47 protein-coding genes, 1 tRNA gene and 5 pseudogenes (2 of these 53 only partly in view) are annotated in these 56,803 nt (G+C 71.2%); 24 read left to right on the forward strand and 29 right to left on the reverse strand.

Going from position 1 to position 56,803, the window contains the following annotated elements:
* Positions 1–255, forward strand: partial view of a maleylpyruvate isomerase family mycothiol-dependent enzyme gene (locus OG841_RS23080; protein WP_328639762.1) — the 3' portion only. Its footprint begins 570 nt before the window's first position; the window shows 255 of its 825 coding nt (coding positions 571–825); its start codon lies beyond the left edge, outside the window; the stop codon is at positions 253–255.
* Between the two features lie 70 nt (positions 256–325).
* Here OG841_RS23080 and OG841_RS23085 read toward each other — a convergent pair whose 3' ends face one another.
* Positions 326–1,573: an MFS transporter gene (locus OG841_RS23085; RefSeq protein WP_328639761.1), complete on the reverse strand. Its 1,248-nt coding sequence runs from the start codon at positions 1,571–1,573 to the stop codon at positions 326–328.
* Positions 1,574–1,635: 62 nt separating this feature from the next.
* Positions 1,636–2,286 (reverse strand): GntR family transcriptional regulator, encoded by a 651-nt coding sequence (locus OG841_RS23090; protein ID WP_328639760.1) that lies wholly within the window; start codon positions 2,284–2,286, stop codon positions 1,636–1,638.
* A 209-nt stretch (positions 2,287–2,495) separates the two neighbouring features.
* Between OG841_RS23090 and OG841_RS23095 the strand changes: the two genes are divergently transcribed.
* Positions 2,496–3,395 carry a D-alanyl-D-alanine carboxypeptidase family protein gene (locus tag OG841_RS23095; RefSeq protein ID WP_328639759.1) on the forward strand — a complete coding sequence of 300 codons (900 nt, stop codon included), beginning with the start codon at positions 2,496–2,498 and terminating at the stop codon, positions 3,393–3,395.
* A 76-nt stretch (positions 3,396–3,471) separates the two neighbouring features.
* On the opposite strand, the gene OG841_RS23100 is transcribed toward OG841_RS23095, so the two are convergent.
* From OG841_RS23100 to pdhA (OG841_RS23110), 3 genes are read right to left on the reverse strand one after another with little or no spacing between them, the layout of a single operon-like run.
* On the reverse strand, positions 3,472–4,890 hold the full coding sequence (locus OG841_RS23100) for a dihydrolipoamide acetyltransferase family protein (protein ID WP_371566779.1): 1,419 nt from the start codon (positions 4,888–4,890) through the stop codon (positions 3,472–3,474).
* A gap of 10 nt (positions 4,891–4,900) precedes the next feature.
* The gene (locus tag OG841_RS23105; protein ID WP_328639757.1) at positions 4,901–5,893 is read right to left on the reverse strand and encodes an alpha-ketoacid dehydrogenase subunit beta; all 993 of its coding nucleotides are present in this window, start codon (positions 5,891–5,893) and stop codon (positions 4,901–4,903) included.
* A gap of 2 nt (positions 5,894–5,895) precedes the next feature.
* Positions 5,896–7,044 carry a pyruvate dehydrogenase (acetyl-transferring) E1 component subunit alpha gene (pdhA, locus tag OG841_RS23110; protein ID WP_328639756.1) on the reverse strand — a complete coding sequence of 383 codons (1,149 nt, stop codon included), beginning with the start codon at positions 7,042–7,044 and terminating at the stop codon, positions 5,896–5,898.
* 560 nt (positions 7,045–7,604) lie between these two features.
* On the opposite strand from pdhA (OG841_RS23110), the gene OG841_RS23115 reads away from it, so the two are divergent.
* Positions 7,605–8,888, forward strand: coding sequence for a phosphotransferase (locus OG841_RS23115; RefSeq protein ID WP_371566780.1), 1,284 nt, complete (start codon positions 7,605–7,607; stop codon positions 8,886–8,888).
* Positions 8,889–8,963: 75 nt separating this feature from the next.
* On the opposite strand, the gene OG841_RS23120 is transcribed toward OG841_RS23115, so the two are convergent.
* Positions 8,964–10,529: a protein kinase domain-containing protein gene (locus OG841_RS23120; RefSeq protein ID WP_328639754.1), complete on the reverse strand. Its 1,566-nt coding sequence runs from the start codon at positions 10,527–10,529 to the stop codon at positions 8,964–8,966.
* Between the two features lie 414 nt (positions 10,530–10,943).
* Positions 10,944–11,486 carry a bacterial proteasome activator family protein gene (locus OG841_RS23125; RefSeq protein WP_365116520.1) on the reverse strand — a complete coding sequence of 181 codons (543 nt, stop codon included), beginning with the start codon at positions 11,484–11,486 and terminating at the stop codon, positions 10,944–10,946.
* 136 nt (positions 11,487–11,622) lie between these two features.
* On the opposite strand from OG841_RS23125, the gene OG841_RS23130 reads away from it, so the two are divergent.
* On the forward strand, positions 11,623–12,399 hold the full coding sequence (locus OG841_RS23130; RefSeq protein ID WP_371566781.1) for a hypothetical protein: 777 nt from the start codon (positions 11,623–11,625) through the stop codon (positions 12,397–12,399).
* Between the two features lie 16 nt (positions 12,400–12,415).
* Here OG841_RS23130 and OG841_RS23135 read toward each other — a convergent pair whose 3' ends face one another.
* Complete coding sequence (locus OG841_RS23135) at positions 12,416–13,396, reverse strand: NAD(P)H-quinone oxidoreductase (RefSeq protein WP_371566782.1); 981 nt, start codon at positions 13,394–13,396, stop codon at positions 12,416–12,418.
* Positions 13,397–13,579: 183 nt separating this feature from the next.
* On the opposite strand from OG841_RS23135, the gene OG841_RS23140 reads away from it, so the two are divergent.
* Together OG841_RS23140 and OG841_RS23145 are read left to right on the forward strand one after the other, a co-directional pair.
* Positions 13,580–14,593 (forward strand): ATP-binding cassette domain-containing protein, encoded by a 1,014-nt coding sequence (locus tag OG841_RS23140; RefSeq protein ID WP_328639750.1) that lies wholly within the window; start codon positions 13,580–13,582, stop codon positions 14,591–14,593.
* Complete coding sequence (locus tag OG841_RS23145; RefSeq protein WP_328639749.1) at positions 14,590–15,438, forward strand: ABC transporter permease; 849 nt, start codon at positions 14,590–14,592, stop codon at positions 15,436–15,438. Before OG841_RS23140 ends, OG841_RS23145 begins: the two co-directional genes overlap by 4 nt.
* Here the strand turns inward: OG841_RS23145 and OG841_RS23150 are convergent, their stop codons facing one another.
* The 6 genes from OG841_RS23150 to pdhA (OG841_RS23175) all read right to left on the reverse strand — a co-directional run bounded on the left by OG841_RS23150 (position 15,439) and on the right by pdhA (OG841_RS23175) (position 22,518).
* Complete coding sequence (locus tag OG841_RS23150; RefSeq protein ID WP_371566783.1) at positions 15,439–16,554, reverse strand: potassium channel family protein; 1,116 nt, start codon at positions 16,552–16,554, stop codon at positions 15,439–15,441.
* Positions 16,542–17,915, reverse strand: a complete 1,374-nt coding sequence (locus OG841_RS23155) for a molybdopterin molybdotransferase MoeA (protein ID WP_371566784.1) — start codon at positions 17,913–17,915, stop codon at positions 16,542–16,544. The genes OG841_RS23150 and OG841_RS23155 overlap by 13 nt, the downstream gene beginning before the upstream one ends.
* Positions 17,912–18,832 carry an NTP transferase domain-containing protein gene (locus OG841_RS23160; RefSeq protein ID WP_328639746.1) on the reverse strand — a complete coding sequence of 307 codons (921 nt, stop codon included), beginning with the start codon at positions 18,830–18,832 and terminating at the stop codon, positions 17,912–17,914. Before OG841_RS23160 ends, OG841_RS23155 begins: the two co-directional genes overlap by 4 nt.
* A gap of 103 nt (positions 18,833–18,935) precedes the next feature.
* Positions 18,936–20,372, reverse strand: a complete 1,437-nt coding sequence (locus OG841_RS23165; protein ID WP_371566785.1) for a dihydrolipoamide acetyltransferase family protein — start codon at positions 20,370–20,372, stop codon at positions 18,936–18,938.
* On the reverse strand, positions 20,372–21,376 hold the full coding sequence (locus tag OG841_RS23170) for an alpha-ketoacid dehydrogenase subunit beta (protein WP_266386021.1): 1,005 nt from the start codon (positions 21,374–21,376) through the stop codon (positions 20,372–20,374). The genes OG841_RS23165 and OG841_RS23170 overlap by 1 nt, the downstream gene beginning before the upstream one ends.
* On the reverse strand, positions 21,373–22,518 hold the full coding sequence (gene pdhA, locus OG841_RS23175) for a pyruvate dehydrogenase (acetyl-transferring) E1 component subunit alpha (RefSeq protein WP_365116508.1): 1,146 nt from the start codon (positions 22,516–22,518) through the stop codon (positions 21,373–21,375). The genes OG841_RS23170 and pdhA (OG841_RS23175) overlap by 4 nt, the downstream gene beginning before the upstream one ends.
* Positions 22,519–22,694: 176 nt before the next feature.
* On the opposite strand from pdhA (OG841_RS23175), the gene OG841_RS23180 reads away from it, so the two are divergent.
* Entirely contained in the window at positions 22,695–23,195 is a 501-nt protein-coding gene (locus OG841_RS23180) for an Lrp/AsnC family transcriptional regulator (RefSeq protein WP_371566786.1), read from the forward strand.
* 2 nt (positions 23,196–23,197) lie between these two features.
* On the opposite strand, the gene OG841_RS23185 is transcribed toward OG841_RS23180, so the two are convergent.
* On the reverse strand, positions 23,198–23,788 hold the full coding sequence (locus tag OG841_RS23185; protein ID WP_328639743.1) for a TetR/AcrR family transcriptional regulator: 591 nt from the start codon (positions 23,786–23,788) through the stop codon (positions 23,198–23,200).
* Positions 23,785–25,302 (reverse strand): 3-hydroxyacyl-CoA dehydrogenase, encoded by a 1,518-nt coding sequence (locus OG841_RS23190; RefSeq protein ID WP_371566787.1) that lies wholly within the window; start codon positions 25,300–25,302, stop codon positions 23,785–23,787. The genes OG841_RS23185 and OG841_RS23190 overlap by 4 nt, the downstream gene beginning before the upstream one ends.
* Positions 25,303–25,462: 160 nt before the next feature.
* Here OG841_RS23190 and paaN point away from each other — a divergent pair, with 160 nt between their 5' ends.
* Entirely contained in the window at positions 25,463–27,154 is a 1,692-nt protein-coding gene (paaN, locus tag OG841_RS23195) for a phenylacetic acid degradation protein PaaN (protein WP_328639741.1), read from the forward strand.
* Here paaN and OG841_RS23200 read toward each other — a convergent pair.
* Genes OG841_RS23200 through OG841_RS23210 form a run of 3 tightly spaced genes read right to left on the reverse strand, consistent with a single transcriptional unit; the run spans position 27,151 to position 30,244 of the window.
* Positions 27,151–27,897, reverse strand: a complete 747-nt coding sequence (locus OG841_RS23200) for a TrmH family RNA methyltransferase (protein ID WP_328639740.1) — start codon at positions 27,895–27,897, stop codon at positions 27,151–27,153. The genes paaN and OG841_RS23200 overlap by 4 nt on opposite strands.
* Positions 27,894–29,255: an HTTM domain-containing protein gene (locus OG841_RS23205; RefSeq protein ID WP_371566788.1), complete on the reverse strand. Its 1,362-nt coding sequence runs from the start codon at positions 29,253–29,255 to the stop codon at positions 27,894–27,896. Before OG841_RS23205 ends, OG841_RS23200 begins: the two co-directional genes overlap by 4 nt.
* Entirely contained in the window at positions 29,252–30,244 is a 993-nt protein-coding gene (locus tag OG841_RS23210) for a DUF5819 family protein (RefSeq protein ID WP_371566789.1), read from the reverse strand. Before OG841_RS23210 ends, OG841_RS23205 begins: the two co-directional genes overlap by 4 nt.
* A gap of 311 nt (positions 30,245–30,555) precedes the next feature.
* On the opposite strand from OG841_RS23210, the gene paaA reads away from it, so the two are divergent.
* From paaA to OG841_RS23245, 7 genes are all read left to right on the forward strand, one after another.
* Positions 30,556–31,566 carry a 1,2-phenylacetyl-CoA epoxidase subunit PaaA gene (gene paaA, locus OG841_RS23215; RefSeq protein ID WP_328639737.1) on the forward strand — a complete coding sequence of 337 codons (1,011 nt, stop codon included), beginning with the start codon at positions 30,556–30,558 and terminating at the stop codon, positions 31,564–31,566.
* Positions 31,563–31,850 (forward strand): 1,2-phenylacetyl-CoA epoxidase subunit PaaB, encoded by a 288-nt coding sequence (gene paaB / locus OG841_RS23220; protein ID WP_020119451.1) that lies wholly within the window; start codon positions 31,563–31,565, stop codon positions 31,848–31,850. The genes paaA and paaB overlap by 4 nt, the downstream gene beginning before the upstream one ends.
* Positions 31,847–32,596 carry a 1,2-phenylacetyl-CoA epoxidase subunit PaaC gene (gene paaC, locus OG841_RS23225; RefSeq protein ID WP_328639736.1) on the forward strand — a complete coding sequence of 250 codons (750 nt, stop codon included), beginning with the start codon at positions 31,847–31,849 and terminating at the stop codon, positions 32,594–32,596. Before paaB ends, paaC begins: the two co-directional genes overlap by 4 nt.
* Positions 32,590–33,117 carry a 1,2-phenylacetyl-CoA epoxidase subunit PaaD gene (gene paaD, locus OG841_RS23230; protein WP_328639735.1) on the forward strand — a complete coding sequence of 176 codons (528 nt, stop codon included), beginning with the start codon at positions 32,590–32,592 and terminating at the stop codon, positions 33,115–33,117. The genes paaC and paaD overlap by 7 nt, the downstream gene beginning before the upstream one ends.
* Positions 33,117–34,175 (forward strand): 2Fe-2S iron-sulfur cluster-binding protein, encoded by a 1,059-nt coding sequence (locus tag OG841_RS23235; RefSeq protein WP_328639734.1) that lies wholly within the window; start codon positions 33,117–33,119, stop codon positions 34,173–34,175. The genes paaD and OG841_RS23235 overlap by 1 nt, the downstream gene beginning before the upstream one ends.
* 100 nt (positions 34,176–34,275) lie before the next feature.
* On the forward strand, positions 34,276–35,418 hold the full coding sequence (locus OG841_RS23240; protein WP_371566790.1) for an acyl-CoA dehydrogenase family protein: 1,143 nt from the start codon (positions 34,276–34,278) through the stop codon (positions 35,416–35,418).
* Positions 35,419–35,488: 70 nt separating this feature from the next.
* A complete protein-coding gene (locus tag OG841_RS23245) occupies positions 35,489–35,671 on the forward strand; it encodes a hypothetical protein (protein WP_328639732.1) in 183 nt (60 codons plus the stop codon).
* Between the two features lie 27 nt (positions 35,672–35,698).
* Here OG841_RS23245 and OG841_RS23250 read toward each other — a convergent pair whose 3' ends face one another.
* From OG841_RS23250 to OG841_RS23265, 4 genes and pseudogenes are all read right to left on the reverse strand, one after another.
* The gene (locus OG841_RS23250; protein WP_328643591.1) at positions 35,699–36,028 is read right to left on the reverse strand and encodes a rhodanese-like domain-containing protein; all 330 of its coding nucleotides are present in this window, start codon (positions 36,026–36,028) and stop codon (positions 35,699–35,701) included.
* A gap of 56 nt (positions 36,029–36,084) precedes the next feature.
* Positions 36,085–36,900 (reverse strand): hypothetical protein, encoded by an 816-nt coding sequence (locus OG841_RS23255; protein ID WP_328639731.1) that lies wholly within the window; start codon positions 36,898–36,900, stop codon positions 36,085–36,087.
* 167 nt (positions 36,901–37,067) lie between these two features.
* A complete protein-coding gene (locus tag OG841_RS23260; RefSeq protein ID WP_371566791.1) occupies positions 37,068–38,552 on the reverse strand; it encodes a DUF2252 domain-containing protein in 1,485 nt (494 codons plus the stop codon).
* A gap of 105 nt (positions 38,553–38,657) precedes the next feature.
* Positions 38,658–38,975 (reverse strand): annotated as a pseudogene (locus OG841_RS23265) (response regulator transcription factor); the annotation flags it as partial.
* Between the two features lie 3 nt (positions 38,976–38,978).
* Between OG841_RS23265 and OG841_RS23270 the strand changes: the two are divergent.
* Positions 38,979–39,368 (forward strand): annotated as a pseudogene (locus tag OG841_RS23270) (FtsX-like permease family protein); the annotation flags it as partial.
* A gap of 226 nt (positions 39,369–39,594) precedes the next feature.
* Here the strand turns inward: OG841_RS23270 and OG841_RS23275 are convergent.
* From OG841_RS23275 to OG841_RS23290, 4 genes are all read right to left on the reverse strand, one after another.
* Positions 39,595–40,440, reverse strand: coding sequence for a hypothetical protein (locus OG841_RS23275; RefSeq protein ID WP_371566792.1), 846 nt, complete (start codon positions 40,438–40,440; stop codon positions 39,595–39,597).
* Positions 40,441–40,531: 91 nt separating this feature from the next.
* Positions 40,532–40,915, reverse strand: coding sequence for a RidA family protein (locus OG841_RS23280; RefSeq protein WP_266637551.1), 384 nt, complete (start codon positions 40,913–40,915; stop codon positions 40,532–40,534).
* Between the two features lie 61 nt (positions 40,916–40,976).
* A complete protein-coding gene (locus OG841_RS23285; RefSeq protein WP_371566793.1) occupies positions 40,977–42,470 on the reverse strand; it encodes a carboxylesterase/lipase family protein in 1,494 nt (497 codons plus the stop codon).
* 22 nt (positions 42,471–42,492) lie between these two features.
* Positions 42,493–43,407, reverse strand: coding sequence for an MBL fold metallo-hydrolase (locus OG841_RS23290; protein ID WP_328639727.1), 915 nt, complete (start codon positions 43,405–43,407; stop codon positions 42,493–42,495).
* Positions 43,408–43,709: 302 nt separating this feature from the next.
* Here OG841_RS23290 and OG841_RS23295 point away from each other — a divergent pair.
* The 3 pseudogenes from OG841_RS23295 to OG841_RS23305 form a co-directional block, all read left to right on the forward strand.
* Positions 43,710–44,254, forward strand: a pseudogene (locus OG841_RS23295) (response regulator transcription factor).
* Between the two features lie 520 nt (positions 44,255–44,774).
* Positions 44,775–44,936, forward strand: a pseudogene (locus OG841_RS23300) (histidine kinase dimerization/phospho-acceptor domain-containing protein); the annotation flags it as partial.
* A 172-nt stretch (positions 44,937–45,108) separates the two neighbouring features.
* Positions 45,109–45,282 (forward strand): annotated as a pseudogene (locus OG841_RS23305) (ATP-binding protein); the annotation flags it as partial.
* A gap of 84 nt (positions 45,283–45,366) precedes the next feature.
* Here the strand turns inward: OG841_RS23305 and OG841_RS23310 are convergent.
* Positions 45,367–47,625 (reverse strand): FUSC family protein, encoded by a 2,259-nt coding sequence (locus OG841_RS23310; protein ID WP_328639726.1) that lies wholly within the window; start codon positions 47,623–47,625, stop codon positions 45,367–45,369.
* Between the two features lie 697 nt (positions 47,626–48,322).
* On the opposite strand from OG841_RS23310, the gene OG841_RS23315 reads away from it, so the two are divergent.
* Entirely contained in the window at positions 48,323–51,106 is a 2,784-nt protein-coding gene (locus tag OG841_RS23315) for a helix-turn-helix transcriptional regulator (protein ID WP_328639725.1), read from the forward strand.
* A gap of 1,485 nt (positions 51,107–52,591) precedes the next feature.
* Here the strand turns inward: OG841_RS23315 and OG841_RS23320 are convergent.
* Positions 52,592–52,678: transfer RNA gene (locus OG841_RS23320), tRNA-Leu, on the reverse strand.
* Positions 52,679–53,146: 468 nt separating this feature from the next.
* On the opposite strand from OG841_RS23320, the gene OG841_RS23325 reads away from it, so the two are divergent.
* The 4 genes from OG841_RS23325 to OG841_RS23340 all read left to right on the forward strand — a co-directional run.
* Positions 53,147–54,031, forward strand: a complete 885-nt coding sequence (locus tag OG841_RS23325) for a DUF3662 and FHA domain-containing protein (RefSeq protein ID WP_328639723.1) — start codon at positions 53,147–53,149, stop codon at positions 54,029–54,031.
* A 10-nt stretch (positions 54,032–54,041) separates the two neighbouring features.
* A complete protein-coding gene (locus OG841_RS23330) occupies positions 54,042–54,554 on the forward strand; it encodes an FHA domain-containing protein FhaB/FipA (protein ID WP_031036350.1) in 513 nt (170 codons plus the stop codon).
* Positions 54,555–54,652: 98 nt separating this feature from the next.
* A complete protein-coding gene (locus tag OG841_RS23335) occupies positions 54,653–56,215 on the forward strand; it encodes a Stp1/IreP family PP2C-type Ser/Thr phosphatase (protein ID WP_371570797.1) in 1,563 nt (520 codons plus the stop codon).
* Between the two features lie 27 nt (positions 56,216–56,242).
* Positions 56,243–56,803 carry the 5' end (the start) of an FtsW/RodA/SpoVE family cell cycle protein gene (locus OG841_RS23340; protein WP_328639722.1) on the forward strand. It continues 891 nt past the right edge of the window, so the window shows 561 of its 1,452 coding nt (coding positions 1–561); the start codon lies at positions 56,243–56,245; its stop codon lies off the right edge, out of view.

The following is a 56,803-nucleotide window of genomic DNA, read 5'->3' on the forward strand; positions in this document are numbered from 1 at the left end:
AGCTCGGCGATCGTCTTCGACGTCCACGGTCCCATCGAGTTCCTGCGCACCATACGCGTCGACATCCAGGGCCGCGGCACCCTGGAGACCGCCCCCGCCCTCGGCCCCGCCGCCACCCTCACCCTCGACTGGGAGACCTACGTCCGCCTGGCCTGCGGCCGTGTGACCCCGGAGTCGGCGGCGGACCGTGTGAAGGCGGAGGGCGACCCGCACCTGACGTCGGCGATCCTCAGGAACTTCACGGTGACGCCGTAGCGGGTGACGAAGCCCGTACCGGCGGGTGAGGCGGGCCCGGTGCGCTGACGTCCGCTCAGCTGACGTCCGGTCAGGCGGGCACGTGGACCGTCTCCACCCGGCTCGCCACCAGCCGCTCCCGCTCCCGCCGGGCCGCCCGCCCGCGCAGCCGCAGGATCTGGCTGACGCCGAGCGCCTGGAGCACGAAGACGGAGGAGAAGGCGACGGTGTAGTTGTCGTCGGTCGCGTCCAGGAGCACACCGACGGCGAACAGGGTGGTCATCGACGCGACGAACCCGCCCATGTTCGTGATGCCGGACGCGGTCCCCTGCCGCTCCGGCGGGTTCGCCGGCCGCGCGAAGTCGAAGCCGAGCATCGAGGCCGGTCCGCACGAGCCGAGCACCACGCACAGCACGATCAGCAGCCACATCGGCGCACGCTCGCCGGGACAGGCCAGTGTGGCCGCCCACAGCAGCGCCGTCGCCCCCACGGTCCCGAGCGCGAGCGGCAGCCGCGCCTCGTGGTGCCGGGCGACGACCTGGCCGTAGACCAGACCGACGACCATGTTGGACAGCACGACGAGCGTGAGCAGTTCGCCCGCCACCGCCCGGGACAGCCCCTGCGCCTCGACGAGGAACGGCAGGCCCCACAGGAGCAGGAACACCATCGCCGGGAACTGGGTCGTGAAGTGCACCCACAGCCCGAGCCGGGTGCCGGGCTCCCGCCAGGACGCGGCGATCTGCCGCCGTACATAGGCCGCCCCCTGGTGCGGGAACGGCTCCGGCTCGTGTCCCTCGGGGTGGTCCTTGAGGAAGAGGAGCAGCAGGACCAGCACCACCACACCGGCGAGCGAGCTGCCCGCGAACGCGGGGGTCCAGCCGATGCCGTGCAGGAGCCGGGCCAGCACCAGTGTGGAGACCAGGTTGCCCGCCATGCCGGCGAGCCCGGCGAGCTGCGCGACCAGCGGCCCGCGCCGGGCCGGGAACCAGCGGGTGCCCAGGCGCAGCACGCTGATGAAGGTCATCGCGTCGCCGCAGCCGAGCAGGGCGCGCGAGGCGAGGGCCGTTCCGTACGACGGTGAGAACGCGAAGCCGAGCTGCCCCGCCGTGAAGAGCACCACGCCGAGCGTCAGCACCTTCTTGGTGCCGAGCCGGTCCACGAGCAGGCCGACGGGTATCTGCATGCCCGCGTAGACGAGGAGTTGGAGGATCGAGAAGGTCGACAGGGCCGAGGCGTTCACATGGAAGCGGTCGGCAGCGTCGAGGCCGGCGACTCCGAGGGACGTACGGAAGATGACCGCGACGAAGTAGACGGAGACGCCGATGCCCCACACGGCCATGGCGCGTCGGCCGCCTGGGGGCGCCCCTTCTGAAGAAGGGCCACCCGGAAGAGTGGACCTGTTCATCGGACCTCACCCCGGGCCAGGTGGGAGAACCACTCGACGTGCCCGTGAATCAGGCCTACGACCGCCTCCGCGTCGCCGGAGCGCAGTGCCTGGAGGATCTGCTCGTGCTCGGTGAGGGTCTTGGTGATGCGGTCCGGGTGGGCGTGCATCACGGCGACGCCCATCCTGAGCTGGCGGTCGCGGAGCTGGTCGTAGAGCCGGTTCAGGATCTCGTTGCCGCCGCTGCGGACGATCTCGGCGTGGAAGCAGCGGTCGGTGACGGCGGCGCCGGCCAGATCCCCGGCGGCGGCCTGCTCCTTCTGACGCGCGAGCAGTTCCTCGAGGCGCGCGATGAGCTGTGGGGACGCCGGTACGGCCTTGCGGGCGGCGTGTCCCTCGACGAGTTGCCGGGTCTCGACGACGTCGGTGATCTCCTGGGCGGAGACCGGCAGGACCAGCGCCCCCTTTTTCGGGTAAAGCTTGATCAGCCCCTCGACCTCGAGACGCAGCAGCGCCTCTCGTACGGGTGTGCGGGAAACCCCGACGGCCTCCCCGAGTTCGCCCTCGGTGAGCAGGGTCCCGCCCTCGTAACGGCGGTCCAGTACACCCTGCTTGACGTGGGCGTAGACGCGGTCGGCGGCGGGAGGCTGTTTCACGGCCAGACTCATGCCCACAGCATAGATACAACACGTACGCATGAAGAGTCCCGTTCCAGCATTCGGACCTCGGCAGGAACTCCTGTCCGTGAAAGTCACACCCGCCCCAGCCGGGGCACAACCTTGTGTGCTAGTTACGTGTCACACACGTGCGGCATCACTTTCTTCCCCTCCAACTCGGCCGCACTCAGGGGCATTCGACCGTATTCGGGGTATTTCACTTGATTACCGCTACCAAGGGCCTCCGCGTCCGCAGAGCCGCAGCCGTCGCCATCACGACCGGCGCAGTGCTCGCCACCGGAGCTCTCACCGCGGCACCCGCGCAGGCGCTCACGACGCCGACCATCACCGCCAAGGGCGGATTCCTGATGAACAGCGCGACCGGCACGACCCTCTACAGCAAGTCGCCGAACACGAAGCGGCTCACCGCTTCCACCACGAAGATCATGACCGCGAAGGTGGTGCTCTCGCAGTCGAACCTGAACCTGGACGCCAAGGTCACCATCAAGAAGGCGTACAGCGACTACATCGTCTCCAAGGGCGCTTCGTCCGCGCACCTGATCGTCGGCGACAAGGTCACCGTCCGTCAGCTGCTCTACGGGATGATGCTGCCGTCCGGCTGTGACGCCGCGATGGCCCTCGCCGACAAGTTCGGCTCGGGCTCGACGGTCTCCGCGCGCACCAAGTCCTTCATCGCGAAGATGAACACGACGGCCCGGAGCCTCGGCATGGCGAACACGAAGTTCGACTCGTTCGACGGCATAAGCAATGGTGCGAACGCCTCGACGCCGAAGGACCTCACGCTGCTCGCCCGCAACGTGATGAAGAACTCGACCTTCAAGTCCGTCGTGAAGACCAAGTCGTACACGGCGAAGACGATCACCAAGACCGGCAGCACCCGCACCATGGGTGCCTGGACGAACACCAACACCCTGCTCGGCTGGAACGGCACGCTCGGCATCAAGACCGGCTCGGGCACCGACTCCAAGTACTGCCTCGTCTTCGCCGCCACGAAGAACGGCGAGTCCGTCATCGGCGCGGTCATGACCTCCTCCTCGGCGGCCAACCGCACGACCGACGTGAAGAAGCTCATCAACTACGGCTACGCGAAGATCAGCTGACGCCGACCACGAAGGGGCCCGTCGCCGAGAGCGACGGGCCCCTTCGCCGTGGGACGACGTGCCCACCGCAGGCGGATCACGCCCAGGTGATCAACTTCTTCGGCTGCTCCAGGATGGCCGCCACGTCGGCCAGGACCTTCGAGCCCAACTCGCCGTCCACCAGGCGGTGGTCGAAGCTCAGCGCCAGGGTGGTGACCTGGCGGGGCTTCACCTTGCCCTTGTGGACCCAGGGCTGGAGTTTGATCGCGCCGACGGCGAGGATCGCGGCCTCTCCCGGCGGGAGGATCGGGGTGCCGGTGTCGACGCCGAAGACGCCGACGTTGGTGATGGTGACGGTGCCGCCCTGCATCGCGGCCGGCGAGGTGCGGCCCTCCTTGGCCGTCGCCACCAGCTCGCCCAGGGACTCGGCCAGTTGCGGCAGCGTCTTGGTGTGGGCGTCCTTGATGTTCGGGACGATCAGGCCACGGGGGGTGGCCGCCGCGATGCCCAGGTTGACGTAGTGCTTGAGGACGATCTCCTGGTTCGCCTCGTCCCAGGAGGCGTTGATGTCGGGGTTGCGCTTGATCGCGACCAGCAGGGCCTTGGCGATCAGCAGGAGGGGGTTCACCCGCAGGCCCTGCAGGTCCTTGTCCTGCTTGAGCTCCTCGACCAGCTTCAGGGTGCGGGTCACGTCCACCGTCACGAACTCCGTGACGTGCGGGGCCGTGAACGCCGAACCGACCATCGCCGCGGCCGTCGCCTTGCGGACGCCCTTGACCGGGACACGGGTCTCGCGGGCCGCGTCGTACGACGCGGTGGGAGCGAGCGCGGTGACCGGGGCCTGCGTCACCACCGGTTCGGGCGCGGGCGCCTCGGCCGGGATCGCCGCCGCGTGGACGTCCTCGCGGGTGATGATGCCGTCCGGGCCGGACGGGATCACCGTGGTGAGGTCGACGCCCAGATCCTTGGCCAGCTTGCGCACCGGGGGCTTTGCCAGCGGGCGGGGCTGCACGGTGGCGGCCGGGCTGGCGGCGGCCGGGCTCGTGGTGGCCGGGCCGTGGCCGTTCAGTTCGGTCTGGATGGCGACCGACGCCTGCTGGACCGGGACCTCCGGGCCCTTGCGGGGCCGGCGCTTGGTCGAGGAGGCCGCCACGCCGTATCCGACCAGGACCGGCTGACGGCCCTCGGGCTTCTTCTCGGGAGCCGCGGAGGCTACCGGAGCCTCGGCCGGCGTCTCCGGGGCCGCGGGGGCCCCGCCCGCCACGTCCACCGCGATGATGGCCGTGCCCACGTCCACCGTGGTGCCCTCGGGGAAGCGCAGCTCGCGCACCACCCCGTCGTAGGGGATGGGCAGTTCGACGGCCGCCTTGGCCGTCTCCACCTCGCACACCACCTGGCCGTCGGTGACCGTGTCACCGGCCTTGACATACCACTTGAGGATCTCCGCCTCGGTGAGCCCCTCGCCCACGTCGGGCATCTTGAACTCGCGCACGGACGCTTCCGTCATCGTCGTCACGACCCTCTCCTCAGTACGCCAGCGAGCGGTCGACGGCATCCAGTACCCGGTCCAGTCCCGGCAGGTACTCGTCCTCCAGGCGGGCCGGCGGGTAGGGGGCGTGGTAGCCGCCGACCCTGAGTACCGGGGCCTCCAGGTGGTAGAAACAGCGCTCCGTGATCCGCGCGGCGATCTCCGCACCCGAACCGAAGAACACCGGCGCCTCGTGCACCACGACCAGGCGGCGGGTCTTCTCCACCGAGGCCTGGATCGCGTCGAAGTCCAGCGGCGAGATCGAGCGCAGGTCCACCACCTCCAGCGACCTGCCCTCCTCGGCGGCCGCATTCGCGACCTCCTGGCACAGCTTCACCATCGGGCCGTACGCGACGAGGGTCAGGTCGGTGCCCTCACGGACCACCTGGGCCTTGTGCAGCGGACCGGGGATCGCCTCGGTGTTGACGTCGCCCTTGTCCCAGTAGCGCCGCTTGGGCTCGAAGAAGATCACCGGGTCGTCGCTCTGGATGGCCTGCTGCATCATCCAGTACGCGTCCGACGCGTTCGACGGCGAGACCACCTTCAGGCCCGCCACATGCGCGAACAGCGACTCCGGGGACTCCGAGTGGTGCTCCACCGCCCCGATCCCGCCGCCGTAGGGGATCCGCACGACGACCGGCATCTTGACCTTGCCCAGCGACCGCGCATGCATCTTCGCCAGCTGGGTGACGATCTGGTCGTAGGCCGGGAACACGAACCCGTCGAACTGGATCTCCACCACCGGCCGGTAGCCGCGCAGCGCCAGCCCGATCGCGGTACCCACGATGCCCGACTCCGCCAGCGGGGTGTCCACCACCCGGCTCTCGCCGAAGTCCTTCTGCAGACCGTCGGTGACCCGGAAGACCCCGCCGAGCTTGCCGACGTCCTCACCCATCACCAGGACCTTGGGGTCGGCATCCAGAGCCCGCCGCAGCGACTCGTTGATCGCCTTGGCCAGAGCCATGTTCTTGAACGTCACCGTCTCCGCCATGATCAGGCCCCTTCCCCATCCGCGAACGACGCCTGATAGGCGGCGAACCCGGCCCGCTCCTCATCGACCAACGCGTGCCCGTCCGCATACGCGTGCTCGAAGATCGCGAAACGGTCCGGATCCGGCATCGCACGCACCGCCTCACGCACTCGCTTGCCCAACGCCTCGGACTCGGTCTCCAGTTCCGCGAAAAATCCCTCGTCCGCGTGGTTTGAGGCCTCCAGGTACCGGCGAAGGCGCAGGATCGGGTCCTTCGCCTCCCACGCCTCGCGCTCCTCGTCGGCCCGGTACTTGCTCGGGTCGTCGGAGGTGGTGTGGGCACCCATGCGGTACGTGTAGGCCTCGACGAGCGTCGGTCCCTCGCCGCCGCGAGCCCGCTCCAGGGCCCACTTGGTGACGGCCAGCGACGCGAGCACGTCGTTGCCGTCGACCCGTACGCCGGGGAAGCCGAAGCCCTGCGCGCGCTGGTAGAGCGGGACGCGGGTCTGCCTCTCGGTCGGCTCGGAGATGGCCCACTGGTTGTTCTGGCAGAAGAACACGACCGGGGCGTTGTAGACCGCGGAGAAGGTGAACGATTCGGCCACGTCGCCCTGGCTGGAGGCGCCGTCGCCGAAGTAGGCGATGACCGCGGAGTCGGCGCCGTCCTTGGCGACGCCCATCGCGTAGCCCGTGGCGTGCAGCGTCTGGGAGCCGATGACGATCGTATAGAGGTGGAAGTTGTTCCCGTTGGGGTCCCAGCCGCCGTTGTTCACCCCGCGGAACATGCCGAGCAGGTTGGTCGGATCGACCCCGCGGCACCAGGCCACGCCGTGCTCGCGGTAGGTGGGGAAGACGTAGTCGTCGTCGCGCAGCGCCCGTCCCGATCCGATCTGGGCGGCCTCCTGGCCGAGCAGCGAAGCCCACAGGCCCAGCTCGCCCTGGCGCTGCAGGGAGGTGGCCTCGGCGTCGAAGCGGCGGGTGAGCACCATGTCGCGGTAGAGGCCGCGGAGCTCTTCGGGGGTGATGTCGGCGACGTACTTGTCGTACTCGGCGTTCTTGACGCGCTTGCCCTCGGGCGTCAGCAGCTGAACCAGTTCGGGCTTGGTGCTCGGGGACTTCCTCGTCCCGGCGCTGCGTCGCGGCTTGCGCGCGGCAGTGCTCTCCACGGTCACGTGTGCTCCTCCGTCGGTCCGGCCCTCGGGGTTGCCGGGAGCTGGGGGTCCCCCAGCTCGTTCAGAGCCTGGGGAAGCGGCTCACCTGTTTCCGACACCCGTGCACGGGGTGGGTGTCACTTGGCCGGAACAGGCGTGACAGGTGCCCCGGCGAGCGCCCTGCAAGAATCACGTTACCCAGTGCTCCACATTTCTGTGAAACCCCCTTTGACCTGCGATTTTGCTTGGATATCCAAGTAAATCGGGAAAGGCTGGAAGGGTCGCTGGTCACAGCCTTGCAGGAGGCCGGAGCAACGGCACGTTATCCCGTCGACCCAGGTCACCGGAAGAGCTTCCGCGTTCGACTTGCCGAGTGCGCAAGGAAAGGAAAATCAGGATATTTCTCCTCGACGTACATACCCGGGGTGCAAGCCGAGCCACTTCGAAGGCGTGCCGTGACCGAAGGAGACCGGCAGCGACCCACTGTGTCGCTCCGTGACTGCACGTGACAACGCCCAGTTCACAGCGCTGGCCCGTGCCCTAGCATCTGGCGCGTGCCGCGCTCTCCTGTACTACCCCTCGTGCCTCACGCGCCCCCGCTGGGCGCCCTCCTTCGCCAGTACGCCGCCGGATCCGTCCTCGCCTGCGATCCCGTCGACCAAGGCCTCCTCAACCGCGGCTACCGGCTCCGCACCACCCGCGGCCGGTACTTCCTCAAGCACCACTTCGACCCCGAGACGGCCGCCCCCGAGGCGATCGCCCGCCAGCACGGCGCCACCCAGCGCCTGGCCGCCCTCGGCGTCCCGGTCGCCCCGCCCCTCCCGGCCCACGACGGCCGCACGGTCGCGGTCGTCGGCGGGCACGCCTACGCCCTCCACCCCTGGATCGAGGGCCGCCATCGCCACGGGTCCCAGCTCACCGCCGAACAGTGCGGCCGACTCGGGGCGCTGCTGGGGGTGGTGCACGCGAGCCTGGAGCGGGTGATGCCGATGGAGGGGTGCGAGCAGGGGAAGAAGGGTGCGTCGGCGCGCGGAAGCGCACGAACCGACGAAGGCGCCCCGGACAGCGAGCCGCGCACGCCGTCGAGGGCCGGAACACGGGACGGCCGACGCCCCGCACCGCCGGGCGGAGGGGTGCCGGACGACCGGCACCGCGCGCGGGCGGGCCGGAGCGCGCCGAGTGCCGAACGCGCCGTATCCATGCGTCATGCCGCCGCGCGTGCCCACGGTGCCCGCGCCGACAAGCCGCACACCGGTCACCCGCACGTCCAGAACACGGAGACCATGCCCCCCGTCGACGCCGGCGCCGACCCCGCCGCCACCTTCGCGCTCATCGACGACCTCCTCGCGCGCGTGCGCCGACACCGGCCGGCCGACTCCTTCGACGAGCTGGCCCGGCACCGACTCCTGGAGCGGCGGTCACTGCTCGAACAGCACGTGGGACGGCGGCCTCCGCACAGCGGGCCGGTGGGCTGGGTGCACGGGGACTTCCACCCCTTCAACCTGCTCTACCGGGGCGACGCGCCCGCCGCGATCGTCGACTGGGACCGGCTCGGCGTGAAGCCCCGCGCGGAGGAGGCCGTACGCGCCGCCGCGATCTTCTTCGTCCGCCCCGCGGGGACGCTCGACCTGCCGAAGGTGCGGGCCTACGCGCGCGCGTACCGGCGTACGGCGGGAGCCACGCCCTCGGAACTCGCGGCGGCCGTGCATCGCGTGTGGTGGGAGCGCCTCAACGACTTCTGGATGCTGCGCTGGCACTACGAGCGGGGTGACACCCGCGCGGATGCCCAGTTCCCGGCGGCGTCGGCGCTGGTGGTGTGGTGGACGCGGGAGTACGAGGCGGTGTGCGACGCGTTCGCGGGATGACGCAGCGGCCTCGGAAACGGCACGCGCGCGTGGCGCCCGTTTCCGGGGCCACGCGCGCGTGAAGGGTCGCGGCGGTCAGGAGTCGCCGCCTCCGCCGCCTTGCGTGCCCCCGACCAGGCCGTCGGTCGGGTCCGCCGATTCTGTCGGCTCCGGCGCCGTATCGGTCGGCTCCGCCGTGTCCGTCGGCTCCGTCGCCGTCTCGGACGGCTGCGTCGCCGTGGGCGAAGGCGTGTACGAGGGCGTGTACGAGGGCGTATAGGACGGCGTGTAGCCGGAATCGCCCGAGCTGCCGCTGTTGTCCGTGGACGTGTCGGTCTGCTCGTCGGTCGGCTCGTCGCTCGGCGTCTCGCTGGCCGTCTGGTCGTCGGTGCTCTGCGAGGTGGTCGGCGTCACGGAGCTGCCGGCTCCGCCACCGCCCCCGCCACCGCCGCCGTTGAGCGCCAGGGCGACGCCCGCCGCGACGGCGATCACCGCGAGGACGGCGAGGATCCACAGCTTGCCGCGGCCATTGCCCCGGTTGCCGTGTCCCTCGAAGCCGCCGTCGTCCCCGCCGCTGTAACCGGAGGGGAGGATCGGCTGCGGAATCTGGGTGGTGCCGGAGGAGTCGCCGGGGTGCGGCAGCACGCTGGTGCTCGCGAAGCCCGCGGAGGGCGTGCCGCGGCCGTCGTGCGCCGTCACGGGGCCGGTGTTCCAGGTGCCGGTGTGGCCGCCCTGGTCGTACAGCATCTGCAGGCCGTACTGGACGAGCCCGCGCATCTCCTCGGCCGTCTGGAAACGGTCGTCCGGATCCTTGGCGAGCGAGCGCATGACCAGGCCGTCGAGCTCCGGCGGGACGGCGTCGGAGGCCTGCGAGGGAGGCGTCGGGATGTCCTGGACGTGCTGGTAGACGACGGAGAGCGGGGTCTCGCCGGTGAACGGCGGCCGCAGCGCGAGGAGTTCGTACAGCAGGCAACCCGTGGCGTACAGGTCGGACCGGTGGTCGACCGCCTTGCCGAGGGCCTGCTCCGGGGAGAGGTACTGCGGGGTGCCCATGACCATGCCGGTCTGCGTCATCGTCGTGGACGCGCCGTGCAGGGCGCGGGCGATGCCGAAGTCCATGACCTTGACGGCGCCGTTGTGCGTGATGATCACGTTCGCCGGCTTGATGTCGCGGTGCACGATGCCGTGCTGGTGGGAGTAGGCGAGCGCCTCCAGGACCCCGGAGACGATGATCAGGGCCTGCTCGGGACCAGGCGCCTCGGCGTTGAGCAACAGATCCCGGATCGTCCGTCCCTCGACGATCTCCATGACGATGTACGGCACCGACTGGCCGCCCACGAAGTCCTCGCCGGAGTCGTACACGGCGACGATCGCGTGGTGGTTGAGGCCGGCCACGGACTGGGCCTCGCGCGTGAAGCGGGCCTTGGACGTCGGGTCCTCGGCGAGGTCGGCGCGCAGCAGCTTGACCGCCACGGTGCGGCCGAGCCGTACGTCCTCGGCCGCGAACACCTCGGCCATACCGCCCCGGCCGAGTCTGCGGGTCAGCCGATATCGGCCGTCCCCCACCAGTCCGCCGTTACCCCACAGCTCCGGCGCATCTGACATTCCGCCGCCAGCCGCCTCGGGGTCGGACGGGCCCTGAGCGCGCTGCTGCTGTGCCATCGGTCCTCGCCGTCGTTTCTGCCCGCGGTGCGCGCGGTGTTGTCACGGTCTCCGTCGGCCACGCTACAGCCTTCGCGCAAGCCGCCGGTCCGGGATGAGCCCGGGGACCGGCCCGAGACGGACCGGCCATCAAACCTGTACTACGTCTCGGCGTGCAAATCCTGTGTACCGGCCGTAGGGCACCTGTAACGCCCCGCGCGACCTTTCTTCCGCGTACGGTCACGGAACGGGCACCTCGCTTCCGCGGGGGCGGGGCCCGGAACGGGACGCCGTGGCCAAGGTCACGCCCGCCGCTCCCCGGCACGCCGACCGGGCACGGACCTCCCCCGGAAGAAGAACCCGAACGAGCGCTTCCCACCGGCGACATGAAGGGCCCGGCAGCGTCGGCTGCCGGGCCCTTTCTCAGGTCGGGGGTTACAGGTACGGCCCGCCCGAGCGGCCGCCGGCGCGCGGGTCGACGCCTTCCTCCTGGCCGCCCACGCCCGGGGGCAGCGCGCGGCGCATCTGCTCCAGCTGGGCCCGCGCGGCCATCTGCTGGGCGAACAGCGTGGTCTGGATCCCGTGGAAGAGCCCCTCGAGCCAGCCCACCAACTGGGCCTGCGCAATGCGCAGTTCCGCATCACTCGGGGTCGCGTCCTCATTGAAGGGCAGGGAGAGCCGCTCCAGCTCCTCCACGAGTTCGGGGGCCAGTCCGTCCTCCAGCTCCTTCACCGAGCTGGAGTGGATCTCCTTGAGCCGCGCCCGGCTGGCCTCGTCGAGAGGAGCCGCGCGCACCTCTTCGAGCAGCTGCTTGATCATGCTGCCGATCCGCATGACCTTCGCGGGCTGCTCGACCATCTCCGTGACCGGAACCTCGCGGGAGTCGTCGTCACCCCCGCCGCCCAGCGCCATCCCGTCCTGGCCCACGACCAGGATCTGGGGACTTTCCGGCGAACCTTCGTTCCTCGGCATCTCCATGCCGCCATTCTCTCGCACCCGTACACCTCACCCGTGAGGTGCCCCCGCTACAGGCTGATCCACCGTCCGCGGAGCGGATCACCCCCATGGCGCCGTTCGGAATGCCGGTCTCCTGCGTGAATGCCAGTCTTGTCCAGTGACTCCCTGGCTACGTGCGACGGTACTGGCGATCGTGGTGGGCTCGAGCACCGTCGTCCTGCCGCAGGGCGGCCTGCTCCACGGGACACCTCAGGCCTACGGCGCCGAGTTGCCGTCCCTCACCTCAGCAGCCCCGACGAGCCCGGAGCGCCCGAGCGGCGCCGCGAGCGCGTCACCTTCCCTCACCGACTCGCGGTCGCCGGACCGGCTACCCGCCGACCGGCAGCTACGGAGGACCGACCGGTCCCTTGCCACCGGGACCTCCGCGCGCACCGCCCCGAGCTCGTCGGCCTTCCCCTCCGACATCCCGTCGAGCGCGATCGAGGCTCACGGACCGCGGCACCCCGCCAGGAGCCCGGCGCACTCCCCGCCCGCGGGACCCTCGGATCCCCCACGGGGCCGTGGCCCGGAGCGCGCCTCGCCCTCGGCCTCCCTCGCTCCCTCCCCCTCTGCCGCCACCCCGTCCCGCGCCGGAAGCCGTGCGGGTGAGGGGCGGGAGCGGCCGGGGCGGCGGGAGGAGCCGGCGGAGGAGGAGGACACGGACGCCGAGGGCACGGACTCCGGGGGGACCGATGCCGGGGAGACCGATACCGGGGACGGTGACCTCACCGCCGTGTCGGAGCCGCCCCCGCGGACCGCCCTGGCCCCGTCACGACCCGCGCAGCGGCCCGCGGCCGCGCCCAAGGTGTTCATCCTGCCGCTCGGCACCGGGCTGGTGCTGGTCGGCCTGGGGCTCGGGCTCGGCCTGTTCGCACTGCGGCTGCGGCGCGGGTAGAGCCGTACCGGAACGCCTACGGCCTGACCAGCAGGACCTTGCCGATGTGGCCGCTCTCCTCGACGACCCGGTGCGCGGCGGCCGCGTCGCTCATCGGCAGCTCGCGGTCGACGACGGGGCGGATGTGCCCGGCGTCCAGCAGTGGCCACACATGCTCGCGTACGGCCGCCACGATCGCCGTCTTCTCCGCCGGCGGCCGCGCCCGCAGCGAGGTCGCGCTGATCGCGGCACGCTTGTTCAGCAGCGTGGCGATGTTCAGCTCGCCCTTGATGCCGCCCTGCATGCCGATGATCGCGAGCCGTCCGTTGACGGCGAGTGCCGTGACGTTGCGGTCGAGGTACTTCGCGCCCATGTTGTCGAGGATGACGTCGGCGCCCGCTCCGTCGGTGGCCTTCTTCACCTCCTCGACGAAGTCCTGTTCCCGGTAGTTGATCAGGATGTCCGCGCCGAGTTCGGCACAGCGGTCCAGCTTCTCCGGCGTGCCCGCGGTCACCGCGACCTTGGCACCGACGGCCTTGGCGAGCTGGATCGCCATCGTGCCGATGCCGCTGGAGCCGCCGTGCACCAGCAGGGTCTCGCCGGGGCGCAGGTGGGCGACCATGAAGACGTTCGACCAGACCGTGCAGACCACCTCGGGCAGCGCGGCCGCCCGCCGCACGTCGAGGCCCTTGGGCACGGGCAGCAGCTGTCCGGCCGGTACGGCGACCTTCTCGGCGTAGCCGCCGCCCGCGAGCAGCGCGCACACCTCGTCGCCGACGGCCCAGCCGGAGACACCGGGGCCGATCTCGGCGATCCGTCCGGAGCATTCCAGGCCCGGGTAGGGGGAGGCGCCGGGCGGGGGGTTGTAGAAGCCCTGTCGTTGCAGGATGTCGGCGCGGTTGACGGCGCCGGCCACCACCTCGACCAGCACCTCGCCCTCGCCGGCCACGGCATCCGGCACCTCGCTCCAGACCAGCGCCTCGGGACCACCGGGTTCGGGAATCGTGATCGCATGCATGCGCCCGACGCTACTCCTCGTGCTCCGCGCTTCCTCGACCCCCGCCGCTGCTCGGTCCGCGGTCCCCTGCGATCTCCGTCCTTGGACCGGGCTCCCCGAAATTCGCTGTGCACCACCGATGAGTTTGCGCGACGGTAAAGGTCTCCCCATGCGTAGCCCAAGTACGCGGAAGGACATCCCACCATGAGCCAGCACACGTCAGCCCTGGCCATCGAAACGGCGGGCCTGGTGAAGACGTTCGGCGAGACCAGGGCCGTCGACGGAGTCGACCTCGCCGTGCCGGCCGGCACGGTTTACGGCGTCCTCGGCCCGAACGGCGCCGGCAAGACCACCACCGTGAAGATGCTCGCCACCCTGCTCAGGCCCGATGGTGGCGAGGCCCACGTCTTCGGCCACGACGTCGTCCGCGAGGCCGACGAGGTCCGCGGCCGGGTCAGCCTCACCGGCCAGTACGCCTCCGTCGACGAGGACCTCACCGGCACCGAGAACCTGGTCCTGCTGGGCCGCCTCCTCGGCCACCCCAAGAAGGCCGCACGCGAGCGTGCCGGGCAGCTCCTGGAAGCCTTCGGTCTTTCGGACGCGGCCGGGAAGCAGGTCAAGCACTACTCCGGCGGAATGCGGCGTCGTATCGACATCGCCGCGTCCATCCTCAACACACCCGAACTGCTCTTCCTCGACGAGCCGACCACCGGCCTCGATCCGCGCAGCCGCAACCAGGTCTGGGACATCGTGCGCGCGGTCGTCGCCCAGGGCACCACCGTGCTGCTGACCACGCAGTATCTGGACGAGGCCGACCAGTTGGCCGCCCGGATCGCCGTCATCGACCACGGCCGGGTGATCGCCGAGGGCACGAAGGGCGAGCTGAAGGCCTCGGTGGGCGCCGGGACCGTACATCTGCGTCTGAGGGACGGCGGGCAGCGGCCCGAGGCGGCGGAGATCCTCCGGCGGGCCCTGGACGCCCAGGTGCAGCTGGAACCCGACTCGGTCGCCCTGACGGCGCGGCTCGGCTCGGCGACCGGTGACACCGCCGCCGAACAGGCCTCGCGCGCCCTCGCCGAACTGGCGCGCACCGGGATCACCGTCGACAACTTCTCGCTGGGCCAGCCCAGCCTGGACGAGGTCTTCCTCGCCCTCACCGGACACGACACGCACGATGCCCGCGACGCCCGCGACGACAAGGACGAGGTGGCGGCATGAGCACCGCGACACAGACCGAGGCCCAGGACCTCGCCCCCGTCAGCGCGGAGTCGCTGGCCGCGCTGCTGGTCGCCGGGGAGCGTCCGCCGCGCCCGAGCGCCTTGTCGGCCTCGCTGACCTTCGGCTGGCGGGCGATCCTCAAGATCAAGCATGTGCCGGAGCAGCTCTTCGACGTCACCGCGTTCCCGATCATGATGGTGCTGATGTACACGTACCTGTTCGGGGGCGCCCTGGCCGGGTCCCCGAAGGAGTACATCCAGTTCCTGCTGCCGGGCATCCTGGTGATGTCGGTCGTGATGATCACGATGTACACCGGTGTCTCGGTGAACACCGACATCGAGAAGGGCGTCTTCGACCGGTTCCGCACGCTGCCGATCTGGCGGCCGTCGGTGATGGTCGGCTATCTGCTCGGCGATGCCCTGCGCTACACGATCGCGTCCGTCGTGATGCTCACCGTCGGGGTGATCCTCGGCTATCGCCCGGACGGCGGCGTCGGTGGTGTGATCGCCGGGATCGCCCTGCTCGTCGTCTTCTCGTTCGCCTTCTCGTGGATCTGGACGATGTTCGGGCTGCTGCTGCGCACCGAGAAGTCGGTGATGGGCGTCAGCATGATGGTGATCTTCCCGCTGACCTTCCTGTCCAACGTCTTCGTCGACCCTCGCACGATGCCGGGCTGGCTCCAGGCCTTCGTCAACAACAGCCCGATCACCCATCTGTCCTCGGCCGTGCGCGGGTTGATGGCGGGCGACTGGCCCGCCGACGAGGTCGCCTGGTCGCTGGGGTGGGCGGGTCTGTTCATCGCGGTCTTCGGGCCGGTCACCATGCGGCTCTACAACCGCAAGTGATCACTGCGAGGGCATCGGAGGCAGCGGGCGCGCGTCGGGTGCCAACTGGGTGCCCGGCGTCGCGCGCACGATCGTGATCAGCCGGTCCGTCAGCTCCAGCGTCCCGATGGCCGGATCGTCGTAGCCGAGCACCCGGTGCCCGCGCAGAACGCTCACCACCAGGTCGCCCGTCTCCCTCGGATGCCTTCCCACCTCGGCCTTTATGACCGGCCGTTCGACGATGTCGAGCCCGCTGCCCTGCTGGATGAGGTCCTCCATCACCATGCCGGCGGCGGGGCTGAGCACCGAAAGACCGAGGAGCCGGCCGGCCGCACTGGCACTGGTGATGACCGCGTCGGCACCTGACTGCTTGAGCAGCGGCGCGTTCTCCTCCTCGCGCACAGCGGCCACGATCTTGGCGCCCTTGTTGAGCTGCCGGGCGGTCAGGGTCACGAGGACGGCCGTGTCGTCGCGCTGGGTGGCGATGATGATCTTCCGCGCCCTGTGCACCTCGGCACGCTTGAGCACCTCACTGCGTGTGGCGTCCCCGACGATCCCCGCATAGCCGTCGGCGGTCGCGGCCTCGATCGCCTTGCCGCTGGGGTCGACCACGACGACCTGCTCCTTCTTCAGACCCGTCGCGCAGACGGTCTGGATCGCCGACCGGCCCTTGGTGCCGAAGCCGACGACGACGGTGTGGTCGCGCAAGGTGGACCTCCAGCGATTGAGCCGCCACTCCTCCCGGGTGCGTTCGGTGAGGACTTCGAGCGTCGTGCCGACCAGGATGATCAGGAACAGCACACGCAGGGGCGTGATGACGAAGATGTTGGTGAGCCGGGCGGCGTCGCTGACCGGGGTGATGTCGCCGTATCCCGTGGTGGAGAGGGTGACCGTCGCGTAGTACCAGGCGTCGAGGAAGTCGACGGACTGGTCGGAGTTGTCGTTGTAGCCGTCACGGTCGGCGTAGACGATGAGGGCCGTCGCCGCGAGGACCAGCAGGGCCATCAGCACCCGCTTGGCGACCTGGCGGAACGGGTGCTCCACCACTTTGCGCGGAAGCTTCACCTTGTGGGTCACGAGATGCTCGTCCGCCTGGCGGGCGATCGCGTCATGGCCCGGAAGTTTCACGTGAAACACACCCCGATCCCGGCGGATGCCCAGGGCAGATCGAGCAGTTCGGCCTCCTGCCCCGGCCGGGCACCCCCGGGCGGTACGACGGCGAGGGCGTCGGCGGCCGCGATGCTCCGCAGCATGGCCGGGCCGTTGTAGTGCAGCGGAACCGCACTGTCACCGCGCAGGACGACCGGGACAAGCCGGGTGTCGTACGGATGACCGTGGGCCTCGTCCCTCAAGGGCAGCGTGTACGGCTCCGGGGCCGGGCGGGCGGCCAGGGTGCGCAGCAGCGGCTCGGCGAGCGTGAGCAGGCCGGAGACCGCCGCCAGGGGATTGCCGGGCAGGCCGACGAGGTGCTGGTTCTCCTTGGTGCGGGCCAGCAGCATGGGGTGGCCGGGGCGCACCTTGACGCCGTCGACCAGGAGTTCGGCGCCGATACGGCCAAGGACGGGGTGGACGTGGTCGACGGGTCCGGCCGCGGTGCCGCCGGTCGTGACGATCACGTCGGCGTCGGAGCGGGTGAGCGCCTTGTGCAGGGCCGCGGCGGAGTCGCCGAGCCGGCGTACGGCGGTGACCTCGGCGCCGAGCGCGCGCAGCCACGGTGGGAGCATCGGCCCGAGCGCGTCCCGGATCAGGCCGTCGCGCGGAGCACCTTCGGTGAGCAACTCGTCGCCGAGGACGAGGACTTCGACGCGGGGGCGGGGGACAGCGGCGAGGGTGTCGTATCCGGCGGCCGCGGCAAGACCGAGGACGGCCGGGGTGACGAGGGCGCCGGGCGGCAGGAGCTGGTCGCCGCTACGGCACTCCTGTCCGCGCGGGCGGATGTCCTGGCCGTGGACGACCTCCCGGGTGGCGTGCAGCCTGCCCTTCTCGTCGGTCTGTCCGTGCTCGCTGCGCAGGACGGCGGTGGTGTCCGGGGGAATGCGGGCGCCGGTGGCGATTCGGGCCGCCTCGCCGTCGGTGAGGGGAGCGGGCTCGGCGTGTCCGGCCAGTACGCCCTCGTCCCTTACGGCCCAGGGGCCGGGTCCCGCGACCGCCCAGCCGTCCATGGCCGAGGTGTTGAAGGAGGGAAGGTCGGTGAGGGCGTCGAGGGGAGCGGCCAGGGTGAGACCGAGGGCGTCCTCGAGCCGTACGGAGACGGGGGCGCGGCGGGCGCTGCGGGTCACGGCACGGGCGGCCCGGGCGGCCGTGGCGCGGGCCTCGGTCCAGGGGGTCGCCTTGTGGTGGGTGCCCGGTTCGGGCGCGCGGCCGGAAGCCTGAGGCCCGGGTACCGGGGCACGGTGGGCGGCACCGTTGTCTTCCTTCACCAGCGCCAGCGCCTCCTCGACGTCGAACTCGTCGGCGTCCTCGGCGTCCTCGCCGCTGCGCAGGGACCGGGCGGTCATCCGGCGTCCGGGCGGGTGTCGGGGCCCCCGTCGGGCGTGGCGGCGGTGTCGCCTTCGGTCTCGTCGGCCCAGCGCAGGGCCAGGGCCGCGGCCTTGCGGGAGGCCTCGGCGACCGCCTCGGAGCCACCGCCTGCCTGCGCGGCGGCATAGCCGACGAGGAAGGTGGTCAGCGGTGCCGCGGGCCTGGCCACGCCGTGCGCGGCGTCACGGGCGAGGTCGAGCAGCACGCCGGTGTCGACATCGAGGTCGATGCCCAGTTCGTCCTTGACTGCGGAAATCCATTCATCCAACACGTGCCCATGCTCCCTGATGCGTGCCCTGGCGGTGGCGATGTCGTCCCAGGTGTCGCAGTCGAAGGACGCGACGGGGTCGGGGACGCGCGTGAGGTCGAGCGCGGCGGTCAGCCGGCGCAGCGGAAGGCCGGTGAGAGCGCCGTGCTCCTTGGTGAGCGCGGCGAGCCCGTGGCGCAGCGAGGTCGCGCGGTACGCGGCCACCAGCGGCTGGTCGCGTCCGTCGGCGTCGGTGAGCAGCACGCCGTCGGCGCCGCCTGTGCGCAGAACGGTCAGCAGCAGCCGGGCGGTGCCCTGCTGGAGGAAGGGCAGGTCGGCGGAGAGCACCAGGACGTACCGCGCCGTGGTGTGCCGCAGGCCGGCGTCCAGGGCGGCCAGCGGGCCGCCGCCGGGCGGGTCCTCGCGGGCCCAGGTCACCTGCCGGGCGGTGGGGCGGGGATCGGCGACGACGGCGGTGGTGCCCGCGTCGGCGCAGGCGGCGAGGACGCGGTCGAGCAGGGCGCGTCCGCCCACCCGCACACCGGGCTTGTCCGCGCCGCCGAGCCGCCGGGCGGCACCCCCGGCGAGCACGACCACGTCGTACACCGGACCGGCGCCTGGATCGCGCGAGGGCTCGTACGAGGTCACCCCCCGAGTATGCGTGCCGCCGCGATCACAGGGAACGTACGGCGGCGCCGTGATCGCGCCGTGCAGGTGCCGGGGCCGCGACCGCGGTATGGCGGCGCCGCGGTCACAGGGTGCGCAGCAGGACCGCCGGCTGTTCCACGCAGTCCGCCACATAGCGCAGGAAGCCGCCCGCGGTGCCGCCGTCGCACACCCGGTGGTCGAAGGTGAGCGAGAGCTGGACGACCTGGCGCACGGCCAGCTCGCCCTCGTGCACCCACGGCTTGGGGACGATACGGCCGACGCCGAGCATGGCCGCCTCGGGGTGGTTGATGATCGGCGTGGAACCGTCGACGCCGAACACGCCGTAGTTGTTCAACGTGAAGGTGCCGCCCGTGAGTTCCGCGGGGGTGAGGGTGCCCGTGCGGGCCGCCTCGGTCAGCCGGGCGAACTCGGCGGACAGGGCCTCGGCGTCACGCGCGTGCGCGTCCTTCACGACCGGCACGACCAGTCCCCGCTCGGTCTGCGCGGCGAACCCCAGATGCACGGCGTCCAGCCTGACGATCTCCCTGGCCGCCATGTCCACGGTGGAGTTGAGCTCGGGGAAGCGGGCGAGGGCGGCGGTGCAGATCCGGGCGAGCAGCGCGAGCAGGGAGATCTTCGGAGCGCCGGTCGCGTTCATCGCGGCACGCGCGCGCATGAGTTCCGTCGCGTCGGCGTCCACCCAGCAGGTGGCGTCGGGGATCTCGGTCCGGCTCCGCGAGAGCTTGTCGGCCACGGCGCCCCGGACGCCCTTGAGGGGGACGCGGGTCCCTCCGGGGGTTGTCGCGGGAGCTGCCGCCGGGGTGGCGGCCGGCACGGGCGCCGTACGCGTCTGTACGGCGGCGGCCCGCAGGGCGTACTCGACGTCCGCCCGCAGGATCAGTCCGTCGGGGCCGGAGCCGGTGAGCTCCTTGAGGTCGAGGCCGTTCTCGCGCGCGAGCCGGCGCACCAGGGGCGAGATCACGGGAACGGGCCCGTCCGCCACGGCCTCGGGCGCACCGGGCCGACCGGCCGCGGTCACCCCGGACTCGTCCACGGTTGCGGTCGCCACCGCCCCTGACGCGTCCCGTCCGGCCGTCTGTGCCCCGGGCCCGCCGTGCGGCTCCCCGACCGGCTCGGCGGCCATGCTCCGGCCGTTCGCGGCCGCGGGCACGGCGGGTGCCGGCCGTACCCTCCGCCGCCGGGCGGGTGCTTCCGAGGTGCCGTACCCGACAAGGACGTTGCCCGAACCCCCCGCAGAACCGGTGGAGGCCTCCGTCGAACCGCCGGGGGCCGACGCTCCGACCGCCACCGTGATCAGCGGTGCCCCCACCGGGAGCTCGCTGCCCTCCTCGCCGAAACGGGCCGTGACGACGCCGGCGTAGGGGCACGGGACGTCGACCATCGCCTTGGCCGTCTCGACCTCGACGACCGGCTGGTCGACCGCGACGACGTCGCCGACCTCCACGAGCCAGCGGACGATCTCCGCCTCGGTCAGGCCCTCGCCGAGATCCGGCAGCCTGAACTCCAGCACCTGCGCCATCAGCTCTCCGCCTCCCATTGCAGACGCCCGACGGCGTCCAGGATCCGGTCCACGCCGGGCAGGTGATGACGCTCCAGCATCGGCGGCGGGTAGGGGATGTCGAACCCGGCCACGCGCAGCACCGGCGCCTCCAGATGGTGGAAGCAGCGCTCCGTGACCCGGGCCGCGATCTCCCCGCCCGGTCCGCCGAACCCGCCCGACTCGTGCACGACGACCGCCCGCCCGGTCCGCCGCACCGAGGCCGAGACCGTGTCGTCGTCGAACGGCACCAGTGAGCGCAGGTCGACGACTTCGAGGTCCCACCCCTCCTCCCGCGCGGCCTCGGCGGCTTCGAGGCACACGGGTACGGACGGGCCGTACGTGATGAGTGTGGCGCTCCGGCCCGAGCGCCGCACCACCGCACGGCCTATGGGTTCAACGGTCTGGGGATCGTCCGGGTTCCAGGAGTCCTTCGACCAGTACAGCCGCTTGGGCTCCAGGACGACGACCGGGTCGTCGGAGGCGATCGCGGCGCGCATCAGGCCGTAGGCGTCGGCGACGGTCGCGGGCGTGACGACGTGGAGTCCCGGCGTCGCCATGTAGTACGCCTCGGAGGAGTCGCTGTGGTGCTCGACCCCGCCGATGCCCCCGCCGTAGGGGACCCGGATGGTGATCGGCAGCGGCATCGCTCCGCGCGTGCGGTTGCGCATCTTCGCCACATGGCTGATCAGCTGCTCGAACGCCGGGTACGCGAAGGCGTCGAACTGCATCTCCACGACCGGCCGCAGCCCGTACATCGCCATGCCGACGGCCGTGCCGAGGATGCCCGCCTCGGCGAGCGGGGTGTCCGTGCAGCGGTCCTCGCCGAACTCCTTGGCGAGCCCGTCGGTGACCCGGAAGACACCGCCGAGGGTGCCGACGTCCTCGCCCATGACGTGCACGGTGGGGTCGGCCGCCATCGCGTCGCGCAGCGCACGCGTGAGGGCCTGCGCCATGGTGGCGGGCTTGAGGGCGACGGTGGTCATCGGCGCGTACCCCCGTGAGAGTCGTGCTCGGCTTCGAGCTCGGCGCGCAGCTGGGCCCGCTGCTCGCGCAGTTGCGGGGTGGGCTCGGCATAGACGTGGGCGAACAGGTCCATGGGGTCGAGGACCGGGTCCTGGTTCATGCGCTGGCGCAGCCCGGCGGCGAACTCCTCGGCGTCCTGGCGCACGGCCTCGATGCCGGCCTCGTCGATCAGGCCGCGCTCGGTCAGCTCGTGCTCCAGGAGGGCGATCGGGTCGTGCCCGCGCCAGGTCTCGACCTCGGCGTCGCCGCGGTAGCGGGTCGCGTCGTCGGCGTTGGTGTGGGCGTCCACGCGGTAGGTGATCGCTTCCACCAGGGTGGGTCCGCCGCCCGCGCGCGCGTGGCGTACGGCGGCGCTGAGGACCTCGTGCACGGCTGCCGCGTCGTTGCCGTCGACCAGCCGCCCCGGCATGCCGTAGCCGACGGCCTTGTGGGCCAGCGACGGGGCCGCGGTCTGCTTGGCGAGCGGGACGGAGATCGCGAAGCCGTTGTTCTGGACCAGGAAGACCACCGGCGCCTGCCAGACGGCGGCGAAGTTCAGCGCCTCGTGGAAGTCGCCCTCGCTGGTGCCGCCGTCGCCGACCATGGCGAGCGCGACCACGTCGTCGCCCTTGAGGCGGGCGGCGTGCGCGAGGCCGACGGCGTGCGGGAGCTGGGTGGCGAGCGGGGTGCACAGGGGGGCCACGCGGTGTTCGCGCGGGTCGTATCCGGTGTGCCAGTCGCCGCGCAGGAGGGTCAGCGCCTGGACGGGGTCCAGGCCCCGGGCGACGGCGGCGAGGGTGTCGCGGTAGCTGGGGAAGAGCCAGTCGCGGTCCTGCAGGGCCAGCGCGGCGGCGACCTCGCAGGCCTCCTGTCCGGTGCTGGACGGGTAGACGGCGAGGCGACCCTGCTTGGTGAGGGCGGTGGCCTGCGTGTTGTAGCGGCGGCCGCGCACCAGCTCGGCGTACAGGCGGCGCAGCAGGGCCGGGTCGGCCTTGGCGGCCGCGTCGGTGCCGAGGACGCGTCGTGGCTCCGCGTCGGGCAGCAGGGGCGCGGGGTCCGTGCGGGGCTGCCATGCGGGCGGCGGCGATGGCCGGTACGCGCCCCGCTGCTCCATGACCGTCATGACGGCACCTCCTCGTGGGAGCGGCTGGTGGCGCACCACGGGTGTGTGAGGCGCCTCACCTACCGATTGTTCGGTCGTCGGCACATTTTGGCTACCGGCCCCCTCAGGCTGTGGACAAACGGTTCTCCACAGCCTCCAATGAACGCAGTACGTCCATGGCAGGGAGGCGGGGGGACATGGCATCTGAACAAATGGCCGAAGGCCCGGAGAGCGGCGTCCCCCTCCCGCCCCCGCGTCCGCTCGACGCCATCGATCAGGACATCCTCCAGATGCTCCAGGCGGACGGCCGCGCGTCGATAAGGTCGGTCGCCGAACGGGTCCATGTCTCCCGCGCCAACGCCTACGCGCGGATCAACCGGCTCGTCGAGGACGGCGTCATCCGCGGCTTCGGGGCTCGCGTCAACCACGAGCGCGCGGGCCAGGGCACCTCGGCGTACATCACCCTGAAGATCGTCCAGAACTCCTGGCGAACGGTCCGGGAACAGCTCAGACAGCTGCCCGGGGCCTCCCACATCGCCCTGGTCGGAGGGGACTTCGACGTGCTGCTCCTCGTCCACACGCCCGACAACAGATCCCTGCGCGAGCTGGTCCTGACCCGTCTCCAGGCGATCCCGGAGGTCCTCAGCACCCGCACCCTCCTGGTCTTCGAGGAAGAGGACCTGGAGCCGCAGGGCTGACGTCAGGGCTGCGCGCGCAGCCCGGAGAACACCAACTGCACCACCGCGTCGGCGACTTCGCGCTCGTTCATCCCCCGCCCGTCCGGGCGGTACCACTCCACGATGGAGTTGATCATGCCGAAGACCAGGCGGGTCGCGAGGCGTACCTCCACGTCGCCGCGTACCTCGCCGTCCGCGGCCGCCGCCTTCAGGAGCTCGGCGACCCGGTGGTCGAAGTCGCGGCGGCGCTCCAGCGCCCAACGCTCGGTACCGGTGTTGCCGCGCACGCGCAGCAGCAGGGTGACGTACGGGAGTTCGGCGATGAGCACCTCGACCATGCGCCGCACGACGTACTCCAGGCGGGCGGAGGCACGGCCCACGCGCGCGTGCTCCTCGTCGAGGATCCCGAAGAGGCCGTCCAGGGCCCGGCTGACGGCCCGGCGCAGGAGCTCCTCCTTGCCGGACACATGGTGGTAGATCGACGACTTGGAGATACCGGCCGCCTTGGAGAGGTGCTCCATGGAAGTGCCGTCGTAGCCGCGCTCGTTGAAGATCTGGACGGCGACCGACAGCAGGGTCTCCGGGGTGTACGTGTCCCGCTTGGCGGTCGTCATGAGGTGCTGCCCTCCCGCTTGTCGGAGGCGTACGCGTGGCGGTACAGCGCGAGCGAGGGCGCGTACCGCCCGGAGGGGTCGCGCAGGTGCAGGTCGTCGAGGAGGGCGTAGGCCCAGTTGCGGCCGAGCCTGCGGCTCCACTCGAACGGGCCGAGGGGATAGTTCACCCCGAGCCGCATCGCGGTGTCGATGTCCTCCTGGGTGGCCACACCCTTGGCGACGGCGTCGTGCGCGAGGTCGACGATGCGGGCGACCGTACGGGCGACGATCATGCCGGGCACGTCACCGATGACGCTGACGTCCTTGCCCAGCGCCTGGAAGAGCCCGACGGCCTCGGCGAAGGTCTGCTGCGAGGTGTCCTGGGAGGCGGACAGCGCGATGCGCGTGGCCCTGCGGTAGTCGAGCGCGAGGTCGAAGTAGACGACGTCCCGGAACTCCACCGAGGTCTGCCCGTCGGCGAGGGCGAGCTGCCCGCCGCTCGGCATGACCAGCCGGGTGCCGTGGTCCTCCTCGTCCTCGCGGACCGGAATGCCCGCCTCGCGGATCAGGGCGAGCAGTTCGGACGCGGGGCCCAGGTCGCCCTCGGCGACGACGTACGCGGGAGCCTGGGCCGGCTCCGCGGTGTGCGGCTCGTCGCGCTCGGCGCCGTCCGTGTAGTCGTACCAGCCCTGTCCGCTCTTGCGGCCGAGCCGGCCCGACTCGACCAGACGCTGCTGGGCCAGCGAGGGCGTGAAGCGCACGTCCTGGAAGAAGGCCCGCCACACGGAGTGCGTCACGGACTCGTTGACGTCCTGCCCGATCAGGTCGGTCAGTTCGAACGGGCCCATCTTGAAGCCGCCGCACTCGCGCAGGACCGCGTCGATGGTGGCGGGCTCGGCGCCCTGGGCCTCGTAGACCGCGAACGCCTCGGCGTAGAAGGGCCGCGCGATGCGGTTGACGATGAAGCCCGGGGTGTCGGCGCAGGCGACCGGCGTCTTGCCCCACGCGCGTGCCGTCTCGTACGCGCGCGTGGCCGAGGAGACGTCGGTGGCGAAGCCGGAGACGACCTCGACCAGCGGCAGCAGCGGGGCGGGGTTGAAGAAGTGCAGGCCCACGAAGCGGCCCGGGTGGCGCAGGGCGCCGGCGATGGCCGTCACCGACAGGGAGGAGGTGTTGGTGGCGAGCAGACAGTCCTCGACGACGATGTCCTCCAGCTCCCGGAAGAGCTGCTGTTTGACGTCCAGTCGCTCCAGGACGGCCTCAATGACCAGGGTGCAGTCCGCGAGGTCGGTGAGGTGCTCCGCGGCCGCGAGACGGGCGCGCGCCGCGTCCCGGTCGGCGGCGGTGAGCCGGTCCTTCTCGACGAGCCGGTCCAGCCGGGCACCGATCGCGTCGGCCGCCTCCCGGGCACGGCCGGGGGCGGCGTCGTACAGCCGCACGTGATGCCCGGCGACCAGCGCGACCTGGGCGATGCCCTGGCCCATGGTGCCGGTGCCGACGACGGCCACGGGGCTGCTGAGGTCGAGTCCTGTCATGTGCGCGATCCTCCCGCACGGGGTTTTCCACAGATGCGGCGGACCCCCTTGTCCCGACCGATCGTTCGGTTACTCTAACTCTGTCTGGCTGTTCCTGCCCATGTTTCTGCCCAGGTCATGAGCTCGACGAAGAGTTCGAAAGACGAGGAGTTGGTCCCGCATGGCCGCCGAACTGACCGTCCACCAGCTGATCGCCAAGCACCGGCCCACCCTCGACCAGGCGCTCGAAGCGATCCGCACCCGCGCCTACTGGTCCCCGCACCCGGAGCACCCCAAGGCCTACGGCGAGCAGGGCAGCCTCGACATGGCGGCGGGCAAGGCCGCCTTCGACGCTCTCCTGGGCACCCGCCTCGACCTCGGCCAGCCCGGCACGGACGACTTCGTGGGCGGCGAGGTCTCGCCGTACGGCATCGAGCTGGGCGTCGAGTACCCGCACGCGGACGTGGACGTGCTGCTGCCCGCGATGAAGGCGGGCCAGAAGGCGTGGCGGGACGCGGGCGCGGAGATCCGCGCAGTGGTGTGCCTGGAGATCCTCAAGCGGATCAGCGACCGGACCCACGAGTTCGCGCACGCGGTCATGCACACCAGCGGCCAGGCGTTCATGATGGCGTTCCAGGCCGGCGGCCCGCACGCGCAGGACCGCGGCCTGGAGGCGGTGGCGTACGCGTACGTGGAGCAGGTCCGCACACCCGACACCGCGGAGTGGACCAAGCCGCAGGGCAAGCGCGACCCGCTCGCGCTCACCAAGCAGTTCACGCCGGTCCCGCGCGGGATCGGCCTGGTCATCGGCTGCAACACCTTCCCGACATGGAACGGCTATCCGGGCCTGTTCGCCTCCCTGGCCACCGGCAACGCCGTCCTGGTCAAGCCGCACCCGCGCGCGGTGCTGCCGCTCGCGCTCACGGTCCGGGTCGCGCGGGACGTCCTGAGCGAGGCCGGCTTCAACCCGAACCTGGTGGCGCTCACCGCCGAGCGCCCCGGCGAGGGCATCGCGAAGACCCTGGCCACGCGCCCGGAGATCCGGATCATCGACTACACCGGCTCGACGGCGTTCGGCGACTGGCTGGAGGCCAACGCCCGTCAGGCGCAGGTCTACACGGAGAAGGCCGGCGTCAACTCGGTCCTCGTGGAGTCGGCCGGCGACTACAAGGGGATGCTCGCCAACCTGGCCTTCTCGTTGTCGCTGTACAGCGGCCAGATGTGCACGACCCCGCAGAACCTGCTGATCCCCCGGGACGGCATCCGCACCGACGAGGGCCCCAAGACCTTCGACGAGGTGGTCGCCGACCTGGCCCGCTCCGTCGACGGCCTCCTCGGCGACGACGCGCGCGCGAACGCCCTGCTGGGCGCGATCGTCAACCCGGACGTGAAGGCGCGCCTGGAGGCCGCGGCGGGGCTGGGGGAAGTCGCCCTGGCGTCGCGGGAGATCGCCAACCCGGAGTTCCCCGGTGCGGTCGTCCGCACCCCCGTCCTCGTCAAGCTGGACGGAGCCAAGCCGGACGACGAGGCCGCCTACATGAGCGAGTGCTTCGGGCCGGTGTCCTTCGCCGTGGCCGTGGACTCGGCTTCCGACGCGGTCGAGCTGCTGCGCCGGACGATTCGCGAGAAGGGCGCCATGACGGTCGGCGCGTACACCACCGACGAGGAGGTGGAACAGGCCGTCCAGGAGGTCTGCCTGGAGGAGGCGGCCCAGTTGTCGCTGAACCTCGTGGGCGGGGTCTACGTCAACCAGACGGCCGCGTTCTCCGACTTCCACGGGTCTGGGGGCAACCCCGCGGCGAACGCCGCGCTGTGCGACGGGGCGTTCGTCGCGAACCGATTCCGGGTGGTCGAGGTGCGCCGGGAGGCCTAGATCCCGCCGAGGCTCCAGTGGTAGAGCGTCATCGCCACACTCGTCGCCAGGTTGTAGCTGGAGACCTGGGGGCGCATCGGCAGCGCCACCAGATGACCGGCACGCGCGCGGAGGTCGGGCGACAGCCCGCTGCGCTCCGAGCCGAAGGCGAGGACGGCGTCGTCCGGGAGCTTCACGCCCCGGATGTCGTCGCCCTCGGGGTCCAGGGCGAACACCGGGCCGGGCGGCAGCTCGGCGACGGTCAGGCGCTCCACCGCGGTCGCGAAGTGCAGGCCCGCGCCCGCACGGACGACCGTCGGGTGCCAGGGGTCGAGCGTGCCCGTGGTGACCACGCCGGTCACTCCGAAGCCCGCGGCCAGCCGGATCACGGCCCCGGCGTTGCCGAGGTTGCGTGGATTGTCGAGGACCACGACGGGGGCGGTACGCGGCGTGTGCGCCAGCTTCTCGAGATGGGCGGCCCGGGACGGTCGTACGGCCAAAGCCGCCACCGCCGTCGGGTGCGGACGCGGCACGAGGGACGCGTACACCGACTCGGGGACCTGGGTCAGCAGCGCGTCCAGGGTGTCCCGTACGTCCGGCGCCAGCTCCTCGGCCAGGGCGAGCGCGGCACCCCGGTCGACGGCGACCGCCACCGGGACGTCGGCCCCGAAGCGCACGGCGTGCTTGAGGGCGTGGAAGCCGTCGAGCAGCACGGAGGTGTCGGCGAGCCGGTGCCACAGGCTCACGGGATCGGGACCGGTCATGCGGGGAAGCCTACGTGCGTGTGATCGGGGTTCTCGGGGTCACCGGGGTCGGCGCCAGGGCCACGGGCGGGCCCCGGGGTCCGCGCGGCCCCCGGCTCCTTCGGTGCGCCCGGCTGCGGGGGCCTCGGTTGCTGGGAACCCGGTTGCTCCAGGGGACCCCGTTGCCGCTTCGAACCGCGCTGTCGGGGCAGCCCCCGGCCCGGGCCGCCCCCGCCCGCGAGGCGCGCCCACACGCGACCACGCGTGCGTGCGGCCCCGTCGCCGAGTCGGCGAAGGAAGGACGTCGGCAGGAAGACCGAGTCGGCGGCGATCATCGCCAGCGAGAAGAACGGCAGGCCGAGGACGACCGCGATCACGGCGTGCTCGGTGATCATCGCGGCCAGCAGGATGTTCTTCACCCGCCGGTTGAACAGCGTGAACGGGAACGCGACCTGCACGGCGACCGTGCCGTAGGTCACCAGCATCACCATGACGCCGTGCGCCGACAGCAGGTCGGCGAGGGCGGGCCACGGCGAGAAGGACTCCAGGTGGAGGGGGTAGTAGACGGCGGTGCCGTCCTGCCAACGGGAGCCCTGGATCTTGTACCAGCCCGCCGTCGCGTAGATCAGACAGGCCTCGGCCATGATCACGAGCAGGGCACCGTTGTGGACGATGTTGGCGACGACGTCGAGCATGATCCGCGGCTGGCCGGACCGGGCGAACCGTCCGACCGCCCACCACAGGACCTGCGCCGACCACAGGACCCACAGAAGCGCCGGGACGAACCAGTCGCCGTTCAGCTTGCCCAGGAAGGCCGCCGCCACCAGCACGAGCCCGAGGACACCCCACAGGGCCCGACCGGTCCGGTCCACGACATGCTCCCCACGCGCGCGTGCCGCCCGCGTGCGCCGAGCCCGTCGCTCGTCCAGCGACCAGACCTGACCGCAGCGTGTGAAGACGAGATAGATGCACATCAGATGCAGGACGTTGTCGCCGCCGTCGCCCATGAAGATGCTGCGGTTCTGCAGCGAGAGCACGCCGACCATGAAGAGCACGGACATCGCGCGGGTGCGCCAGCCGAGCAGCAGCAGAAGGCTCCACAGGACGGCCAGCACGTAGAAGGTCTCGAACCAGAACTGGCCGTCCGACCACATCAGGGCCGTGAACGCGCCGTTGATCGAGATCAGCTGCTCGGCGAGGTTCCAGTTCCAGGGACCGTCCGGGCCGTACAGCTCCTGACGGTGCGGGAACTCGCGCAGCAGGAACAGCAGCCAGGTCGCGCTGAAGCCGATGCGGACCATCGCGGTCTGGTAGGGACCGAGAGCGGCCTCGGTGACGCGCGCGATGCCGGTCGACACCGCCAGGGCGAATCGGTTCACCGGGTGCTCCCCTCGGTGTCGTCCGCCGTCACGGCCCACCAGGGCTGCTCGCGGTAGACCGGCTGCACCGAGACCTTCTCCTCGCTCCACTTCGGCGGGGGCACGTTCGTGGTCCTGGAGCGGACCTGGACGCTCACGAGGACGTCACCCCGCGCGGTCGCGTCGTCGCGCTCCAGGCGCAGCACGACGATGCGGCGCAGATAGGTCTCGGAGAGGGTGCCGCGCAGGCCGACCGGTCGGTTGTCGGCGTCGTGCGTGGCGACGAAGAGGTCCCAGGAGCGCCGCACCTCGTTCTGCTGGGTGTGGCTGGGCAGCGGATTGCCGTCTATGGCCCGGCCGTCCTGGGCGGACAGGTCGTACCACCCGGACGTACGGCTGCCGCCGTCAGCGCTGCGTATCCGGGCCCGGACCTGCACCGCGATGTTCATCTGGAGCGGGTTCGGCGCGAAGAGCTTCCAGTTCTGCTCGAACTCCGGGTAGACCCAGTCGTCGACCGCCCCGCCGTGCTGCTTGGTCACCGTGTTCTGTGGCGCGACGTGCAAGAACACCATCCCGATGTGCACACAGACGGCGACGGCCACGACGGCGAGCGCCAGGGCGACACCGATCTGATAGCGGAGGGAGAGAGCGGCCACGCCGGTAGGGGGTTGGGGGTCGCCGTAGGGGGCTGAGGCTGCTGGGGATGAGGCTGCTGGGGATGAGGCTGCGGCTGCGGCCTGGCGTATCGCAGCGGGGGCGGAGGGCTGGGCGCCCGCGGGCTCGGCGTCCGGATCCGGTGCGGCCGACGACACGTCGGTGGGCGCACCATCCGGTGCGGGGGACTGCGCCCACGGCGGGGAGGGCGCGGCTCGCTCACCTGGCGCCTGTGTCCCCTCCAGCCCCTCCAGCCCCTCCAGCCCGTCCGGCCCCTCCGGCTCAGGGGCATCGCCCGGCTCGCTCGGGGCGCCCGGTTGTCGCCGGGCGTCGGAGCCTCCGTCGTACGCGTCCATTCCGCCCCGTTCCCGATTCCGGTCCGTCCACCGCCGCCCGCCCGCGGGGGCCGCAGCGGCCGGTGGCCGACGCGCGCACCCGCCTCGCCGCGGCTCGCACCGGCACGGTACTCAGGCCCGACCGCCCCGCACAGCCCCTTCCGACCGGCCCCGCCGTGGCCGTTCTCACTCCCGCCCAGGTTTTCCACAGGGAGCCCGGTGGGTTTTCCACAGCGGTTGACACCTTACGGCGCCCGGCACACCATGGAATCGCACGAACCGAACGATCGGTCGGGAGCAGGTTCCGGCGGAGCCCAGGTCGAGGGGGCCTCATGGCGACAGCAGCCGCGCACCAGACGGTGAGCACACAGACGTACGGCGCTCAGGGCGCCGTCGGCGACACAGCCGCGTACGAGAGCGTCTTCGACGCAGCCGTGGCCGCCGACGAGCGCATCGAGCCGCGCGACTGGATGCCCGACGCCTACCGCGCGACCCTCGTCCGCCAGATCGCGCAGCACGCCCACTCCGAGATCATCGGCATGCAGCCGGAGGCGAACTGGATCACCCGCGCGCCCTCCCTGCGCCGCAAGGCCATCCTGATGGCCAAGGTCCAGGACGAGGCGGGGCACGGCCTCTACCTCTACAGCGCGGCGGAAACCCTCGGCACCGGCCGCGACGAGCTCCTCGACAAGCTCCACTCCGGCCGCCAGAAGTACTCCTCGATCTTCAACTATCCGACCCTGACCTGGGCGGACGTCGGCGCGATCGGCTGGCTGGTGGACGGCGCCGCGATCACCAACCAGGTCCCGCTGTGCCGCTGCTCCTACGGCCCGTACGCGCGAGCGATGGTCCGCATCTGCAAGGAGGAGTCCTTCCACCAGCGCCAGGGGTACGAGCTGCTGCTGGCCCTGAGCAACGGCACGCCCGAGCAGCACGCGATGGCCCAGGACGCGGTGGACCGCTGGTGGTGGCCGTCCCTGATGATGTTCGGCCCGCCCGACGACGAGTCCGCGCACTCCGCGCAGTCGATGGCCTGGAAGATCAAGCGTCATTCCAACGACGAGCTGCGGCAGCGCTTCGTGGACATCTGCGTTCCGCAGGCCGAGTCCTTGGGACTCACCCTCCCCGACCCGGACCTGCGGTGGAACGAGGAACGCGGGCACCACGACTTCGGCCCGATCGACTGGACGGAGTTCCGGGAGGTCCTGAAGGGCAACGGCCCGTGCAACGAACAGCGGATCACCCAGCGCCGGCAGGCGCACGAAGAGGGCGCCTGGGTGCGGGAGGCGGCCGCGGCCTACGCGGCGAAGCACACCGGCGAGACAGGAGCGACGCGCGCATGACGAACACCGACTGGCCCCTGTGGGAGGTTTTCGTGCGCTCGCGCCGCGGCCTCTCCCACACCCACGCCGGCAGCCTGCACGCCCCGGACGCGGAGCTCGCCCTGCGCAACGCACGCGACCTGTACACCCGGCGCGGCGAGGGCGTCTCGATCTGGGTGGTCCCCTCGTCCGCGATCACCGCCTCCTCGCCCGACGAGAAGGACCCGTTCTTCGAGCCGTCCGCCGACAAGCCGTACCGGCACCCGACGTTCTACGAGATCCCGGAAGGGGTGAAGCACCTGTGACCGCACCTGAGACGACGGCTGCTCCCACACTCTCCCCGGTTCCCGTCGCGGCCGCCCTCGCCCTCGGCGACGACGCGCTGGTGCTCTCGCACCGCCTGGGCGAGTGGGCGGGCCACGCGCCCGTCCTGGAGGAGGAGGTCGCCCTCGCCAACATCGCCCTGGACCTGCTCGGCCAGGCCCGGGTGCTGCTGTCGCTGGCCGGCGACGAGGACGCACTGGCCTATCTGCGCGAGGAACGCGCCTTCCGCAACCTCCAGCTGGTGGAACAGCCGAACGGCGACTTCGCCCACACCATCGTCCGCCAGCTCTACTTCTCCACCTACCAGCACCTGCTCTACGCCGAACTGGCCGCGGGTGACGGCCCCTTCGCCCCGCTCGCCGCGAAGGCCGTCAAGGAGGTCGCCTACCACCGCGACCACGCCGAGCAGTGGACCCTGCGGCTCGGTGACGGCACCGAGGAGAGTCACGAGCGGACCCGGCGGGCGTGCGAGGCGCTGTGGCGGTTCACCGGCGAGATGTTCCAGCCGGTGGAGGGAGTGGACATCGACCGGGAGCACATCGAGGCCGCCTGGCTCGCGTCCGTGGGGGAGGTCCTGCGTCGGGCCACCCTGAGCGTCCCCGAAGGGCCGCGCACGGGCGCGTGGGCCGCCGGAGCCGGACGACAGGGCCTGCACACCGAGTCCTTCGGGCGGATGCTCGCCGAGATGCAGCATCTGCACCGCAGTCACCCGGGGGCGTCATGGTGACGCTCACCCCGCTGGAGACCGAGCTGTTCGCGCTCGCCGGTTCGGTGCCCGATCCCGAACTGCCCGTGCTGACCCTGCACGAGCTGGGTGTGCTGCGTGCGGTGCATGTCCGGGACGCGCACTCGGTCGAGGTCGAGCTGACCCCGACGTACACCGGCTGCCCGGCGATCGAGGCGATGTCCCTGGACATAGAGCGGGTGCTGCGGGAACACGGCATGCGGGAGGTCACCGTCCGCACGGTGCTCGCGCCCGCCTGGTCGACCGACGACATCACGGCCGAAGGGCGCCGCAAACTGCGGGAGTTCGGCATAGCGCCGCCCCGCGTTGCGGCGGCGGCCGGGTCGGTCGCGGTGCGGCTCGGCCCGACGCGGACGCTCGACACGGCGGCCGAGGCCGTCCACTGCCCGCACTGCGGTTCCGCCGAGACCGAACTGCTCAGCCGGTTCTCCTCCACCGCGTGCAAGGCGCTGCGGCGGTGCCTCGACTGCCGTGAACCGTTCGACCACTTCAAGGAGTTGTGATGGCCCGCTTCCACCCGCTCCCGGTGGCCGCGGTCGACCGGCTCACCGACGACTCCGTGGCCCTGACCCTCACCGTGCCGCCCGAGCTGCGCGAGGAGTACCGGCACGCCGCCGGCCAGCATCTCGCCCTGCGCCGCACGGCCGACGGCCGGGAGATACGCCGGACCTACTCGATCTGCTCCCCGGCACCCGACGGAGAGGGACCTCGCGAACTGCGGGTCGGCGTGCGGCTGGTGGAGGGCGGAGACTTCTCGACGTACGCGCTCAAGGAGATCCACGTCGGTGACGAGCTGGAGGTGATGACGCCGGCGGGCCGGTTCACCCTCGACCCGGCGCCCGGACTGTACGCGGCGATCGTCGGCGGCAGTGGCATCACCCCGGTGCTGTCGATCGTGGCGACGCTGCTGGCGCGCGAGCCCGGGGCCCGGTTCTGCCTGATCCGCAGCGACCGCACCTCCGCGTCCACGATGTTCCTGGAAGAGGTCGCCGACCTGAAGGACCGCCACCCCGAGCGCTTCCAGCTGGTCACGGTGCTCTCCCGGGAGGAGCAGCAGGCGGGGCTGCCGTCGGGGCGGCTCGACCGGGCGCGGCTGACCGGCTTGCTGCCGGCGCTGCTGCCGGTGGACCGGGTGGCGGGGTGGTTCCTGTGCGGACCGTTCGGACTGGTGCAGGGCGCGGAGAAGGCGCTGCGGGAGCTCGGGGTTGCCCGTACCCGTATCCACGAGGAGATCTTCCATGTGGATGCCGGGGCCGCCCCGGCGCAGACGGTCCCCGCGCCCGCGCACAGCATGGTGACCGCCCGGCTCGACGGACGTGGCGGCAGCTGGCCCGTCCAGGACGGCGAGTCGCTTCTGGAGACGGTGCTGCGCAACCGGTCCGACGCGCCCTACGCCTGCAAGGGCGGAGTGTGCGGGACCTGCCGAGCCTTCCTCGTCTCCGGCGAGGTGCGCATGGACCGCAACTTCGCACTGGAGCCGGAGGAGACGCAGGCGGGCTACGTACTGGCGTGCCAGTCGCATCCGGTGACGGAGAAGGTGGAGCTGGACTTCGACAGGTAGGTCGGGGGGAGCCCGTTCCCTTCTCCTAGAACCTGTTCTATCTTGACGGACCGTCAGATCAGCTGACCCGATCTGCCGACCCGTCGGAAGGACAGGGACCGTGGACTTCACCTTCAGCGAGGAGCAGCAGGCGGCGGCCGAAGCGGCGCGGGGGGTGTTCGCCGATGTCGCACCGGACGCGGTGCCGTCTCCGGCGATGACCACGGGTGCCGTGGCCGACGAGTTCGACCGCGCGCTGTGGGCCAGGCTCGCCGACGCGGATGTGCTGAGCCTGCTGTTGGCCGAGGAGTACGGCGGGGCGGGTCTGGATGCCGTCGCGCTGTGCCTGGTGCTGCGTGAGTCGGCGAGGGTGCTGGCGCGGGTGCCGCTGCTGGAGAACAGTGCGGCCATGGCAGCTGTACAGGCTTACGGCGGCCCGGAGTTGAGGGCGGAGCTGCTGGAGCGGGCAGGACGCGGGGAGGTCGTGCTGACCGTCGCCGCGAGCGGCCGCACCGGCCATGACCCGGCCGAACTCGCCGTCACCGCACGGCTGGAGGAGGGGGAGGGGGCCGACTGGATCCTGGACGGCGTACAGACGGCGGTGCCGTGGGCGTACGACGCGGACTACGTCGTCGTCCCCGCGCACACGACCGCGGACCGGACCGTTCTCGCGCTGGTGCCCCGGGTCCATGACGGGGTCACGCCGGCCGAGCAGTTCTCCACCAGCGGGGAGCGGCTGGGCGAGCTGCGGCTGGAGTCGGCGCGGATCGCCGCCCGGGACGTGATCGATGTCGAGGGCGCGTGGGAGTGGCTGCGGGATCTGCTGACCACGGGGACGTGTGCGCTGGCGCTCGGCCTGGGCGAGCGGGTGCTGCGGATGAGCAGTGACTACACCAGCAAGCGGGAGCAGTTCGGGTTCCCGGTCGCCACCTTCCAGGCGGTCGCCGTGCAGGCCGCCGACCGTTACATCGACCTGCGCGCGATGGAGGTCACGCTGTGGCAGGCCGCGTGGCGGATCGCCGCGGGAGCGCGGGGCACGCTGCCGGTCGCGGGGGACGTCGCCGTGGCGAAGATCTGGGCCTCCGAGGGGGTACGGAGGGTGGTGCAGACGGCACAGCATCTGCACGGCGGGTTCGGCGCCGACGTCGACTACCCCCTGCACCGGTACCACGCCTGGGCCAAGCATCTGGAGCTGTCGCTGGGCCCGGCGGCGGCGCACGAGGAGGTGTTGGGAGACCTGCTGGCGGCCCATTCTCTGGGATAGGCGAAACCGCGGGGCCCTTGATCGGCGACTGAGAGGATGACGGAACCGCACCGACAGAAGGAGGCCGAGCATGATGCTGCTCGTCCTGTCCTGCATCCTCGCGCTCACCATCGGGGGATGCGTCTGCGTCTGGTGGGCGGCCCGGGGCGGCCCACGCTGGACGCGGGCGGTGTCCGCCGCGACCCTCGCGGCGGGCGAGCTGACCCGCCGCGCGAGCCGTTACGACCGCAACCCGAGCGGCCGGGACGACTGAGCGTCCGCCGCCCGGGACCGCCGGAGGCTAGAGCACGAAGCCCGGTCGGCCGTCGTCGGTCACCACGGGGCGGCCCGTCTCGGCCCACAGCTGCATGCCGCCGTCGACGTTCGCGGCGTCGACACCCTGCTGGGCCAGGTACATCGTGACCTGGGCCGAGCGGCCGCCGGACCGGCAGATCACGTGGACGCGGCCATCCTGCGGGGCGGCCTCGGTCAGCTCGCCGTAGCGGGCCACGAACTCACTGATGGGGATGTGCAGCGCCCCTTCGGCGTGACCCGCCTGCCATTCGTCGTCCTCGCGGACGTCCAGCAGGAAATCGTCGTCCTTGAGGTCCGTGACCTGGACCGTGGGCACACCAGCACCGAAATTCATGGGTCCGACGCTACCCGACGCCCTCGGGACGCGGCCGGTCACTCCTGTGCGAGCAGCTCCGCGAGCTCCGCCTCGCGCGTGGAGACGTCGGCCAGGAGCTTCTCGGCGATCTCCTCCAGGAGGCGGTCCGGGTCGTCCGGTGCCATCCGGAGCATCGAGCCGATCGCGCTCTCCTCCAGCTCCCGCGCGACCACGGAGAGCAGTTCCTTGCGCTGGGCGAGCCATTCGAGACGGGCGTAGAGCTCCTCGCTGGGGGTGGGACCCTGCTCCGGGGGCTTCGGCCCGGCGGCCCATTCCTCGGACAGTTCCCGCAGGAGTGGCTCGTCCCCACGGGAGTAGGCGCCGTTGACCCGGGTGATGAACTCCTCGCGCCGCGCCCGCTCGGTTTCGTCCTGGGCGAGGTCCGGGTGGGCCTTACGGGCGAGCTCGCGGTAGAGCTTGCGGGCCTCGTCGCTGGGGCGCACCCGCTGCGGGGGCCGCACCGGCTGGTCCGTGAGCATCGCCTCGGCCTCCGGAAACAGGCCCTCCCCGTCCATCCAGCCGTGGAACAGCTCTTCGACGCCGGGCATCGGCATCACCCGGGCACGGGCCTCGTCCGCCTTGCGCAGGTCCTCGGGATCGCCGGTGCGGGCGGCCCGGATCTCCGCGATCTGTGCGTCCAGCTCGTCGAGGCGGGTGTACATGGGGCCGAGCTTCTGGTGGTGCAGGCGGGAGAAGTTCTCCACCTCGATGCGGAAGGTGTCCACCGCGATCTCGTACTCGATGAGCGCCTGCTCGGCGGCCCGTACGGCACGCTCCAGCCGCGCGGTGCCTGCGGCTTCTGCGCCGTGGGGGTCGGCTTCCGGGGACGTCATCCGGACAGCGTAGCCGCGCCGGCCGGGCCGGGCGCCATCGGATGTGCCGGCGCGGGTTTGTGAGGCGGGTGCGGGTTGTCGGGCGGGTGCGGGTGAGTGGGGCTGGTCGCGCAGTCCCTCGTGCCCCTGAGTGGGGACAGCCACGCCCGCCCGGTGCGCCGGCCTCCTCACACCGCCGTTTCCGCCGCCACCCTCCCCGACCGGATCCCCGCCACCAGTTCCGCGTGGTCCGCCTCCGTGCGGTCGGCGTAGGTGACGGCGAAGGTGGCGATGGCTTCGTCGAGTTCGTCGTTCTTGCCGCAGTAGCCGGAGATCAGGCGGGGGTCGGCGCTGTGGGAGTGCGCGCGGGCCAGGAGGGCGCCGGTCATACGGCCGTAGTCGTCTATCTGGTCGGCGGAGAGGGCGGCCGGGTCCACGCTGCCCTTACGGTTGCGGAACTGGCGGACCTGGAAGGGGCGGCCCTCGACGGTCGTCCAGCCCAGCAGGTTGTCGCTGACGACCTGCATCCGCTTCTGGCCCAGCACGACCCGGCGGCCCTCGTGCTCGACCGTCGGGGCGTCGAAGCCCGCGGTGACCAGGTGGGGCAGCAGGGCCGAGGCCCTCGCCTCCTTGACCTGGAGGACCAGCGGTTCACCGCGGTGGTCCAGCAGCAGGACGACGTAGGAGCGCGTGCCCACGCTGCCTGTGCCGACCACCCGGAACGCCACGTCGTGCACCGCGTGACGGGCCAGCAGGGGGAGGCGGTCCTCGGAGAGGGTGGTCACGTAGTGCTCGAGGGACGCGGCCACCGCCGCGGCCTCCGCGTCGGGCACCCGGCGCAGCACCGGCAGGGCCTCCACGAACCGTCGGCCGCCGTCCTCGGTCGGCTCCGTCGACTTCGCCGCGAAGCGCCCGCTGGTGTTGGCCCGCGCCTTCTCCGAGACCCGCTCCAGCGTGCCGACGAGGTCATGGGCGTCGGTGTGGGAGACGAGTTCCTCGTCCGCGATCGCGTTCCACGCGTCCAGCACCGGGAGTTTGGCCAGCAGCCGCATGGTGCGCCGGTAGGCTCCCACCGCCCCGTGCGCCGCCGTGCGGCAGGTGTCCTCGTCGGCGCCGATCTCCCGGCCCGCGAGGACGAGGGAGGCGGCGAGCCGCTTGAGGTCCCACTCCCAGGGGCCGTACACCGTCTCGTCGAAGTCGTTCAGGTCGATGACCAGGTCACCGCGGGCGTCGCCGTACAGCCCGAAATTGGCCGCGTGGGCGTCGCCGCAGATCTGGGCGCGGATCCTGGTCATCGGGGTGCGGGCGAGGTCGTACGCCATGAGGCCCGCCGAGCCGCGCAGGAACGCGAACGGTGTGGCCGCCATCCGCCCCACCCGCAGCGGGGTCAGCTCGGGGATGCGGCCCCGGCTCGACTCCTCGACCGCCTCCACCGCGCCGGGACGGGAGAGGTCGAGGTCCAGCGCGGCGTGGGCAGCACGCGGGACGCTCTCCCGCAGCTCCTTGCCCTCCTTCTTGGGCGAACCCTCCACGGGCCACTGCGCGAAGCCAGGCACCAGGGGCCGCCGGGCCCCGGCCACAGCGCCGGCCGTCTCACCGGTCCGCGCCCCGGCCGTCGTCTCCACACCGGCCTCGGTCACACCGACCGCCTCCCCCGTGACTCGCAAGAACATCAACTTGTGCCGACCGTACAACCACCAGCCGAAACGCGTCAGACCCTGTGGACAACTCCACGCCTGTGGAAAACCCCGGAGGAAGGACGCAGTCCTGCATGTCCCTCACGCCCGCAAGTACGCCGGCACGGCCGGCACCCGCCGATGTGTCTCCTCCGCCGGCGGCAGGTCCAGCTTCGTCAGGATGCCGCCGACGTGCTTGCCGACCGCCGCCTCGGACACCACCAGTTCCCGAGCGATCGCCGCGTTGGACCTGCCCTCCGCGATCAGCGCGAGCACCTCTCGTTCACGTGGGGTGAGCCGCTCCAGCGGATCGCGGCGGCGGCGCAGCAGCTGTCGTACGACGTCGGGGTCCACCACTGTGCCGCCGTCCGTGACCTCGCCCAGGGCGTCGACGAACTGCTCGACCTGGCCGACCCGGTCCTATTCCTGCTGGTCCTCGGCATCGCCCTGCTCTGCACCGGGATCTCCCTGGCCAACACGATGGTCATGGCCGCCTCGGACCGGGTACGCGGCCTGGCCGTCCTCCGCCTGGCCGGGGCCACCCGCCGACAGGTGCTGCGGCTGGTCGGTGCCGAGGCGCTGACGGTCGTGGCGGTGGGCGGGATGCTCGGGCTGCTCGTCACCGCGATCAATCTGGGCGGGATGCGGGGCGCGCTGGGGCTGCTGGCGACGCACGGGCCGATGCGGATCCCCTGGCCGGAGCTCGCCACGGTCACCGGAGCCTGCGCGGTCCTCGCCGTGGTGTTCTCGGTCGCCCCGGCCGCGTGGGCGATGCGTCGCGGGGCGGTGCAACTGGTCGGCACGAGGGAGTGAGAGCGACCTCACAGCGTAAGCCGTGCCACCACCCGGCCCCCTCGGACGGGCACCAAAAAGCCCCTCAGGTCCAGGACCTGAGGGGCTTCCAGGGGTGGCCCTGGCCGCCCCGTCATTTGCTGTGGCCCTGGCCGTCCCGTCCTTTGCTGTGGCCCTGGCCGTCCCGTCATTTGCTCAGGGCTCGGTCGATGTCGTACTCCGAGAACCGAACGAATTGTCGCGCCCTTCACAGACTGCATCTCCCGGCGGCGAGTGCCGTGATCGCGCACTCCGCGGCGTGCCGTGCCGCGAGCGCGGAGGGGAGGGGCCCGCAGCCGTGGGAGGCACGGCCGGCCGGTCCGTTCGTGATCCGCCACTGCCAGGCGGTGCTTGCGGCAGGGGCCGAAGGGTGGTGCCAGACGGGCTGTGCGGCGGAGGGTGCGTTCTCCGCCTGCTGGACCACCACGTCGTGGACCACTCCGCCGATCAGGGCCGAGGCGCGCCCTGCGTCGTCGTCGGTGGTCCAGTGGAGGGGGGTCGGGGTGGACTCCGACACTTCCAGGAGGACGTCGGTGAGGTCGGCCAGAGTCCGGTACAGCGCGGCACGGACCGCGTCGGTGTGCTGACGGCCCCACCGGCATGGGGTCCGTTCGGCGAGTTCGTCCACGATGGCCTGCGCGGCGAGTTCGTCGAGAGGGTCGGGTTGTGCGAGGCGTTCCCGCGCCAGGGTTGCGGTAGCGCCCCATGCGAGGTCGTCGCGGGTCATGCCGGTGTCGCGGGCCAGAGTCCAGAGGTCCGCTGGGCCCAGGTCGTCGACCGTGTGCTGGATGCAGCGGGCGCCCGCGTCGGCCGCGGGCGGTACGTCGGCGTTCAGGAGGCCGGCGCGTACCTCGGTGGCCGCGCTCACGTCGCCCGGTTGCAGCGCGCCCGGCGGCAGCGCGGCCGCTGTGTGGAGCACGCGCTCGTGGACGCGCCGTGCCGGATGAGCGCCTGGGGGCGGCGAGGGGGATCCTGACAGGGAGCACAGGGCGTCCAGCAGGTCCGTCGGCACAACTCTCAGGTTGATGCACGCCTTCGACAGACGGCCGTCCATCCTGTCCTACCCCTTTCCGTTCTCCGGGATGGCTGTGGTCCGGCACGGTTCCCCTTGAACCGCGCCGGACCGGCCTTGTTCTGTGGCTGGGTCAGTCGTCCAGCACGGCCAGGGCGTCGATCTCCACGAGGAGTCCCGGCGGGAGCTGCATGTAGACGGTGGTGCGGGCGGGGAAGGGCTCGCCGACGGCCGCGGCATACGCCTCGTTCAGCTCGGGCAGGTGGGCGGGGTCGGTGAGGTAGACGCGGAGCATGACGACGTCCTCCAGTCCCGCGCCGGCCGCCTTGAGTACGGCGGTGACATTGCGCAGGACCTGTGCGGTCTGCTCGGCGACGGTGGTGCCGACGACCGCGCCGGTGTCGGGGTCGAAGGGGAGCTGTCCGGAGACCTGCAGGACGGGGCCCTTGCGGATGCCCTGGGAGAGCGGGGCCGGGAGAGAGGGGGCGTTCTCGGTGGTGATGACGGTTCTGGTCACGGTGTTCCTTGAAGCGGTGGTGGTCTCTGAAGGGGGTGAACAGGCACAACACATACGGGCGTCAGTTCCAGGCCTGTCGTTCCCGGCTGCGGGGGTCGTCGATCTGGGTCCACTCGGCGTCGATGTGCATCGTGGCCCTGCGCTCGGTGTCGTAGGGGTCCCAGCCGGGGTCGCCGGTGGCGGCGAACCGGATCCAGGTCTCGTGCATGCGGTGCGCAAGATCCGCGGGGGGCTTGTCGGGGCCGAGCAGGGCGCTGGGGCCGTTCAGTTCGGGCCGGTCCGCGAGGTCGAAGACGAAGGGCAGCTCGACCGCGTGGGTGGCGCCGAGCTCTCCGTCCAGGGCCTGGGAGCGCCACGCGAACTCGTACGCGTAGGTGGCGGACTCCGGATGGGCGGCATGGGCGCCGGCCAGAGCGCGGCTGCCCGCGCCGAACAGGGCGTCGGCCATGATGGCGGACCGCAGTTCCGCGTAGGAGGCCTCGGGGCGGGACTTACGGTAGGTCTCGACGAGCCGCGCCGGATCCGGGTGGGAGCGCGCCGCGGCCTCGTCGACGTCGGCTGCGGTCGAGGTGGCGTACTTGCCCACCGGGACCAGGTAGAGGTTGCCCTCCTCGGTGTTGGTGCCGACGAGCAGGTCGACGTCGGCGGCGAGGCCGGCGGCGACGGATGCGGCGGGCTGAGTGTCGAGGACGAGGCTGAAGGGGCTGAGTCCGATCAGCGGGTCGCCGTGGGTCTCGGTCTGCAGGTCGATGCCCGCGAGCTGGGAGGCGGCCTCGACCAGGCGCTCGTCGGAGATGTCCGCGAAGGCGTCGACGTGGGGTTCGATGCTCAGGGCCGCGGCGGCCGCGGCGGTGACGCGGGCGGCCTGCTCAGTGCTGAACGCGCCCAGGCCGCTGCCGCTCTGCACGATCGCCCTGCGGAACAGACCCGTGGCCTCCGCGGTGGCGAGGACGCCGCCGACGACGGTGGCCCCGGCCGACTGGCCGAAGAGCGTGACGTTGTCCGGGTCACCGCCGAACCCGGCGATGTTCTCCCGCACCCAGCGCAGCGCGGCGACGACGTCGAGCAGACCGCGGTTGGCGGGGGCCCCGGGCAGGTCCAGGAACCCGGCAATGCCGAGCCGGTAGTTGAGCGTGACGAGGACGACGCCGTCGCGGGCGAAGGCGGAACCGTCGTACATCGCGGACCGCGTCGATCCGGCGACGAATCCGCCGCCGTGCACGAACACCATGACCGGCAGGTCGCTCTGCGCGACGGCGGGCGTCCACACGTTGACGGTGAGGTAGTCCTCGCCCCGGCTCCAGCCGGTGCCGAAGTAGGGGGCCATGTCGATGCTGCCGAGCTTGCGCTCGGACTGCGGCGCGTTGGGTCCGGGGACCGTGGCGTCCCGTACGCCGTCCCACGGCTCATGCGGCTCGGGCGGCGCGAAGCGGCCGGCGCCCAGGGGCGGGGCGGCATACGGGATGTTCAGGAAGGCAGCGGTGCCGTCCTCCTGGCGCAGACCGCGCACGGCTCCCTGCGCGGTGGTCACGACGGGTTCGGGGTGGGGGTTCATCTCTGGTGCCTTTCCGCGGGCTTCAGCCCTGCTCGGTGTACGGGGTGAAGGGCGCCCAGCCCTTGATGGCGAAGGAGCTTCCCTCGCGTACGACTTCGGTGGCGCCGTGCCCGCCCAGGTGCGCGGGGATCACGAGCGCGTTGTTGTCGGCGGCCCAGCCCAGCACCTTGCGGCGGGTGGCGCGGGCGCCGGCGGGGTCCTCGCAGAAGCAGCTGTTGGCGTCCGGCTCCAGGATCTGCACCGGGCTGTGCAGCATGTCGCCGACGAACACCGCGCGGTCCGCGCCGGAGGTGAGAGTCAGCACGGAGGAGCCGGGCGTGTGGCCGGGAGCCGTGTCCAGGCGCAGGTTCGCGTCGATCTGGTGGCTGTTCTCCCACAGCTGCGTCAGGCCGGCCTGGTGCACCGGGGCCACGCTGTCCTCGAAGACGTTCTGGTTGCCGCGGCCGAGCAGTGGCTGGTGGCCGTTCTCGGGGTTCCAGAAGTCGAAGTCGTCCTTCGGCATCAGGTAGGTGGCGTTGGGGAAGGTGGGCACCCAGCTCCGGCCGTCCAGGTAGGTGTTCCAGCCGACGTGATCGATGTGGAGATGCGTGTTGATCACGATGTCCACGTCCTCCGGTTGGACACCGGCCCGGGCGAGGTTGGCCAGGAAGTCCGTTTCGCGGTGGCTCCAGACCGGGGCGTAGGGACGCTCCTTGTGGTTGCCCACGCCGGTGTCGACCAGGATCGTCCTGCCCTCGCTGCGCAGCAGCCAGGTCTGGATCGCGGAATTGACGATGTTGGTCTCGGAATCCACGAAATGCGGGGTCAGCCAGTCGGTACCGCCCTCCCAGACTTCCTTCGAGCTTTCCGGGAAGAAGGTGTCGGGCGTCATTTCGACGGGACCGTAATATTCCCATACCCGGGTGATGGATACATTGCCGAGGGTGATCTGCTCCATGGGATTTCCTTGGAATTCGGGGGATTTACTCAACCGTACGAGCGACCCCGGTGGGCTCGGTATCCGTCACGTGACTGCACCTGTGTGTACAGCTCTGAGGACGGTCTTTATCGGGCCGCTTGCCGGTCGTGTCCTGCGCGGTGGCCACCCCGGTTTTCACGTCGGCGGCTTCGACGACCTGCCGATCAGCGAAAAGCAAGGATGTCCGGCTGCCCGGTAGTGCGTTCTGCCGGGGTGCCGGCTGGCGGTCACCGGGCCTCCTCACCGCTGTCACCTTGCCTTTGGGCGACGAGGCCGAGCGGATGTGCACATTCACCGACCACGACGTGCTGATCCTCGACCGGGACCTGCCGGTGATGACGGGCGACGAGGTGTGCAGCAGACTCGACGAGCGGACGGACCCGCCACGCATTCTCTTGCTGACGGCGGCCGGGGACATCAGGGACAAGGTCTACGGCCTGGAACAGCTCGGCACCGACGACTACCTGGCCAAACCCTTCGACTTCGCCGAACTCATCGCCCGGGGCAGCGCGTTGAGCCGCCGCGCCCCGAAACCGCCACCGGTCGTCGTGCAGTTGGGCGGCATCGTCCTGGGCCGTGCCAGGCACGAGGTCAGGGTTGACGGCACGAAGACAGAACTCACCCCCGAGGAGTTCGCCGTACTGGAGATGCTGATGAAGGCACGACGCGGTGACGCACCGGGAGCTCGTACGCGCCGTCCGGGACGAGAATCTCAACTCCCCGCACCAGCGCGGTCCGTGCCACCGTCAGCCGACTGCGCGCCAAGCTCGGCAACCCGGACGCCATCACCACGGACACCGGTGAGGGTTACCGCCTGTGCGGCTGAGCCGACTGCGCCAGATGACCTTCCGGTCCCGCCTGGCCTCGGCCTTCACCGGACTGTTCCTGGTCGCCGGCGTGGCACTGCTCGCCTTCGTCGTGGTCCTGGCCCGGTACGGGACGGCGCAGCAGGTCCGGAGCTTAGAAATGGTCGCATCCGTCTGCGACCGGGCGGCCACGGAAGACGTGTGCCCCCGCGTTCCGATGGCCCTACGTCTGTCACGTCTACGAGTTCGTCCCTGCTGCGACTGCCGGCCGACGCCAGCGGCCTCCGGCTGACCGACCGCACCGTGCGCGTGGTGCGGGACACGGTTCTCCAGCAGTTGCCGCTCTGGTCCGGGATCGGGTTGGCACTGATCCGCCCTGCTCACCGGATTCATGGGCTGGTGGCTCGCCGGCCGGGCACTCGCACCGGTCCCCGCCATGCCGGACATCGCCCGCCGGATCAGCGAACAGCACCTGCGCGAACGCCTCGCGCTCACCGGCTCGACGACGAACTGCACGGGCTCGCCAGCACCTTCGACAGCATGCTCGACCGGCTGGAGAAGTCCTTCGAGAGCCGGCGTCGCTTCGTCGCCAACGCCTCACACGAGCTGCGCACCCCGCTGGCCGTGCAGCGCACCAGCCTGGGAGTGGGGCTCGCCGACCCGCTCCCGGAAGGTCTGGCGGACATACGCGAGGACCTGCTCGCCATGAACCGCGACGCGGAGAAACTGATCGCCCCGCTGCTGCTGCTCGCCCGCAGCGGCCTCGGCCTCGGCCTCGACGAGGAGGAGACCGAAGAGAGCGATCTCAGGGACGCCGCACATCAGGCGGTCGGGAAACGACAACGCCGTGCGGTACAACCGGCCCGGCGGAACGGTGTGGGTCCGGCTCACCGGCCGGACGCTCACCATCACCAACACGGGGACACCCGTGGACCCGGACCGGGCGGACGGTCTCTTCGAACCGTTCCGGCGCCTCGGCCAGGACCGCACCAGCACCTCCGGCCACGGTCTGGGCCTGTCCATCGTCGCATCGATCGCACAGGCGCACCGGGCACGCGTCACCGCCCGCCCGAGACAGGGCGGCGGACTCACCGTCTCGGTCACGTTCACCGGCACCCGACCACCACGTGGTCTATCCGGCTCGGGCGCGTTCGCACCGGTCGGTGAGGACGGCGCAGCTCACTGCGGCAGCCTGGGCCGGGCCGTGCGGCAACGGGATGTCCACTCTCTCGGAGGGGACCACGGTGGTGCCGTCGGGGTCCGAGGCGAGTGGGTCCAAGGCTCGTACGAGCGCGGTCAGGGTCGCGTCGAGGCGATCGATGTGCAGCAGCAGGCGGTGCTCCGGCGACGGCCAGTTGCGGCGCACGCGTTGCTCCTCCGAAAGCCGGGACAGCGCCCTGACAGCCGTGGGGCGTGCCATGTGGGAGGCGGCGCCCGGTCCATGACCGGCAACGCGGATCAGGTGGGTCACGGTCTCGTGCGCGCGTTCGGCCGCGGCGGTGAGGCTGGTGGCGCACTCCGGGACGTGGCCCGCCGGCAGACGTTCGGCCGTGGTGGCCAGGCTCCGTGCGTGGTACGCGCCGGCTTCAAGAAGTTCCAGCAGGTGGCGGACGTGGTGACGGCGGCGGCGCTGCGGAGTGAGTGGATGGGTGAGGGGCAGGCAGGCCTTGCGGAAGGATTCCAGTGCCTGGTCGAGGTCGTGTGCCGCGCGGACCCGGCTCGTCGGGGCTTCCGTGTTCGTGCTTCCTGCCCCGACGGTCCGAAGGAGGCGGTCGAGGACGCGCAGGAAGCCGACCAGTTCCTCGTCACTGGCCCGGCGGACCGTGGTGGGAAGCACGAGGACGGCCGCAAGGATCCCGCAGGACACTCCCAGCGCGGTCTCCTGGACACGCAGGAGCAGCACGTGCGTCGAGAAGGTGTCCATCAGCGCGAGCAGCATGCCGAGCGTGCCGGTGATGAAGAACGTCACGGCCCAGTAGGCGTGCGACGGGGTGTAGAACATCCCGAACATGCACAGGAGGAGCAGGACCAGGAGGACGGGGCCGTCTCCGCCGACCAGGGCGGTAAGGCCGTAGCCGAACACCACGCCGAGGACCGTGCCCGCCAGCCGCCGGAGGCTCTGCAGCAGTACCTCGCCGGTGCTCTCGTTCTTGATGAACACGACCCATGCGGCCGCGACGGCCCAGTACCACAGGTGCGGCGACAGGAGATGGCCGCCCGCGATGGCGAGGGCCGAGGCGGCCGTCACCTGAAACGCCTGGCGGGTGGCTCGCCGCTTCAGGCTTTCGGTGTCCGTGTCCCTGTGCGGCAGCGCCCCGAAGGTGGGCGAGGCGTGCTTGCGTGGAGGTGTCCGGCGTCCTGACGGGCGGTCGCGTGGGCCGAGAACCCGCAGGGCTTCGGCGAGTTCGTCGACCGCGGGGAAGCAGTCCAGCACGAGTGCGGAGCCGGTCGGCCGGTTCGCCGGGCCGCCTTCGTACCCCTCTGCGCACCGCTCGGCTGCGCAAGCAGTTCCCACGGTGGGCTGGTGCCGGAGAGCCCGGATCCGCTGGGCGAGCCGCTGTCGCGCCGTCCGTTCCGCCAGATCGTTGCGTGCCGCCGGCGTGCGCATCGCACGGACCGCCAGTACGGCCAGGCGCTGCGCGGCCACCTCCACCCGGCTGAGGTGCCGCAGCAGGGCCTCGGTGTCGTCGCCGGCGGCGCGCTCGTCGAGAAAGTCCTCGATCAGCAGCACAGACGCGTGCAGTGTGTCGAGGCGGTCCTGCAACGATCGGCTCCGGGTGTCGATGTCCTGCCCGGTGGCGACCATCGCGGCCGTGTCCCGCAGGACGTCGTGCAGACGCACGTCGAATGCGTGCCGCAGCCGCCTCAGGGCTTCGGACGCCGTGATGGGGCCGACGCAGTACCAGACGGCCGTGACGGCCGCGAACGCCACGAGTACCGATGCCCCGAGCTGCGGAAGGCGGTCTGCCCGGGCCTGGGTGAACTGAGACAGCAGGAAGGCCATGAAACCGAAGATCCCCAGGCCCAGCCCGCGCGGGCCGAACCGGCGGGCCTGAACGGCGAGGTGGATCACCACCAGGAAGATCAGCTCGGCTGCTGTCGGGTACGGCGTCAGCGCGGCTCCGGCGGACAGAGACGCGAGGGAGAGCGGAGCGCCGAGTCCGAGGGTGATGAGCTGGTTGCGCGGGTGCAGGTCGCTGATGGCCAGTGAAGTCGTCATCGCGGTGAAGCCGCCGACCACCAGCGCCGTCTCTGGCGCTCGCAGCGCTGTCAGCACGGCAAGGGTCGCTGCGGTGCCGAGTACGGCGCGCATCGCGGAGGTCAGACGCATGAGCCCGGGGTCGAAGGCGGCGAAGCGGTCCCACGGCGATGTCGTTGTCCTTGCCACCATGGGGATCTCCGGAGGTCCTTTCGCGTGTGCACGGCCGTGCGGGAGCCTTCGGGTTCTGACCGGCCACCGCCCGCGTCACCAGTCTCGGCATGCGGGGTTGCGTCCGGTATGCGTCAGGTGACTGCTTCCGGTGGTTCTGCAGCACGGGGGCGTCCATTGCCGGCGTCGGCGACCGCGCAGCGCTTACAGGCCTGCACTCGTCGACGATGGCTTACGGGTTCAAGGGGCTACGCAGTGCACGGACTTGGGACGGACAGCCGCCAGGCGCCAACCATGACAACACCTTGCGGTCGAGATGTACGGCTTCCGCGACGCACGATCGTGCCTGCCCGCCGACCCGGAAAGGCGCGACCGCGTTCGCTTCACGATTCTGTGGCCGGACGAACAGCCGGGGGTATGCGTCACGTGACTGCATCGGTGCTGGTCGGCCACCGGATGGGACGTTTGCGCCTGCCGGCCGGTTGTCCCGCCGGGGCGATCCCGAGGCCGACGGCGCGGAGACGCACGGCTCGAGGCGGGCGGAGGTCTGCAATTGCCTCGCCACGATGTCCGCGCGGCGCGCGACTCCGCGGGCGAAACCGGGCCTCCGAGAGAACTCCGTGGATGCCATGGCCGGAATACCCGGACTTGCTCCCGCAGGCGCTGCCGCGGTTCTGCCACGCTACTATCTGGGGTATCTCAATTCCCTGGAGCATCCGTGGAAAACGATGGAAAGGCTCGTGGGGACCGGCGCTCGACGCGGAATTCCGGTCTGGCACTGGTCGGCCGGGAAACCGAGACCGCAGAAATAGTCCGGCGGGTCGGCGCCGATCGGTCGCACAGCGACGTGTTGATCCTCGCGGGTGACCCCGGTGCCGGAAAGAGCACGCTCCTCGGCATCGCGGCCGACAGCGCACGGAGCGCGGGTGGCCGAGTGTTGCGCGCGGTGGGGAGCGAATCAGAGGCCCACCTTGGATTCGCGGGTCTTCATCAGATGCTGCGCCCGGTACTCGGTGCGGCGGAGGGTCTGCCGTCACGGCAACGCGCCGCGCTCCGCGCGGTCCTGGGGCTCGACGAGTGCGCGGAGACTCCCGACGCGATGGTCGTGGGTCTGGCGGTTCTGACCTTGTTGTCGGACCTGGCGGAGACCGCCCCGCTGCTGGTGGTGGTCGACGACGCGCAGTGGATCGACCGCGGATCCCTGGACGCTCTCTCCTTCGTGGCGCGGCGCATGGACAGCGAGCCCGTCACGCTGCTGCTCGGAGTCCGCACCGCGGCCACGCTGCCGGGTTTCGACAAGGGGTACGAGCGCCTCGAACTCGGCCCGCTGGACAGTGCGGCGGCGAACCGACTGCTCGCCCGGCAGCCCACGCCGCCCACCGGCCGAACCCGGGTGCGGATCCTCGAGGAAGCGGCAGGCAACCCGCTGGCCCTGGTGGAACTGGCCCACGCCGCCGCGGTCCGCAACCCCGAGGGCAGCAGTGTGGAGGGCCCGCTGCCGGTCACCGACCGACTGGAGCGGATCTTCGCAGGGCACGCGGCCGACCTGCCGGAACCGACCCGCCGCGCCCTGCTGCTGCTCGCGGCCGCCGACGCGGCGGACGCGCAGGCAGCCGCCATGGGGCCGGCCGAGGCGGACGACAAGGCATGGGACCCCGCGGACCGGGCCGGTCTCGTACGCCAGGACGGATCCGGGATCGTTTTCCGTCACCCGCTCGTCCGCTCCGCCGTCTACCATGCCGCGTCTTTCGAGGAACGCCGCCAAGCGCACCTGGCTCTGGCGGAACTGCTGCGCGAGGAGCCCGACCGCCGCGCCTGGCATCTGGCCGCCGCGACCGTACGCCCCGACCAGGACGTATCGGCCGCCTTGCAGCAGACGGCCGACCGGGCCCGGCGCCGGGGCGGCTTCGCGGCCGCCGCCGCGGCCCAGGAGCGCGCCGCGGAACTCAGCCCGCACCGCGAGGACCGGGCGCGCCTGCTGGCCGAAGCCGCTGCCAGCGCCGTCTTCACCGGTCAGCTCGGCTGGGTGGAGCACCTGGCCGCCGCAGTCCGCGAGTGCACCGACGACCCGGCACTGCTGGGCAAAGCCGCGCTGGCCACCGGTCGGCTCATGTCTCTTGGCCCCCGTCACACAGCAGCCTTCGCGCTGCTCATGCGCGTCGCCGACGAGGCGTCGAACGCCCGCTCACCCCTCGTACTCGACGCGCTGGCCGCAGCAGCGGTGGTCCGCTACTACTCGGGCGCGGAGTCCCAGCAGCGGCAGATCCAGAGCCTGCTCTCCGGCATGCCCGACGATGCCGCCGGAGCGGCGCTGCACGCATGGGTCATGGCCGTCTCCGACCCCGGCGGCGCAGGAGCGTCCCTCGCGCCGGTGCTGCCCGAGCTCATCGCCGGGGCCAAGGGCGACGCCCAGCGCCTGACCGCGCTGGGCATCGTCGCCTGGCTGCTCGACCAGACCACCCTCGCCGCCAGGACCTTCGACGAGGCGTTCGACCAGTGGCAGGCCCACGGTCCGCTCCCGGACGGACTGGGATGCGCGGTCGGCTGGACCCGCCTGGAGCAGGGCCGATGGGCCGAGGCCCGCTCGGTGGCCGCCGACATCGCAGCCATGGCATCGGCCGCCGGACTCGACCACGCCGAGGCGTGTGCTCAGGCACTCGACGCCACCGTGGTCGCCCTGCTCGGCGACCCGGCCGCCGCACGCCGGCTCGCCGAGCGAGCCCTGTCTCTCGTCGACCCGCTGGAGAGCCGCTCCGTCGCGGTCTTCGCCCGCCGGGCCCTGGGAATGGCGGCCGTGGCCGAGGGCGACTACGACACCGCATACACACAGTTCCGCTCCGCGTTCACCGACGACGGCGATCCGGTCCACTACCACGTCTCCTACACCGTCCTGGCCGAACTCGCGGCTGCGGCCGTCCGCCGAGGACGGCAGGAGCACGCCGCACAGCTACTGGAACGCTCGGCACGGCACCTCGGTACGGGCATGTCCGCACGGGTGGCCACGCTGATCGACCGTGGCCGCGCCCTGCTGGCGGATCCCGAACACGCGGAGCCGTTCTTCCAGGCCGCGCTCGCGCAGCCCGCGGGTGAGCAGTGGCCGTTCGAACGGGCGCAGACCCGGCTCGACTACGGGGAATGGCTCCGGCGCCGGCGCCGTATCGCCGAGGCCCGTCCGCTGCTGAGCGCCGCCCTGGAAACCTTCCAGCGCCTCGGCGCGCGGCCGTGGGTCGAGCGGGCACAGGCAGAACTGCGCGCCGCCGGCATCGAGGCGACCGACGTCGTGCCCAGTGCCTTCACCGAACTCAGCCCCCAGCAGCAGCAGATCGTCCAACTGGCCGCCCGCGGCCTGACGAACCGCGAGATCGGGGAAAAACTGTTCCTCTCACCGCGCACGGTCGGATCCCACCTCTACCGGGTCTTCCCCAAGCTGGGCATCACCGCCCGCTCGCAACTCCGCGACGTGCTCGAAGGCACCCTGTCGGATACCGGCGTCCAGAGCTGACAGCCGAATCCGCCGCGGATCCGCGCCGACGCGCGTGCCGCGTGCCGGGCGTCTCCCGACACGACGACGGCCGTCGCCGTACAGTCGACTGACAGATACCGCGACCGGATTCCGCGTGACAGATTCATGGAGCGCGACGACGAGAGACCCCACAAACTCGTCGAATCGCACAAGGGATTCACCCGGGCGCCCCACCCCTGCGCCCGTGCCCTTGGGGGCGTGAGAGCCGTCCAGCCCTGGCCTGCCTTTCACGCCCCCGGACCTGCAACCGCGACCGTGTCGAGAACTCCGCCCACCGGCGCCGACGAGACGGCACAGAGGACCGGATCGACATACTCGATCCGGCCCTGGACGCCTGGCGGGTGGTTTCCTCGGGGTGGACCTGTTCTTCGCACTGTCCGGTTACCTCCACAGGCGGATCCGTCGGTTGCTGCCCGCGCTGGGTACTCCTCGACGACGGCACCCCGGACCCCGAAGTCCTGCCCGTCGTCGTCCTCGGCGTCGCCCTCGACAAGCCCGGGCAACGACCGGACTGCAACGGCCTGAAGGTCCTCAACCGGGTTCAGGAGCGGGGATACAAACCCGGCTATCTTGCCGGGACCGCGCCTGCAACAACTCCGAGCCTGCGAAGTGGTAGCTTCCCATCCGGGCCATGGGCTACAAGCCCGTCTACGACTACCGGGCGGACCAACTCGGCAAACAAGACGGTAGCCAGGGCGCGATCCTCGTAGGGGGCCGCTGGTACTGCCCGTCCATGCCGGAGCCCCTCATCAGCGCCACCATCGATCTGCACGCCGAGCGCATCGACCGGCAAACGTGGGTTGATGGCGCGCTGGCGGCAGAGGCCGAGCCCACTGGGCTGGGCTCCGGGTCGACAAGGGGGAGATGGATGCCGCGGCCCATGGTGCGGGGCTTGATGGGGCACTGGGCCTTGCCGCTTCGGCGGGGCACATCTCCGGCTGATCGCCGCTCGCCGCGGATACCGCCTCATGCCGAAACAGAACGCCGACGCCGACGGCTACCCACGCGTGGCCGGGCTACAACGGCCACGCCAAGAACCCACTGGCCGAGGGCATCGAAGCCGCGGGCTCCCGCCGCATCCGGGGCATCGCGGCCCAGACGATCCTCCTGGCCTTCCACCTCGCCCACGCCAACCGCCGAAGGATCAGGAAAATGGCTCGAGACCCTCGCGCTCGGCGGCGAGCGCGCCCTCCGCCGCACCCACCACAGGCGGAAGATCAAAGAACCCGGGACCTGGACACCGACTGGCCACCTGTCGTCGGCCGCCTGAGCCGACCGAGCCCCCACCACCAGCACCACCCGGAGAACAACCAGCAGCACAAAAAGCAGGGCCCCGGCCGTGAGATACCTCACCGCCGGGGCCCTGCCACGTCATCGTCCGGGCCGCAGCCCACCACCACAACGAGGAACGGGCCCTCACCATGACTTTCGTCACTGGTGAAGACCCGTTCCGTCGGTTCTTCGTGGTGCGCGAGGGGGGAGTTGAACCCCCACGCCCTTTCGGGCACTGGAACCTGAATCCAGCGCGTCTGCCTATTCCGCCACCCGCGCATTGGGTGTGTCCTCGGGCTCCTCGCCTTGCGGTGCGGCGCCTTCCGACACGCAGAACATTAGCACGGTGGAGGAGGTGGATTCACATCCCATATCCGGGGGCAGCCGCCCACCAGCGGGTTCGGAACCGGTCCCCCGAACCCGGGTGCCGCCGGCCACGTATCAACCTGTGCTTGTTCACGTATCAACCTCGTACCGGTAGCGCCCATCTCCCCAGGAGCCGGTCGGGCTCCACAGTCAGGTGCGGGACACTGGTCTGCGGCCGCCTCTACGATCCTTGACAGAGGAGTTCGACAGCGGAGTTCGAAGTGGGGCTCCAGAGGGAACTTCGGAGGCGTCGACACCCGTCGACAGTGCCGACAGGGGGAACCAGCCGATTCACCGGCGCGTGGATACGATCAGTAAGCAGTACCAGGTAAGCAGCACACAGCGCAGTACCCAGGACGGCAAGGACGGAGGAGGTGCCTCATGGGAGTCCTGAAGAAGTTCGAGCAGCGTCTCGAAGGTCTGGTCAACGGCACCTTCGCCAAGGTGTTCAAGTCCGAGGTGCAGCCCGTGGAGATCGCGGGCGCGCTCCAGCGGGAGTGCGACAACAACGCCACCATCTGGAACCGCGACCGCACGGTCGTACCCAACGACTTCATCGTGGAGCTGAGCACGCCGGACTTCGAGCGGCTCAGCCCCTACTCGGGCCAGCTCGGCGACGAGCTCGCCGGCATGGTGCGCGACTACGCCAAGCAGCAGCGCTACACCTTCATGGGCCCGATCAAGGTCAACCTGGAGAAGGCGGACGACCTCGACACCGGCCTGTACCGGGTGCGCAGTCGTACGCTCGCCGGCTCCACCGACCAGCAGGCCCCCGGAACCGCGGCCCCGGCCTCCCGTCCCGCCGCGCCGGGCGCGGGAGCAGGCGGTTACGGCTACCCGCCGGCCGCTCCGGCAGGCGCTCCGCCCATGCCGGCCGCTCCGCCTCCCGGCCGTGGCGCCCCCGGCGGCTACGGCTATCCACAGCCGGCCCAGGCCCAGCGCCCAGGCGCCGGCGGCCCGGTCGGCACGCCCGCGCCGGGCTCCCGTACCCGCCACTGGATCGAGATCAACGGCACCCGCCATCAGATCTCCCGCGCAACGCTGGTGCTGGGTCGCAGCACCGAAGCCGACGTGCGGATCGACGACCCCGGCGTCTCGCGCCGGCACTGTGAGATCCGGACCGGAACGCCCTCGACGATCCAGGATCTCGGGTCCACCAACGGCATCGTGGTGGACGGGCAGCACACCACCCGCGCTACGCTCCGCGACGGCTCGCGGATCGTCGTGGGCAGTACCACCATCATTTACCGGCAAGCCGAAGGGTGAAGCGGGGGCAATGTCAGAGCTGACCCTCACGGTCATGCGGCTGGGTTTCCTGGCCGTACTGTGGCTGTTCGTGATCGTGGCCGTGCAGGTCATCCGCAGCGACCTGTTCGGTACGCGCGTCACCCAGCGCGGCGCGCGCCGGGAAGCCGGCCGGGCCCAGCAGGCCCAGCGGCAGGCGCCTCCGCAGCAGCGCCAGCAGCCGGCCGCCGGCGGCCGCCAGCGCCGTAACGCCCCCACCAAGCTCGTCGTGTCCGAGGGCACCCTCACCGGCACCACCGTCGCCCTTCAAGGGCAGACCATCACGCTGGGCCGGGCGCACGACAGCACCATCGTGCTGGACGACGACTACGCCTCCAGCCGCCATGCCAGGATCTACCCGGACCGCGACGGCCAGTGGATCGTCGAGGACCTGGGCTCCACCAACGGCACGTATCTCGACCGAACGCGGCTGACGACCCCGACACCGATTCCGCTGGGCGCGGCGATCCGCATCGGCAAGACCGTCATCGAGCTGCGGAAGTAGTGCTACATCATGAATAGGCGCGAGCGGAGCGAGCACGCGGTGTGGGCCCCCACCCCGGGCCCCGGCGCGCTCCCGACCGGAGGGTGGGCACCGTGCGGATGTACCCGGAGCCGACGGGCGAGGTGCGCATGAGTCTGTCACTGCGCTTCGCCGCCGGATCGCACAAAGGCATGATCCGGGAGGGCAACGAGGACTCCGGATACGCCGGTCCCCGCCTGCTCGCCATCGCCGACGGCATGGGCGGCGCCGCCGCCGGCGAGGTCGCCTCCTCCGAGGCCATCTCCACCATCGTCGCCCTCGACGACGACGTGCCCGGCTCCGACGTCCTCACCTCGCTCGGCGTGGCCGTCCAGCGCGCCAACGACCAGCTGCGCTCCATGGTCGAGGAGGACCCCCAGCTCGAAGGCATGGGGACCACGCTGACCGCTCTGCTGTGGACGGGCCAGCGGCTCGGCCTCGTGCACGTCGGCGACTCGCGCGCGTACCTGCTGCGCGACGGTGTCCTCACCCAGATCACACAGGACCACACCTGGGTGCAGCGCCTGGTCGACGAGGGCCGCATCACCGAGGAAGAGGCCACCACCCACCCCCAACGCTCCCTGCTGATGCGGGCGTTGGGCAGCGGCGAACACGTCGAGCCCGACCTCTCCATCCGTGAGGTCCGCGCCGGCGACCGCTACCTGATCTGCTCCGACGGTCTGTCCGGCGTCGTCTCCCACCAGACGCTCGAGGACACCCTCGCCAGCTACCAGGGCCCCCAGGAGACCGTGCAGGAGCTCATCCAGCTGGCACTGCGCGGCGGCGGCCCCGACAACATCACGGTCATCGTCGCGGACGTCCTCGACCTGGACACCGGGGACACCCTCGCCGGGCAGCTCTCCGACACCCCGGTCGTGGTCGGCGCGGTCGCCGAAAACCAGCACCAGCTGCACGACAACGGCATCATGCAGACCCCCGCGGGCCGCGCCTCCGGGCTCGGCCGCCAGGGCCACGGGCAGGGCGGCGGCGAGTACGGCCGGCCCGGGTCCAGTGACACCACCGGCTACGACCCCGCGGGCAGCTTCGGCGACTACTCCGACGACGACTTCGTCAAGCCCCGCAAGGGCCGCAAGTGGCTGAAGAGATCCTTCTACTCGGTCCTCGCACTCGCCGTCATCGGCGGTGGTCTCTACGGCGGCTGGCGCTGGACGCAGACCCAGTACTACGTCGGCGTCAACGACGAGCACGTGGCGCTGTACCGCGGCATCAGCCAGGACCTGGCGTGGGTCTCGCTCTCGAAGGTGTCCAAGGACCACCCCGAGATCGAACTCAAGTACCTGCCGCCGTACCAGCAGAAGTCGGTCGAGGGCACCATCGCCGAGGGCGACCTGAAGACGGCCCAGAAGAAGATCGACGAACTGGGCGTCCAGGCCTCCGCGTGCAAGAAGCAGGCCGAGGCGCAGGCCACGGAGAGCAACAAGAACTCCAAGACGGGCGAGGGCCAGGCCGGCGGCACCACGGGAACCACCCGGTCCTCTCTGACGTCCAAGGCCACACCGACCCCGACGAGCACGACCTCCCCGTCCCCGAGCGCTTCCGCATCCCCGAAGCCCACTCCCACCCCCGGCCCCACCCTCTCGGACGAGGAGAAGCAGGTCGTCGGGAACTGCGGAACGCAGTAGGCAAGCCGTGAGAGGCCCTGGCACACGATGAGCAGCAGTACTTCGAACACGTCGACGCACCACACGTCCACGATCGGCGCGATCGGCGCTCCCAGCCGTCGCAACACCGAGCTGGCGTTGCTGGTGTTCGCCGTCCTCATCCCGGTCTTCGCCTACGCCAACGTGGGCCTGGCCATCGACGACCAGGTCCCGGCCGGGCTGTTGAGCTACGGCCTGGGCCTAGGTCTCCTGGCCGGCGTCGCCCATCTCGTCGTCCGCAAGTTCGCCCCGTACGCGGACCCCCTGATGCTGCCCCTGGCCACCCTGCTCAACGGCCTCGGGCTCGTCGCGATCTGGCGGCTCGACCAGTCCAAGCTGCTCCAGCAGATCGGCCAGGCCGGCGGCAAGGCGACCAATCAGCTGATCTACACGGCGATGGGCATCGCCCTGTTCGCCGTCGTCCTGATTTTCCTCAAGGACCACCGCACCCTGCAGCGCTACACCTACATCTCCATGGCCGGGGCGCTGGTCCTGCTGCTGCTCCCGCTGGTCCCGGGCCTCGGCGCCGAACTCACCTACGGAGCCAAGATCTGGATCCAGGTCGGCAGC

The sequence above is a fragment of the Streptomyces canus genome (genome assembly GCF_041435015.1).
Classification (GTDB): Bacteria; Actinomycetota; Actinomycetes; order Streptomycetales; family Streptomycetaceae; genus Streptomyces; species Streptomyces canus_G.

Excerpts from the sequence above, each read along its gene's own strand:
- OG841_RS23135 (WP_371566782.1), bottom strand. The coding sequence starts at position 13,396 with ATGCATGCGATCACGATTCCCGAACCCGGTGGTCCCGAGGCGCTGGTC.
- OG841_RS23090 (WP_328639760.1), bottom strand. The coding sequence starts at position 2,286 with ATGAGTCTGGCCGTGAAACAGCCTCCCGCCGCCGACCGCGTCTACGCC.
- OG841_RS23125 (WP_365116520.1), bottom strand. The coding sequence starts at position 11,486 with ATGGAGATGCCGAGGAACGAAGGTTCGCCGGAAAGTCCCCAGATCCTG.
- OG841_RS23335 (WP_371570797.1), top strand. The coding sequence starts at position 54,653 with ATGTACCCGGAGCCGACGGGCGAGGTGCGCATGAGTCTGTCACTGCGC.
- OG841_RS23170 (WP_266386021.1), bottom strand. The coding sequence starts at position 21,376 with ATGACCACCGTCGCCCTCAAGCCCGCCACCATGGCGCAGGCCCTCACG.
- OG841_RS23290 (WP_328639727.1), bottom strand. The coding sequence starts at position 43,407 with ATGGAGCAGATCACCCTCGGCAATGTATCCATCACCCGGGTATGGGAA.
- OG841_RS23105 (WP_328639757.1), bottom strand. The coding sequence starts at position 5,893 with ATGGCGGAGACGGTGACGTTCAAGAACATGGCTCTGGCCAAGGCGATC.
- OG841_RS23245 (WP_328639732.1), top strand. The coding sequence starts at position 35,489 with ATGATGCTGCTCGTCCTGTCCTGCATCCTCGCGCTCACCATCGGGGGA.
- OG841_RS23185 (WP_328639743.1), bottom strand. The coding sequence starts at position 23,788 with ATGACGACCGCCAAGCGGGACACGTACACCCCGGAGACCCTGCTGTCG.
- OG841_RS23330 (WP_031036350.1), top strand. The coding sequence starts at position 54,042 with ATGTCAGAGCTGACCCTCACGGTCATGCGGCTGGGTTTCCTGGCCGTA.
- OG841_RS23140 (WP_328639750.1), top strand. The coding sequence starts at position 13,580 with ATGAGCCAGCACACGTCAGCCCTGGCCATCGAAACGGCGGGCCTGGTG.
- pdhA (WP_365116508.1), bottom strand. The coding sequence starts at position 22,518 with ATGACGGTCATGGAGCAGCGGGGCGCGTACCGGCCATCGCCGCCGCCC.
- OG841_RS23285 (WP_371566793.1), bottom strand. The coding sequence starts at position 42,470 with ATGAACCCCCACCCCGAACCCGTCGTGACCACCGCGCAGGGAGCCGTG.
- OG841_RS23155 (WP_371566784.1), bottom strand. The coding sequence starts at position 17,915 with ATGACCGCCCGGTCCCTGCGCAGCGGCGAGGACGCCGAGGACGCCGAC.
- OG841_RS23255 (WP_328639731.1), bottom strand. The coding sequence starts at position 36,900 with ATGACGTCCCCGGAAGCCGACCCCCACGGCGCAGAAGCCGCAGGCACC.
- paaN (WP_328639741.1), top strand. The coding sequence starts at position 25,463 with ATGGCCGCCGAACTGACCGTCCACCAGCTGATCGCCAAGCACCGGCCC.
- OG841_RS23190 (WP_371566787.1), bottom strand. The coding sequence starts at position 25,302 with ATGACAGGACTCGACCTCAGCAGCCCCGTGGCCGTCGTCGGCACCGGC.
- OG841_RS23180 (WP_371566786.1), top strand. The coding sequence starts at position 22,695 with ATGGCATCTGAACAAATGGCCGAAGGCCCGGAGAGCGGCGTCCCCCTC.
- OG841_RS23310 (WP_328639726.1), bottom strand. The coding sequence starts at position 47,625 with ATGGTGGCAAGGACAACGACATCGCCGTGGGACCGCTTCGCCGCCTTC.
- OG841_RS23325 (WP_328639723.1), top strand. The coding sequence starts at position 53,147 with ATGGGAGTCCTGAAGAAGTTCGAGCAGCGTCTCGAAGGTCTGGTCAAC.
- OG841_RS23120 (WP_328639754.1), bottom strand. The coding sequence starts at position 10,529 with ATGGCACAGCAGCAGCGCGCTCAGGGCCCGTCCGACCCCGAGGCGGCT.
- OG841_RS23165 (WP_371566785.1), bottom strand. The coding sequence starts at position 20,372 with ATGGCGCAGGTGCTGGAGTTCAGGCTGCCGGATCTCGGCGAGGGCCTG.
- paaA (WP_328639737.1), top strand. The coding sequence starts at position 30,556 with ATGGCGACAGCAGCCGCGCACCAGACGGTGAGCACACAGACGTACGGC.
- OG841_RS23200 (WP_328639740.1), bottom strand. The coding sequence starts at position 27,897 with ATGACCGGTCCCGATCCCGTGAGCCTGTGGCACCGGCTCGCCGACACC.
- OG841_RS23275 (WP_371566792.1), bottom strand. The coding sequence starts at position 40,440 with ATGGACGGCCGTCTGTCGAAGGCGTGCATCAACCTGAGAGTTGTGCCG.
- OG841_RS23235 (WP_328639734.1), top strand. The coding sequence starts at position 33,117 with ATGGCCCGCTTCCACCCGCTCCCGGTGGCCGCGGTCGACCGGCTCACC.
- OG841_RS23085 (WP_328639761.1), bottom strand. The coding sequence starts at position 1,573 with ATGGCCGTGTGGGGCATCGGCGTCTCCGTCTACTTCGTCGCGGTCATC.
- paaD (WP_328639735.1), top strand. The coding sequence starts at position 32,590 with ATGGTGACGCTCACCCCGCTGGAGACCGAGCTGTTCGCGCTCGCCGGT.
- OG841_RS23145 (WP_328639749.1), top strand. The coding sequence starts at position 14,590 with ATGAGCACCGCGACACAGACCGAGGCCCAGGACCTCGCCCCCGTCAGC.
- paaB (WP_020119451.1), top strand. The coding sequence starts at position 31,563 with ATGACGAACACCGACTGGCCCCTGTGGGAGGTTTTCGTGCGCTCGCGC.
- OG841_RS23210 (WP_371566789.1), bottom strand. The coding sequence starts at position 30,244 with ATGGACGCGTACGACGGAGGCTCCGACGCCCGGCGACAACCGGGCGCC.
- OG841_RS23260 (WP_371566791.1), bottom strand. The coding sequence starts at position 38,552 with ATGTTCTTGCGAGTCACGGGGGAGGCGGTCGGTGTGACCGAGGCCGGT.